57 protein-coding genes and 1 tRNA gene (1 of these 58 running past the window's edge) are annotated in these 54113 nt (G+C 70.6%); 28 read left to right on the forward strand and 30 right to left on the reverse strand.

Features of this window, described 5'->3' with window-relative positions:
- Window positions 1-431: 431 nt before the first annotated feature.
- Entirely contained in the window at window positions 432-1187 is a 756-nt protein-coding gene (locus AB0J69_RS37125) for a class I SAM-dependent methyltransferase (protein ID WP_364127400.1), read from the forward strand.
- Window positions 1188-1884: 697 nt separating this feature from the next.
- Here AB0J69_RS37125 and AB0J69_RS37130 read toward each other — a convergent pair.
- Window positions 1885-2712, reverse strand: coding sequence for an inositol monophosphatase (locus AB0J69_RS37130; RefSeq protein WP_364127403.1), 828 nt, complete (start codon window positions 2710-2712; stop codon window positions 1885-1887).
- Window positions 2709-2924 carry a DUF5919 domain-containing protein gene (locus AB0J69_RS37135; RefSeq protein WP_364127405.1) on the reverse strand — a complete coding sequence of 72 codons (216 nt, stop codon included), beginning with the start codon at window positions 2922-2924 and terminating at the stop codon, window positions 2709-2711. The genes AB0J69_RS37130 and AB0J69_RS37135 overlap by 4 nt, the downstream gene beginning before the upstream one ends.
- A 125-nt stretch (window positions 2925-3049) precedes the next feature.
- On the opposite strand from AB0J69_RS37135, the gene AB0J69_RS37140 reads away from it, so the two are divergent.
- Entirely contained in the window at window positions 3050-3382 is a 333-nt protein-coding gene (locus AB0J69_RS37140) for a hypothetical protein (RefSeq protein WP_364127408.1), read from the forward strand.
- A 12-nt stretch (window positions 3383-3394) separates the two neighbouring features.
- On the forward strand, window positions 3395-4285 hold the full coding sequence (locus AB0J69_RS37145) for a site-specific integrase (protein ID WP_364127410.1): 891 nt from the start codon (window positions 3395-3397) through the stop codon (window positions 4283-4285).
- 104 nt (window positions 4286-4389) lie between these two features.
- On the opposite strand, the gene AB0J69_RS37150 is transcribed toward AB0J69_RS37145, so the two are convergent.
- A tRNA-Gly gene (locus tag AB0J69_RS37150) sits at window positions 4390-4460 on the reverse strand.
- A 99-nt stretch (window positions 4461-4559) separates the two neighbouring features.
- Between AB0J69_RS37150 and dcd the strand changes: the two genes are divergently transcribed.
- The 3 genes from dcd to AB0J69_RS37165 all read left to right on the forward strand — a co-directional run bounded on the left by dcd (window position 4560) and on the right by AB0J69_RS37165 (window position 7017).
- The gene (gene dcd, locus AB0J69_RS37155; protein ID WP_364127413.1) at window positions 4560-5135 is read left to right on the forward strand and encodes a dCTP deaminase; all 576 of its coding nucleotides are present in this window, start codon (window positions 4560-4562) and stop codon (window positions 5133-5135) included.
- 251 nt (window positions 5136-5386) lie between these two features.
- On the forward strand, window positions 5387-6004 hold the full coding sequence (locus AB0J69_RS37160; RefSeq protein ID WP_106243913.1) for a DUF47 family protein: 618 nt from the start codon (window positions 5387-5389) through the stop codon (window positions 6002-6004).
- Between the two features lie 8 nt (window positions 6005-6012).
- Window positions 6013-7017, forward strand: a complete 1005-nt coding sequence (locus tag AB0J69_RS37165; protein ID WP_364127415.1) for an inorganic phosphate transporter — start codon at window positions 6013-6015, stop codon at window positions 7015-7017.
- 45 nt (window positions 7018-7062) lie between these two features.
- On the opposite strand, the gene mshD is transcribed toward AB0J69_RS37165, so the two are convergent.
- Window positions 7063-7968: a mycothiol synthase gene (mshD, locus tag AB0J69_RS37170; protein WP_364127416.1), complete on the reverse strand. Its 906-nt coding sequence runs from the start codon at window positions 7966-7968 to the stop codon at window positions 7063-7065.
- Between the two features lie 164 nt (window positions 7969-8132).
- Between mshD and AB0J69_RS37175 the strand changes: the two genes are divergently transcribed.
- Complete coding sequence (locus AB0J69_RS37175; RefSeq protein WP_364127419.1) at window positions 8133-9920, forward strand: bifunctional metallophosphatase/5'-nucleotidase; 1788 nt, start codon at window positions 8133-8135, stop codon at window positions 9918-9920.
- A 47-nt stretch (window positions 9921-9967) separates the two neighbouring features.
- Here AB0J69_RS37175 and AB0J69_RS37180 read toward each other — a convergent pair whose 3' ends face one another.
- Window positions 9968-10273 carry a pyrophosphatase gene (locus AB0J69_RS37180; RefSeq protein WP_364127422.1) on the reverse strand — a complete coding sequence of 102 codons (306 nt, stop codon included), beginning with the start codon at window positions 10271-10273 and terminating at the stop codon, window positions 9968-9970.
- A 10-nt stretch (window positions 10274-10283) separates the two neighbouring features.
- Window positions 10284-11648 carry a HAMP domain-containing sensor histidine kinase gene (locus AB0J69_RS37185; protein ID WP_364127424.1) on the reverse strand — a complete coding sequence of 455 codons (1365 nt, stop codon included), beginning with the start codon at window positions 11646-11648 and terminating at the stop codon, window positions 10284-10286.
- 182 nt (window positions 11649-11830) lie between these two features.
- Between AB0J69_RS37185 and AB0J69_RS37190 the strand changes: the two genes are divergently transcribed.
- Window positions 11831-12811, forward strand: coding sequence for an NAD-dependent epimerase/dehydratase family protein (locus tag AB0J69_RS37190; RefSeq protein ID WP_364127426.1), 981 nt, complete (start codon window positions 11831-11833; stop codon window positions 12809-12811).
- On the opposite strand, the gene AB0J69_RS37195 is transcribed toward AB0J69_RS37190, so the two are convergent.
- On the reverse strand, window positions 12765-14219 hold the full coding sequence (locus AB0J69_RS37195; RefSeq protein WP_364127429.1) for an MFS transporter: 1455 nt from the start codon (window positions 14217-14219) through the stop codon (window positions 12765-12767). The two genes, AB0J69_RS37190 and AB0J69_RS37195, sit on opposite strands and share 47 nt — an antisense overlap.
- Before the next feature lie 88 nt (window positions 14220-14307).
- Here AB0J69_RS37195 and AB0J69_RS37200 point away from each other — a divergent pair, with 88 nt between their 5' ends.
- Together AB0J69_RS37200 and AB0J69_RS37205 are read left to right on the forward strand one after the other, a co-directional pair.
- On the forward strand, window positions 14308-15723 hold the full coding sequence (locus AB0J69_RS37200; RefSeq protein WP_364127432.1) for a cytosine permease: 1416 nt from the start codon (window positions 14308-14310) through the stop codon (window positions 15721-15723).
- Between the two features lie 22 nt (window positions 15724-15745).
- The gene (locus tag AB0J69_RS37205) at window positions 15746-16225 is read left to right on the forward strand and encodes a hypothetical protein (RefSeq protein WP_364127435.1); all 480 of its coding nucleotides are present in this window, start codon (window positions 15746-15748) and stop codon (window positions 16223-16225) included.
- 16 nt (window positions 16226-16241) lie between these two features.
- Here AB0J69_RS37205 and AB0J69_RS37210 read toward each other — a convergent pair whose 3' ends face one another.
- Window positions 16242-18041, reverse strand: coding sequence for an alkyl sulfatase dimerization domain-containing protein (locus tag AB0J69_RS37210; protein ID WP_364127438.1), 1800 nt, complete (start codon window positions 18039-18041; stop codon window positions 16242-16244).
- 93 nt (window positions 18042-18134) lie between these two features.
- On the opposite strand from AB0J69_RS37210, the gene AB0J69_RS37215 reads away from it, so the two are divergent.
- The gene (locus tag AB0J69_RS37215) at window positions 18135-18773 is read left to right on the forward strand and encodes an HAD family phosphatase (RefSeq protein ID WP_364127440.1); all 639 of its coding nucleotides are present in this window, start codon (window positions 18135-18137) and stop codon (window positions 18771-18773) included.
- Window positions 18774-18806: 33 nt separating this feature from the next.
- Complete coding sequence (locus tag AB0J69_RS37220; protein ID WP_364127443.1) at window positions 18807-19745, forward strand: ribose-phosphate pyrophosphokinase; 939 nt, start codon at window positions 18807-18809, stop codon at window positions 19743-19745.
- On the opposite strand, the gene AB0J69_RS37225 is transcribed toward AB0J69_RS37220, so the two are convergent.
- Entirely contained in the window at window positions 19732-20547 is an 816-nt protein-coding gene (locus AB0J69_RS37225; RefSeq protein WP_364127445.1) for an SDR family oxidoreductase, read from the reverse strand. The genes AB0J69_RS37220 and AB0J69_RS37225 overlap by 14 nt on opposite strands.
- A gap of 10 nt (window positions 20548-20557) precedes the next feature.
- Here AB0J69_RS37225 and AB0J69_RS37230 point away from each other — a divergent pair, with 10 nt between their 5' ends.
- Window positions 20558-21286: a nucleotidyltransferase gene (locus tag AB0J69_RS37230; RefSeq protein WP_364127448.1), complete on the forward strand. Its 729-nt coding sequence runs from the start codon at window positions 20558-20560 to the stop codon at window positions 21284-21286.
- Window positions 21287-21388: 102 nt separating this feature from the next.
- Window positions 21389-22027 (forward strand): maleylpyruvate isomerase N-terminal domain-containing protein, encoded by a 639-nt coding sequence (locus AB0J69_RS37235; RefSeq protein WP_364127449.1) that lies wholly within the window; start codon window positions 21389-21391, stop codon window positions 22025-22027.
- Here the strand turns inward: AB0J69_RS37235 and AB0J69_RS37240 are convergent.
- Window positions 22024-22590: a TetR/AcrR family transcriptional regulator gene (locus AB0J69_RS37240; protein ID WP_364127451.1), complete on the reverse strand. Its 567-nt coding sequence runs from the start codon at window positions 22588-22590 to the stop codon at window positions 22024-22026. The two genes, AB0J69_RS37235 and AB0J69_RS37240, sit on opposite strands and share 4 nt — an antisense overlap.
- A 60-nt stretch (window positions 22591-22650) precedes the next feature.
- On the opposite strand from AB0J69_RS37240, the gene AB0J69_RS37245 reads away from it, so the two are divergent.
- Together AB0J69_RS37245 and AB0J69_RS37250 are read left to right on the forward strand one after the other, a co-directional pair.
- A complete protein-coding gene (locus AB0J69_RS37245) occupies window positions 22651-23826 on the forward strand; it encodes an FAD-dependent monooxygenase (RefSeq protein WP_364127454.1) in 1176 nt (391 codons plus the stop codon).
- Window positions 23827-23887: 61 nt separating this feature from the next.
- A complete protein-coding gene (locus AB0J69_RS37250) occupies window positions 23888-24712 on the forward strand; it encodes an NAD(P)H-binding protein (protein ID WP_364127457.1) in 825 nt (274 codons plus the stop codon).
- On the opposite strand, the gene AB0J69_RS37255 is transcribed toward AB0J69_RS37250, so the two are convergent.
- Window positions 24673-25758, reverse strand: coding sequence for an alpha/beta hydrolase (locus tag AB0J69_RS37255; protein ID WP_364127460.1), 1086 nt, complete (start codon window positions 25756-25758; stop codon window positions 24673-24675). The two genes, AB0J69_RS37250 and AB0J69_RS37255, sit on opposite strands and share 40 nt — an antisense overlap.
- A gap of 109 nt (window positions 25759-25867) precedes the next feature.
- On the opposite strand from AB0J69_RS37255, the gene AB0J69_RS37260 reads away from it, so the two are divergent.
- Together AB0J69_RS37260 and AB0J69_RS37265 are read left to right on the forward strand one after the other, a co-directional pair.
- Window positions 25868-26986 (forward strand): histidine kinase, encoded by a 1119-nt coding sequence (locus AB0J69_RS37260; RefSeq protein WP_364127463.1) that lies wholly within the window; start codon window positions 25868-25870, stop codon window positions 26984-26986.
- A complete protein-coding gene (locus AB0J69_RS37265; RefSeq protein WP_364127466.1) occupies window positions 26983-27630 on the forward strand; it encodes a response regulator transcription factor in 648 nt (215 codons plus the stop codon). Before AB0J69_RS37260 ends, AB0J69_RS37265 begins: the two co-directional genes overlap by 4 nt.
- On the opposite strand, the gene AB0J69_RS37270 is transcribed toward AB0J69_RS37265, so the two are convergent.
- Genes AB0J69_RS37270 through AB0J69_RS37290 form a run of 5 tightly spaced genes read right to left on the reverse strand, consistent with a single transcriptional unit; the run spans window position 27627 to window position 33340 of the window.
- A complete protein-coding gene (locus tag AB0J69_RS37270; protein ID WP_364127469.1) occupies window positions 27627-28631 on the reverse strand; it encodes an ABC transporter ATP-binding protein in 1005 nt (334 codons plus the stop codon). The genes AB0J69_RS37265 and AB0J69_RS37270 overlap by 4 nt on opposite strands.
- Window positions 28628-29602: an ABC transporter ATP-binding protein gene (locus AB0J69_RS37275; RefSeq protein ID WP_364127472.1), complete on the reverse strand. Its 975-nt coding sequence runs from the start codon at window positions 29600-29602 to the stop codon at window positions 28628-28630. Before AB0J69_RS37275 ends, AB0J69_RS37270 begins: the two co-directional genes overlap by 4 nt.
- Complete coding sequence (locus AB0J69_RS37280; RefSeq protein WP_364127475.1) at window positions 29599-30480, reverse strand: ABC transporter permease; 882 nt, start codon at window positions 30478-30480, stop codon at window positions 29599-29601. Before AB0J69_RS37280 ends, AB0J69_RS37275 begins: the two co-directional genes overlap by 4 nt.
- Window positions 30477-31529 carry an ABC transporter permease gene (locus AB0J69_RS37285; protein ID WP_364127477.1) on the reverse strand — a complete coding sequence of 351 codons (1053 nt, stop codon included), beginning with the start codon at window positions 31527-31529 and terminating at the stop codon, window positions 30477-30479. Before AB0J69_RS37285 ends, AB0J69_RS37280 begins: the two co-directional genes overlap by 4 nt.
- The gene (locus AB0J69_RS37290; protein ID WP_364127479.1) at window positions 31526-33340 is read right to left on the reverse strand and encodes an ABC transporter substrate-binding protein; all 1815 of its coding nucleotides are present in this window, start codon (window positions 33338-33340) and stop codon (window positions 31526-31528) included. The genes AB0J69_RS37285 and AB0J69_RS37290 overlap by 4 nt, the downstream gene beginning before the upstream one ends.
- A 147-nt stretch (window positions 33341-33487) precedes the next feature.
- On the opposite strand from AB0J69_RS37290, the gene AB0J69_RS37295 reads away from it, so the two are divergent.
- Window positions 33488-33835: a DUF2809 domain-containing protein gene (locus AB0J69_RS37295; RefSeq protein WP_364127481.1), complete on the forward strand. Its 348-nt coding sequence runs from the start codon at window positions 33488-33490 to the stop codon at window positions 33833-33835.
- Here AB0J69_RS37295 and AB0J69_RS37300 read toward each other — a convergent pair.
- Window positions 33832-34671 carry a helix-turn-helix transcriptional regulator gene (locus tag AB0J69_RS37300; protein WP_364127483.1) on the reverse strand — a complete coding sequence of 280 codons (840 nt, stop codon included), beginning with the start codon at window positions 34669-34671 and terminating at the stop codon, window positions 33832-33834. The two genes, AB0J69_RS37295 and AB0J69_RS37300, sit on opposite strands and share 4 nt — an antisense overlap.
- 101 nt (window positions 34672-34772) lie before the next feature.
- Here AB0J69_RS37300 and AB0J69_RS37305 point away from each other — a divergent pair, with 101 nt between their 5' ends.
- Window positions 34773-35480, forward strand: coding sequence for an SDR family NAD(P)-dependent oxidoreductase (locus AB0J69_RS37305; RefSeq protein WP_364127485.1), 708 nt, complete (start codon window positions 34773-34775; stop codon window positions 35478-35480).
- A 43-nt stretch (window positions 35481-35523) separates the two neighbouring features.
- Here AB0J69_RS37305 and AB0J69_RS37310 read toward each other — a convergent pair whose 3' ends face one another.
- Entirely contained in the window at window positions 35524-35787 is a 264-nt protein-coding gene (locus AB0J69_RS37310; protein ID WP_364127488.1) for a cation transporter, read from the reverse strand.
- Window positions 35788-35905: 118 nt separating this feature from the next.
- Between AB0J69_RS37310 and AB0J69_RS37315 the strand changes: the two genes are divergently transcribed.
- Window positions 35906-36451, forward strand: a complete 546-nt coding sequence (locus AB0J69_RS37315) for a type 1 glutamine amidotransferase domain-containing protein (RefSeq protein ID WP_364127491.1) — start codon at window positions 35906-35908, stop codon at window positions 36449-36451.
- A gap of 114 nt (window positions 36452-36565) precedes the next feature.
- Here AB0J69_RS37315 and AB0J69_RS37320 read toward each other — a convergent pair whose 3' ends face one another.
- On the reverse strand, window positions 36566-37117 hold the full coding sequence (locus tag AB0J69_RS37320; protein WP_364127494.1) for a helix-turn-helix domain-containing protein: 552 nt from the start codon (window positions 37115-37117) through the stop codon (window positions 36566-36568).
- A gap of 97 nt (window positions 37118-37214) precedes the next feature.
- Here AB0J69_RS37320 and AB0J69_RS37325 point away from each other — a divergent pair, with 97 nt between their 5' ends.
- Together AB0J69_RS37325 and AB0J69_RS37330 are read left to right on the forward strand one after the other, a co-directional pair.
- The gene (locus tag AB0J69_RS37325; RefSeq protein ID WP_364127497.1) at window positions 37215-38135 is read left to right on the forward strand and encodes a zinc-binding dehydrogenase; all 921 of its coding nucleotides are present in this window, start codon (window positions 37215-37217) and stop codon (window positions 38133-38135) included.
- 75 nt (window positions 38136-38210) lie between these two features.
- The gene (locus tag AB0J69_RS37330; protein WP_364127500.1) at window positions 38211-39740 is read left to right on the forward strand and encodes an amino acid permease; all 1530 of its coding nucleotides are present in this window, start codon (window positions 38211-38213) and stop codon (window positions 39738-39740) included.
- A gap of 57 nt (window positions 39741-39797) precedes the next feature.
- Here the strand turns inward: AB0J69_RS37330 and AB0J69_RS37335 are convergent, their stop codons facing one another.
- From AB0J69_RS37335 to AB0J69_RS37345, 3 genes are all read right to left on the reverse strand, one after another.
- Window positions 39798-41309 carry an alpha/beta fold hydrolase gene (locus AB0J69_RS37335; RefSeq protein WP_364127503.1) on the reverse strand — a complete coding sequence of 504 codons (1512 nt, stop codon included), beginning with the start codon at window positions 41307-41309 and terminating at the stop codon, window positions 39798-39800.
- Between the two features lie 139 nt (window positions 41310-41448).
- Window positions 41449-42129 (reverse strand): lipoyl(octanoyl) transferase LipB, encoded by a 681-nt coding sequence (lipB, locus tag AB0J69_RS37340; protein WP_364127506.1) that lies wholly within the window; start codon window positions 42127-42129, stop codon window positions 41449-41451.
- Window positions 42130-42203: 74 nt separating this feature from the next.
- Window positions 42204-42584, reverse strand: a complete 381-nt coding sequence (locus AB0J69_RS37345; protein ID WP_364127508.1) for a VOC family protein — start codon at window positions 42582-42584, stop codon at window positions 42204-42206.
- A 93-nt stretch (window positions 42585-42677) separates the two neighbouring features.
- Between AB0J69_RS37345 and AB0J69_RS37350 the strand changes: the two genes are divergently transcribed.
- A complete protein-coding gene (locus tag AB0J69_RS37350) occupies window positions 42678-43622 on the forward strand; it encodes a hypothetical protein (RefSeq protein ID WP_364127511.1) in 945 nt (314 codons plus the stop codon).
- A 55-nt stretch (window positions 43623-43677) separates the two neighbouring features.
- Here the strand turns inward: AB0J69_RS37350 and AB0J69_RS37355 are convergent, their stop codons facing one another.
- The 4 genes from AB0J69_RS37355 to AB0J69_RS37370 all read right to left on the reverse strand — a co-directional run bounded on the left by AB0J69_RS37355 (window position 43678) and on the right by AB0J69_RS37370 (window position 45858).
- Window positions 43678-44055 (reverse strand): hypothetical protein, encoded by a 378-nt coding sequence (locus AB0J69_RS37355; RefSeq protein WP_364127513.1) that lies wholly within the window; start codon window positions 44053-44055, stop codon window positions 43678-43680.
- 117 nt (window positions 44056-44172) lie between these two features.
- Complete coding sequence (locus AB0J69_RS37360) at window positions 44173-44367, reverse strand: PspC domain-containing protein (protein ID WP_364040628.1); 195 nt, start codon at window positions 44365-44367, stop codon at window positions 44173-44175.
- Between the two features lie 64 nt (window positions 44368-44431).
- Window positions 44432-44938 carry an HAD domain-containing protein gene (locus AB0J69_RS37365; RefSeq protein WP_364127516.1) on the reverse strand — a complete coding sequence of 169 codons (507 nt, stop codon included), beginning with the start codon at window positions 44936-44938 and terminating at the stop codon, window positions 44432-44434.
- Window positions 44935-45858, reverse strand: a complete 924-nt coding sequence (locus AB0J69_RS37370) for an AraC family transcriptional regulator (RefSeq protein WP_364127519.1) — start codon at window positions 45856-45858, stop codon at window positions 44935-44937. The genes AB0J69_RS37365 and AB0J69_RS37370 overlap by 4 nt, the downstream gene beginning before the upstream one ends.
- A 75-nt stretch (window positions 45859-45933) precedes the next feature.
- Here AB0J69_RS37370 and AB0J69_RS37375 point away from each other — a divergent pair, with 75 nt between their 5' ends.
- Together AB0J69_RS37375 and AB0J69_RS37380 are read left to right on the forward strand one after the other, a co-directional pair.
- The gene (locus AB0J69_RS37375; RefSeq protein WP_364127522.1) at window positions 45934-46743 is read left to right on the forward strand and encodes an NmrA family transcriptional regulator; all 810 of its coding nucleotides are present in this window, start codon (window positions 45934-45936) and stop codon (window positions 46741-46743) included.
- Between the two features lie 85 nt (window positions 46744-46828).
- The gene (locus AB0J69_RS37380) at window positions 46829-47659 is read left to right on the forward strand and encodes an undecaprenyl-diphosphate phosphatase (RefSeq protein ID WP_364127525.1); all 831 of its coding nucleotides are present in this window, start codon (window positions 46829-46831) and stop codon (window positions 47657-47659) included.
- Here the strand turns inward: AB0J69_RS37380 and AB0J69_RS37385 are convergent.
- The 3 genes from AB0J69_RS37385 to AB0J69_RS37395 form a co-directional block, all read right to left on the reverse strand.
- Window positions 47628-48323, reverse strand: coding sequence for a hypothetical protein (locus AB0J69_RS37385; protein WP_364127527.1), 696 nt, complete (start codon window positions 48321-48323; stop codon window positions 47628-47630). The genes AB0J69_RS37380 and AB0J69_RS37385 overlap by 32 nt on opposite strands.
- An 80-nt stretch (window positions 48324-48403) precedes the next feature.
- The gene (locus AB0J69_RS37390) at window positions 48404-48823 is read right to left on the reverse strand and encodes a hypothetical protein (protein ID WP_364127530.1); all 420 of its coding nucleotides are present in this window, start codon (window positions 48821-48823) and stop codon (window positions 48404-48406) included.
- Between the two features lie 135 nt (window positions 48824-48958).
- On the reverse strand, window positions 48959-50107 hold the full coding sequence (locus AB0J69_RS37395) for an MFS transporter (RefSeq protein ID WP_364127533.1): 1149 nt from the start codon (window positions 50105-50107) through the stop codon (window positions 48959-48961).
- Between the two features lie 87 nt (window positions 50108-50194).
- Between AB0J69_RS37395 and AB0J69_RS37400 the strand changes: the two genes are divergently transcribed.
- Together AB0J69_RS37400 and AB0J69_RS37405 are read left to right on the forward strand one after the other, a co-directional pair.
- A complete protein-coding gene (locus AB0J69_RS37400; RefSeq protein WP_364127536.1) occupies window positions 50195-50533 on the forward strand; it encodes a helix-turn-helix transcriptional regulator in 339 nt (112 codons plus the stop codon).
- A complete protein-coding gene (locus tag AB0J69_RS37405) occupies window positions 50520-53015 on the forward strand; it encodes an ATP-dependent helicase C-terminal domain-containing protein (protein WP_364127539.1) in 2496 nt (831 codons plus the stop codon). Before AB0J69_RS37400 ends, AB0J69_RS37405 begins: the two co-directional genes overlap by 14 nt.
- Before the next feature lie 71 nt (window positions 53016-53086).
- Here AB0J69_RS37405 and AB0J69_RS37410 read toward each other — a convergent pair whose 3' ends face one another.
- Window positions 53087-54113, reverse strand: partial view of a pyridoxal-phosphate dependent enzyme gene (locus tag AB0J69_RS37410; RefSeq protein ID WP_364127542.1) — the 3' portion only. 152 nt of this gene lie beyond the right edge of the window; only the last 1027 of its 1179 coding nucleotides appear in the window; its start codon lies beyond the right edge, outside the window — the gene reads right to left on this strand; its stop codon occupies window positions 53087-53089.

Genomic DNA, 54113 nt, shown 5'->3' on the forward strand with positions numbered 1-54113 from the left:
GGGCCAACTTCGACCTGCTCCGCAAACGCGTCCTCCTCGCACCATAACCGCTGATCACTCACAGCAACCGGACCACAGAAAGTGCGCCAGAACCCCCACTGGACGAACAACCTTGCCCCCATGGCCTTGGTCTGCTCGCCTTTGGCTGAGGACACGACCAGCAGTGCAGTCCGAGCACTGGCCAGCCAACTTCGTGAGGCGAAGGCCAAGCACCGCACCGAGGTCGCGGAGTTGCAGAAGGCACTGGCCGCTGCGCACGGCGAGAATCTCAGCCTGCGACGGCGACTTCAGGCGTATGAGGGGTGACACGAAGCGCGCGGAATGCGGCCGTGAGCGGACGGGCTGCCCTTGCGAAACCATTTGTGGACCGACTTGCTCCGCTGATGTACTGACGTCCCACCGTGAGTCTGCCGCGTACAGAGGTAGTAGTTGTGACGGGTTATAACGCGCTTGCCGAGGTGTACGAGTGGCTCATCTCGGATGCAAAGCTGGCTCCGGCCGACTTCGCTGCATCGTTCGATGACGTCCTCAGTCTCCTCCCGTCGAACGCTGACGTCCTCGATTGTTCGTGCGGAACCGGACAGTTGGCGGTCGGCCTCGCCGGTCTTGGCATGCAGGTTGTCGCAACTGACGCCAGCGAAGCGATGGTTCGCCGGACTGCGGAGTTGGCTGAGGAGTTCAAGGCATCTGTCCGGACAGTGCGAGCGGACTGGCAAGAGTTGCCCGACCACTTCGATGACGCCACCTTCGACATGGTGTTCTGCGTTGGTAACTCGCTGCACCATGCCGTGGGCGCGAGAGGCAGGGTTGCTGCTCTGGAGTCGATGTCACGGCTTCTGCGCCCTGGCGGGCGCTTGGTGCTCACCTCCCGTACTTGGGAACTTGTGAGGGCCAGAGGTTCCCGGCTGGACATCAGTGACCGACTCGTCCGCCGGAACGGTCGCAATGCCGTCGTGGTCTACCGCTGGGAGATTGCGCCGCATTGGGAGGACGAGCACCACATCGAGATTGCGATCGCGCAAGTTGATGCGGCTGGGTCGGTTCTTGTCCGCTCGGAACTGCTGTCGTGCTGGCCGTACCGATACGACGAACTCGAAGTCGAGTTGAACCGCGTCGGACTCCGGGCGGAAATGAGCACGTTCAACCCTGAGGCCGAGAACTACATGGTGGTGGCGAGCAAGGTATAGACAACGGGCTCGCAGTCCCTGGCCGGACCGCGCGGTTGCTCGCGGGAGACTTGAGCCCTCTCATCGGCAGATCCGGTAAACGGCTCGCAGCCTTGGACGGCGAATAGATGCACCACCGGTAAGAGTGTCAGCGGTATGTCATCGACGTTCTGACCTGCCTCAACATCGCTGATCTATGCGGTAGCTACAGATACCATGTGGTCGATGTCGAGATCTAGCGGGTCGGTCCAGACGCCGCCGTCGTAGGGACTGTGCCAGGTGCCGGATACCAGTCGGCACAGGGAATCGGTTTCGACGTTCTCCCCGTCCCGGACAAGCACCAGTTCGCGGGCGTCGCACTCACCCTGAACTCTGTCAGTGGATCTTCATCTCCTTATGGTGGTGCGGGGCACGGAGTAGCGGTGAGCAACCCGTTTCTTCGGTGAGCCAGGGTGAGGAACGAACCCTGGATCGTCGATCGCCCCCAAGCACGTACGGCGTCCAGCCATGCAGTGGCGATCGTAGGGCTGCATCTGTGCGGCGGTGCGGCAACCCCGGTCGGAGCGTTCGATTGGTACGGCGGGGCCGGCGCGCGGTGCCCGGCCCGGTGTCCCGCCGCCGTCCGGGACCGGCCCCCAGGCCGCACGCCCGGACGGCTGGCGGGCGGAGGGCCGGGGGTACGGCGGCGCGCCGCGCCGCCGCTTGACACCTACAAGAGCTATTCGGCAATGTTCGGGTCGAACACCGCAACCTTGCGGGCTTCGGCGATGAGTTCCACGAGGTCGGCCACGAGCTTGGGGCTTGCGGCGATCGTTGCTTGGGCAACGGTCATGCTGTGCGGGCTGCCGTCGAGATCGACCACCATGGCTCCCGCCTCACGAGCGATGATGACGCCTGCTGCGGTGTCCCAGGGATTGTTGCTGAGCATGATGTTGGCGTCGATCCTGCCGTCAGCCACCCAGGCGAGATCGATCGCGGCTGAGCCGAACATGCGGATGCGTTGAACGCGAGCGGCGAGTTCTTGGGTCAGGGCGAGCCGGGGCCGGTTCCGCTCGTGCGCGTTCTCGCCTACGGCGTAGTCGCCGATGGCCACGATCGCGGTCTGCAAGTCGCGGGCATCGCTGACCCGGATGTCGGAGCCGTTGGCGACAGCTCCGGCGCCTTCGGCCGCTGAGTAGCGGAGGTTGAGAAACGGCAGGTCGATCACTCCGAGTGTGGGTGTGTCCTTGTCGATCAGGCCGAGAGAGACGCCGCACAGCGGGATGCCGTGCAGGAAGTTGGCCGTTCCGTCCACGGGGTCCAGCGCCCACATCAGCCCGTCGCCCGTATGGCTGACGCCTTCCTCCTCGCCGAGGAATCCGATCTCAGGCGTCTCGCGGGACAGGAACTTCCGTACGGCATGTTCCACGGCGTAGTCCACCTCGGTCGCCATGTCCCGGTCTCCCTTGACCGTGATGACGCCGGGAGCCTTGGTGCGGATGATCTCGCCGGCGATCGATACGGCGCGTTCAGCGATGGGGAGAAAAGTTCGGGCGTCGATGGTCATACAGGTTTACTCCGCTCCCACATATCCCTGAACACCTGGTCGAAGATGGGGAACAGCCCCTCTGCGGCGGTGTTGTCTTTGATCGCGAACGTTGGTGAATCGACTCCGCGTGCCTGCGGTAGGTACGGCTGAACCACACACAACGCCCGATCCACGATGATCAAGTTGAATCGGATCGTCGCCTTCGTCGTCGCCGGGACCGTCGCGCCCATGACGACCTTCGACGCAACCGGGAGGGCCGCCTGATGGTGAACAAGGACAACCACCGCCGTTTCGGCAACGTCCGCAAGCGGGAGTCCGGGAGGACCAGATCCGCTACCCCGGACCGTACGGCCGAATGCGCACAGGCACCGAGACCTACGAGCGCAAGTCTGACGCGGAACGGGCGCTGTCGCTCATCGAGGCACAGGTCATCAAGGGGGAATGGAACGATCCAGATCGCGGCAAGATCAAGCTGCGGGAATACGCCGAGACCTGGATTGCCCAACGCCCTGGCTTGCGACCTCGAACTGTCGATCTCTATCGCTGGCTGCTCAAGAAGCACATCGCGCCCTATCTCGGCAACGTCCAGATAGCCAGATCAGCACGTCTACCGTTCGGCTGTGGCGGGCCGATCTGCTCGGCAACGCTGTATCCGCGAGTATGGCGGCCAAGGCGTACCGGCTGCTGAGGGCTGTTACTCATGACCGCCGCCGAGGATGACCGCATCATCCCGCACAACCCGTGCCGAATCCGCGGGGCCGGCGACGAGCATGCAGAAGAGCGTCCGGTGCTCACCGTCTCCCAGGTGTTCGAGCTCGCCGAGCGGGTGGGGCTGCGTCCGATCGGTAGCGTCCGCACGGTCAAGGACGGTGCATACCGGTTGCGCTTCCAGCGACACGGTGCGATGCGGACACATCCGGAGATCTTCCTCACCCAGGCGGAGGCCGAGCGGGCGCTGTGGAAGATGGCCATGGAGGGAAAGGCCGACTCGACCCAGGATCGGCGCTTCCGAGCGATGGTGCTTCTGGCCACCTTCGCGAGCTTGCGCTGGGGTGAGGTCAGCGCGCTACGCCGGATGGATGTCGATCTCAAGGCGCGTACGGTCCGCGTCCGGGTCGCCTTCGTCGAGCGCTCGGCTGGCGGGCTGATGCTGGGGCCTCCCAAGTCCCAGGCCGGACGCCGAACGGTCGGCATCCCGCAGAGCATCGTCCCCGTCCTCCAGGAGCACATGGACACCTATGTCCAGAGCGAGGCGGGCTCACTGATGTTCCCAGCGGCCAAGGGCGGGCCGATACGTCGCAGCGGCTTCAGCACGCGCACTCGGTGGGTGGATGTCGTCACGGAGATGGGCCTGCCGGGGCTTCATTTCCACGACCTGAGGCACACCGGGAACATGCTGGCCGCCGAGCCCGGCGCGGGGCTGAAGGACCTCATGGCTCGCATGGGGCACGACAACGTACGGGCGGCCATGATCTACCAGCACGCGGTCAGAGGAGCCGACGAGGCGATCACCAACGCCATCGACCGGCAACTCGAAGCACGCGACGATGACGACGAGGGCACGGCGGGCACACTGGTCCCGGCAGGGTGATCAAGAGCTAATGGCCCGTTAATGGCCCGCGAAGATCGAACGAGGCAGGAAACAACTAAGGCCCGAGTCGGGATTCACATCCCCACCTGGGCCTTGACACGGAGAGCGGGTGACGGGAATCGAACCCGCGCTGTCAGCTTGGGAAGCTGATGTTCTACCATTGAACTACACCCGCGTACGACCCGAAGTCGCGTCCCCCACTGTAGCGGAAACTTGGCGCACAACAGCAATCCCAGCCCCACACACTTTCGGCGCGACCGGTAAGTTGCTCACCGTGTTGCTATCTGACCGTGACATCCTCGCTGCGATCGACGCCGGACGGCTCTCCCTGGAGCCGTTCGATCCGGGCATGATCCAGCCCTCCAGCATCGACGTGCGGCTCGACCGCTTCTTCCGGGTGTTCGAGAACCACCGGTACCCGCACATCGACCCGTCCGTCGAGCAGCCGGATCTCACGCGGATGGTGGAGCCCGACGGGGACGAGCCGTTCATCCTGCATCCGGGTGAATTCGTGCTGGCCTCCACGTACGAGGTCGTCAGCCTGCCCGACGATCTGGCCTCGCGGCTGGAGGGGAAGAGTTCGCTGGGCCGGCTGGGGTTGCTGACGCATTCGACGGCCGGGTTCATCGATCCGGGGTTCAGCGGGCATGTGACGCTGGAGTTGTCCAACGTGGCGACGTTGCCGATCAAGTTGTGGCCGGGGATGAAGATCGGGCAGCTGTGCCTGTTCAAGCTCAGCTCCCCGGCCGAGCACCCGTACGGGTCCAGCAAGTACGGCTCCCGCTACCAGGGCCAGCGCGGCCCCACCCCGTCGAGGTCGTTCCGGAACTTTCACCGCACCAAGATCTGATTCAGATGAACAACAGGTGAACATCGGGGGAACAAGTAGGTGAGCGCAGCCGGTTGACCCGCCTCGCGCGCGGGGCTTTGCGATGCCCCCAAGCCACCGCAACCTGCCAAAAAGGCCCAAAACTACGCGGAACAGCGGTGTTGCACAACCAACGCCGGGTAGCCAGTAGGCGAAGGGGACATGAAGTTCGCATTTCGCCTGGTAAGCCATACCCTCTTCCACGGACCATCCCCGCACATCTGGAGAACGACGTGCGCCTGCGTCTCACGCCACGTGAGGACAGCTACTACGACCTGTTCGCCGACTCGGCGAACAACCTGGTCACGGCATCCCGTCTACTGGTCGAGATCATCAGTGACGGCTCGGACAGGGAAGCCCTGGCCGAGAAGATGCGCGCTTGCGAGCACGCCGGTGACGAACGCACTCATGCGATCATGAACCGGCTCAATGAGAGCTTCATCACTCCGTTCGACCGCGAGGACATCTACCGGCTGGCCTCGAACCTCGACGACGTGATGGACGCCATGGAGGCGGCCTCCGACCTCATCGTCCTGTACCAGATCGACCATCTCCCCAAGGACGTCGTACGACAGGTGGAGGTGCTGGAGCGGGCGGCGGAGCTGACCGCCGAGGCCATGCCGCGCCTGCGCTCGATGAAGAACCTCAACGAGTACTGGATCGAGGTCAACCGCCTCGAGAACCAGGGCGACCAGGTCTACAGGAGGCTGCTGGCCAAGCTGTTCAGCGGTGAGTACGACGCCCTCACCGTCATGAAGATGAAGGAGGTCGTCGACGCCCTCGAGGAGGCGGCCGACGCCTTCGAGCACGTGGCCAACACCGTCGAGTCGATCGCGGTCAAGGAAAGCTAGGCCCAGCTGTGGACCTCACGCTCGCCCTCGTCATCGGCGTGGTCGTCATCGCCCTTGTCTTCGACTACACCAACGGTTTCCATGACGCGGCGAACGCCATCGCGACCTCCGTCTCGACCCGGGCCCTGACCCCCAGGGCCGCGTTGTTCATGGCCGCGGCCATGAACTTCATCGGCGCCCATCTGGGCACCCAGGTCGCACAGACGGTCGGCAAGGGCATCATCGACGCGCCGAACGGCTCTCACGGCCTGGTGATCGTGGCCGCGGGACTGATCGGCGCGATCACCTGGAACCTGATCACCTGGTATTTCGGCCTGCCCTCCTCCTCCAGCCACGCGCTGATCGGTGGCCTGGTGGGCGCCGCGATGGCCTCGGCCAGCGTGGTGCACTGGGACGGCGTCCTCGAGAAGGTCGTGATCCCGATGATCCTGTCGCCGCTGGTCGGGTTCTCCCTGGCCGCGGTGATCATGATCGCAATATATTGGATCTTCCGCAACAGCCAGCCGGGCAAGACCAACCGCGGCTTCCGCTACGCGCAGACCGTCTCGGCCGCCGCCATGGCGCTCGGGCACGGGCTGCAGGACGCGCAGAAGACGATGGGTGTGATCTTCCTGTCCCTCACCGTCGGCGGTTTCGCCCAGCCGACGGATCCCATCCCGCAGTGGGTCATCCTCGCCGCCGCGGGGGCGATCTCGCTGGGGACGTACGCGGGTGGCTGGCGCATCATGCGTACGCTGGGCCGGCGCATCATCGCGCTGGACCCGCCACAGGGGTTCGCCGCGGAGTCGGCGGCGGCGACCGTGCTGTACGGGGCCGCCATCGGGTTCGGGGCACCCATCTCCACCACGCACACGATCACCTCGGCGATCATGGGTGTGGGGGCCACCAAGCGGCTCAGCGCCGTGCGGTGGGGGGTGGCGGGGAACATCGTGACCGCCTGGATCCTCACCATCCCGGCGGCCGCCCTGGTGGCCGCACTCTCCTACTTCGTGCTTCACGCGATCGTGGAGTAAGCCGGGTCTCCGCGACCACCCGGAAGGGCGGTCGCCACCCGTACGTCACCCGCCCCCGTACATCACGTCCACGTCCCAGCGGGCGAAGCCCAGGGACTCGTACAGACCGATCGCCGCCGTGTTGGCCTCGTCCACGTACAGCATCGCCTGGGCGAGGCCGCGCGAGCGCAGATGGTGCAGGCCGGCCAGGGTGAGCGCCTTGCCCAGGCCGGTGCCCTGCTGCGAGGGGTCGACGCCGACGACGTAGACCTCCCCGAGCGGTTCGTGCCCGTGGTCGGACGAGCCGTGGATCTTCGTCCAGTGGAAGCCGACGAGCCGGTCGTCGCGGAAGGCCAGGAAGAAGCCCTCGGGGTCGAACCAGGGCTCCTGCTCGCGCCGGAGCAGGTCGTCCACCGTCCAGGCGCCCTGCTCGGGGTGGTGGGCGAAGGCGGCGGCGTTGACCTTGAGCCAGCCCTCCTCGTCCCGCCCGGGCACGAACGTACGCAGGCTCACGCCCGCCGGCAACGTGTAGGGCGCCAGGGGCGCGAACAGGGAGCGGCGCATCTGCCAGAGGGAGCGGACCCGCTCGAAGCCGAAGGACGCGGCCAGGGCCCCGGCGCCCGCGTGGTCGCCGTGCGCCCACAGGCGGGGCCTACCGGCCGTCTGGTCCATGACCGCGCGCAGCAGGCTCGCGCCGTGGCCGCGGCGGCGGTGGGCCGGATGGATGACCAGTTCGACGCTCGGGCCCTCGACCTCGTCCGTCGGATCGACGTGCGCGTAGCCCGCCAGGGTCGTTCCCGCGTACAGCAGCAGGGAGCGGGCCTGCGGGTCCCCGCCGTACCGCAGGTGCAGCATCACGTGCTCGTTGAGCGGGCGGACGCCGTCGGCCTCCGTCGCCGCCGCCACCAGGCCGAGCACCTCGTCGACCGCTCGGTCGTCCAGCCGTTCCCTGATCTCCACGCGCGAGTTCACCGGACCTCCTCGGTCGGCCCCGTGCACGAAATCCTGCGTCTGCTTCGCTCACTCACGGAACGAACTCTAGGCGTCCGTCTGGCAAATAACGCCATGTGACAGCCCGGCAAATCGTTACCTTTGCGACATTGGTTGCATAGGTTCCGGCCGTAACGTCTTGGGGCATGACGTCTCGTTCCCTCCTCCGGCTGGCGCTGGCCGGAGCCGTCGCCTCGGGTGGTGTCCTGCTCGCCACCCTTCCGGCGGACGCGAGCAAGGCCCCCAAGACGGTTCCCGTCCGGCTGCTCGCGCTCAACGACTTCCACGGCAACCTCGAACCGCCGACCGGGTCCTCGGGCCGCATGGTGGACGAGCACGGCCACACGGTCGACGCCGGCGGCGCGGCCTACGTCGCCACGCACATGAAGGCCCTGTCCGACAGGAACACCATCGCCGTGGCCCAGGGCGACCTCATCGGCGCGACCCCGCTGATCTCGGCGGCCTATCACGACGAGCCGTCGATCGAGTTCATGGACAAGCTGGGGCTCAAGGTGGCCGCGGTCGGCAACCACGAGTTCGACGAGGGCTACACCGAGCTGCGCCGCATCATGGACGGCGGCTGCCACCCGGTGGACGGCTGCTCGCCCGCAGGCCCGTGGAAGGGCGCCAAGTTCGACTACGTGGGCGCGAACGTCCTGTTCAAGAACCCCAACGAGAGGACCGACGCGCTGGCGGCCCTCGGCGGGTCGAACTCGGCCCAGGTCAAGCAGGTCCTGCGGGACTGGGGCGTGCCCGCGCTGCCGCCGGTCAGCATCAAGTGGATGAACGGCGTGCCGATCGGCTTCATCGGGCTGGTCACGCAGACGACGCCGAGCATCGTCACGAGCGAGGGGATCAAGGACCTCAAGTTCGTGGACGAGGTCAAAGCCGCGAACGTGGCCTCCAAGCTGCTCAAGCTCGTGGGGGTGAAGGCCCAGGTCGTCCTGGTGCACGAGGGTGACCAGGTGACCGCCGGCCAGTCGCCCGACGCCTGCGCCGCCGTGCCGGGTGCGGGCAACCGCATCGCCACGCAGGTGGACGCCGAGGTCGACCTCATCCTGAGCGGCCACTCGCACCAGGCGTACCTGTGCAAGGTGAAGGACCCGGCGGGCAACGACCGCGTGTACTCGCAGGGCGGCTCGTTCGGCCGCGTCATCACGCAGGTGGACCTGCAGGTGAACGTCCGGACCCGGGAGATCGACCGCGCCTCGGTCGTCGCGGACAACCACGTCGTGACCCGCACGGTCGCCGCCGATCCCGAAATTTCGGCGTTCGTGCAGACGTGGAAGGACCGCGTCGCGCCCGTCGCGAACAAGGCGGTCGGCAGGATCAGTGCCGACATCACGAACGCGGCAGCGCCGTCGGGCGAGTCCCCCCTCGGCAACCTCATCGCCGACGGCCAGCTCGCCGCCACCAGGACGGGCGGCAACGCGCAGATCGCGCTGATGAACCCGGGCGGGGTGCGCGCGTCCCTGTCGTACGCCACCTCACCGGCCAACGAGGGCGACGGCGTCGTCACGTACGGCGAGGCGTTCACCGTGCAGCCGTTCAACAACCTGATGCAGGTCGTCACCCTGACGGGCGCCCAGCTGAAGACGGTGCTGGAGCAGCAGTTCACCGGCGGGCCGAACAACCAGGCGTTCACCAAGATCCTGCAGCCGTCGGCGAACTTCACCTACACCTACAGCCGCGGCGCCGCCTGGGGCTCCAAGATCTCCGACATGAAGATCGACGGGGTGCCGGTCACGGACACGCAGACGATCCGGGTCGCGGCCAACAACTTCCTGGTGGGCGGCGGTGATGCGTTCCTCGCCTTCCGGGACGGCGCCGACCTGTGGAGCGGGCCGCTGGACATCGACGCCTTCGTCGAGCAGCTCGGCAGGGACAACCCCATCGCCCCGCCGGCCACGAACCGCATCACCGTGGTCGACTGAGGACGATTCCCGCAAAGGGCCCGCCTCCCGTCAAAGGGGGCGGGCCTTCACCGTTTCCAGGCCAGCCATTTCCGCTCGACCTCCGCCTCCAGGTCCACCCCGTGATGGCGGGCCATGAGCAGCACGTGGCACACGACGTCGGCCAGCTCCGCGCGGAACTCGTCGCCGAGCTCCTCCTCCGTGCGCCCCTTCTGCCTGGCCCGGCCCGTGAGCATGAGGAACGCCTGGGTCAGCTCACCGACCTCCTCCTGCAGTTTCAGCAGGAACCAGGTGTCGTCGCGCTCGATGCCGATCTTGTCCGCGTAGCGCTGGGAGATGGACTCGATCTCGTCGGAGAGCTCGCGCAGATCCATGCCGCCGAGTCTAGGACCGGTGCAGCGGCAGGTCGGCCACGAACTTGGCGCCCGGTGAGTGGTCGGCGATCGTGAGGGTGCCGCCGTGGGCCGTGGCGATCTCCCTCGACAGGGGCAGCCCGAGGCCGCTGCCGCCCTTCTCCTTAGCCCTGGCGTCCTCCAGCCGGGTGAACCGCTCGAACACCAGCTCCCTGTCCTGCGGCGCGATCCCGTCGCCGTCGTCGGTCACCATGACGTACACGCGCTCCCCCTTCACCACCACGTCGACGTCGATCCGGGTCGCGGTGTGCCGGTCGGCGTTGTCGAGGAGGTTCGTCAGGAGGCGGTCGAGCTGCAGGGGCGAGCCGAGGACCGGTGCTCTCTCGCACAGGTGCAGGTAAATGGGGATCTCGCGGCCCACGCGGCGGCGTACCTGCTCCTCCACCAGGCCGCACACGTCCACCACGCGGCGCTGGGTGAGCGCGCCCGCGTCGAGCTTGGCCAGCATCAGCAGCTCGTCGATGATGCCGGTGAGGCGCTCGGCGGCGGCCAGGGCCCGCGCGCCGGTGGCCGGCCAGTCGGTCTCGTCCGGATAGGTGGTGGCCATCTCGAGCTGGGCCCGCAGGGCGGAGACGGGGCTGCGCAGCTCGTGCGAGGCGTCGGCGACGAAGCGGCGCTGGGTCTCGGCCGAGCGTTCGAGGCGGTGCAGGGTGTGGTTGGTGGTGGCGGCCAGGTCGGCGATCTCGTCGCCGGTGTCGGGTACGGGGACGCGCCGGCTGAGGTCACGGCCGGTGATCTCGGCCAGCTCGGCCCGGATGCGCTCGACCGGGCGCAGGGCGGACCTGACGGCGGCCCAGGTGACGCCCGCGACGACGAGCAGGACGAACGGGGTGCCGAGGAACACCAGGAGGTGGATCCAGCGCAGGGCCTGGCCGACGTCGTCGAGCGAGGAGGCCCCGTACACGGTGGCCGTCCCGGTGGGCGTGCGGACGGCGACGGCGGTCACCAGATGGTCGGCCGGGGGTTCACCCGGGTGGCGCGGCAGCTCCATCTCCCTGGTCTCGACGGTTTCGAGCCGGCGGGGCCTGAACGTCGTGATGCGCGTGCCGATGGGGAAGGAGGAACTGCTCGCGAGCACCTTGCCGGAGCCGGCGACCACCCCGAGGACCTGCACGCGTGGCGTCGTCCTGAGCACGCCGGGCAGCCTCCCCGTGCGTGCCTCGCCCGCCACCCGCCGCACGGCCAGCTCCACCCTCGCGTGGACGACCCCCTGCAGGTTGTCCGGCACGGTGGCGAGGGTGAGCGCGGACGTGCCGATGAGGACCACCGCGGCCAGCAGGGTCGCGATCGTGGTCAGGCGCGCCCGGATCGAGCGAGGAAACAACCGTCGTGCCATCGCACCCCACCCTCTGGTGATTACTGTGTGTGACATTTACCCGCAGCGGACGCACGCAACATGGCTTTTTGGCTTCAGTGATCATTCTCTGGATACTCTCCGTGCATCTTTCGCTGAAGGCGATTCCGCTGAGGGCGTGCACGCCTTCCGCGCGGGGGATCCAGCGGCCAGGGTGGGGTGCCATGAGGGTTCTGGTGTTGGGCGGCACGGAGTTCGTGGGTCGGGCGTTCGTCGAGGAGACGCTGGCGCTGGGGTGGAAGGTGACGACGTTCAACCGGGGCACCCACGAGCCGGTCGCGGGGGTGACGGCGTTGCGCGGCGACCGGTCGGCGCCCGGCGGGCTGGCGGCGCTGGCGCGCGGCGAGTGGGACGTCGTGGTGGACACCTGGTCGTGGGCGCCCTCGGCGGTCAGGGACACGGCCGCGCTGCTGGCCGGCCGGGCGGGCCACTACGTCTACGTGTCCAGCCGGTCGGTCTACGCCGATCCGGTGCCGTTCGGGGCCGACGAGAGCGCGCCCGTGGTGGCGGCCTCGGCTGACGACGGGGACGGCGAATACGCCAGGAACAAGGCGGGGGCCGAGCTGGGGGCCGTGGCCGCGTTCGGGGACCGGGCGCTGCTGGCCCGGGCGGGGCTGATCCTCGGGCCCTACGAGAACGTCGGGCGGCTGCCCTGGTGGCTGAGCCGGATCGCACGCGGCGGGCCGGTGCTCGCGCCCGCTCCCGGAGATCTCGGGCTGCAGCTCATCGACGCCCGCGACCTGGCCGTGTGGTGCCTGGAGGCGGCCGCGCGGGGCACCGGCGGGGCGTTCAACGTGGTGAGCCCGCCGGGCTTCACCACGATGCGGGAGCTGCTCGAAGCCTGCGTGACGGTGACCGGGTCCGGCGCCGAGCTGCGCTGGATCGAGGCGGAGCGGCTGCTGGCGGCCGGGGTGCAGCCGTGGACCGGGCTGCCCATCTGGCTGGTGGGCGACGACTACGACTTCATGCACGGGGGTGACGTGGCCAGGGCGGTGGCGGCGGGGCTGCGGGTGCGCCCGGTGACGGAGACGGTGGCCGACACGTGGGCCTGGCTGCGGAGCATCGGCGGGAAGGCGCCCATGCGGCCGGACCGTCCGCTCAAGGGCCTGGATCCGGCCCTGGAGGCGAAACTCCTGGCGGGGTGAGCCCGGGCCGGCGGGACGTGCGGCGGCTGCGTACGAGGTCGTAGAGGGCTGCCACCAGGGCGACGGAGACCGACAGCACCACCACGACCAGCCCGTGCCGGAACGCCGTCGTCCAGCCGTCCCCCAGCGCCCCGAAGAACGTCGAGCCCGCCGCCGCGATGCCGACGGCCGAGCCCAGCCGCTGCCCCGTCTGCAGCACCCCGGCCGCGCTCCCACCGCCGGCCGGTGGCACCTCCGACAGGGTGATGGCCTGGTTGGGCGAGATGACCAGGCCGCTGCCCATGCCCGCGAGCAGCAGCGGCAGCGCGGTCGCCAGCCCCACCCCCTGCCCGGGCACCAGCGCGGTGGCGCCCATCGTGGCGAGCAGCCCGGCGATCACCATCGACAACCCGATGGCGACCAGCCGCCGCCCCATCCGCGACACCAGGTGACCCCCGAGCATGGCGGCCGACGCCGAGCCGAGCGCGAACGGGGTGATCGACAGCCCCGCCTGCAAGGGGGTGTAGCCGTGACCGCTCTGCAGGTACAGCGTGAAGATGAAGAAGATGCCGGTGAAGCCGGAGAAGTAGAACAGCGCGATGGCCGAGCCCATGGCGTACGACCGCTTGCGGAAGAGGCTCAGGTCCACCAGCGGCTCGCGCCGGTAGAGCCGCTCCCACGTCACGAACCCGCCCAGCACCGCCAGCGCGGCCGGGATGAGCAGCCACTTGGCCGTCCCCTCCCACTGGTGCCGCTGGATGAACGGCAGCAGCAGCCCCGCCACGCCGACCCCGAGCAGCAGCACGCCCACCGGGTCCATGCTCTGGTGCCGCCGGTGCACGAGCTGCGGCCGGGGCAGCACCCGCCAGGCCAGCGGCAGCAGCACCATCCCGATGGGCACGTTCACCAGGAACACCCACCGCCAGCCGTTGTCGGGCCCGAACGCGGTCACCAGCGTGCCGCCGATCAGCGGCCCCGCGGCGGTGGAGACGCCGATGGTGGCGCCGAGCGCGCCGAAGGCCCGGCCCCGCTCGTACCCCTGGAACATCTGCTGGATCAGCCCCGAGACCTGCGGGTTGAGCATGCCGGCCGCCATGCCCTGGATCAGCCGGGACATGATCAGCACGTGCATGTTCCAGGCGAAGCCGCACGCGGCGCTGGAGACGGTGAAGAGCACCACGCCCCACATGAAGAGCGTGCGGCGGCTCCTGGCGTCGCCCAGCCGCCCGGCCGGGACCAGCAGGAGGCCGAACGTGAGCGCGTACCCGGACAGCGTCCACTGCAGCCCGTCCTCCGTGGCGCGCAGCCCCTCGCGGATCGACGGCAGCGCGACGTTGACGATGCTCACGTCGAGCCCCGTCATGAACGCGGCCACCAGGCACACACCCAGCGCCCGCTTTCGCGTGTCGAACTTGGACGCCCCCAACATTTGCGCTCTTGATTCCCTACAGATCGCGAAATATCGCCCACCCAGGATTTCTTTGCCGGGACGGCGCGCGCGAGGGTAACGTCCGATCATGGGCACGATGGCGGTCGAGCAGAACGGCATCAATGCGGTCCCGGAGGGCGAGCGGCGCGGCCGGCCGCGAGATCTGTTCTGGCCCTGGGCGGGCTCCAATTTGTCGCTGTTCGGCGTGGCCTTCGGCGTCTACATCGTCGGGTTCAAGCTCGGCGTGGTGCCCGCGATCATCACCGGCGCCCTGGGCTACGCGCTGTCGTTCCTGCTCGTGGGCCTGGTGGCGATCGGCGGCGCCCGGTCGGGCGTGCCGACGATGACGCTGGGACGGGCGCCGTTCGGCTACCAGGGGAACAAGCTGCCCGCCGCCTTCTCCTACATCTCCAACGTCGGCTGGGAGATCGTGCTCGTCACGCTCGCCGCGCAGGGCGGCGCGGAGATCCTCAAGCGGCTCGCACCCGGCCTGCCCGCCACCACGGCCACCGCCGTGTGCTTCGTCGTGGCCGCGCTGGTGGTGATCGCGGTCGGCGTGTACGGCCACGCGATGATCATGGTGGTCCAGCGCTACCTGACGTACGCGTTCGTCGTGCTGACCGTCGTCTACATGATCCTCATGGCCCCGAGGCTCGGCGGCGCGCTGCAGACGACGGCCGGCCCCGGAGACTGGGTGGGCGGGGTCGTCTTCGCCATGACCCTCCTGGGCCTGGGCTGGGTCAACTGCGGCGCCGACTACTCCCGATACCTGCCCGCGAGCTCGTCCCCGCGTTCCGTGGCCCTGTGGACGACGCTCGGGGGCGCGCTGCCGCCGATGGTGCTGCTCGTGTTCGGGGTGCTGCTGGCCGGCGGCGACCCGAAGCTGGCCGAGGCGGCGGGCGCCAACCCGGTGGCGGCGCTGGCCGAGGCGCTGCCGACGTGGTTCCTGCTGCCCTACCTGCTGACCGCCATCGGCGGTTTCCTGGCCGGGGCCATCATGGACATCTACTCGTCCGGGCTGTCGATGCTGGCGCTGGGCGTGCCCATCAGGCGGCACTACGCGGTGCTGATCGACGGCCTGCTCATGGTGCTCGGCGGCTACTACCTGCTGTTCGTCTCCACCAGCTTCCTGGCCACGTTCCAGGCGTTCCTGGCGATCATCGGTGTGGTGATGGCGGCCTGGGCCGCGATCTTCCTGGTGGACATGTGGCGGTTGCGGGCGGGCGGCCGGGCCTACGACGAGCGGCTGCTGCGCCCCGGCGCGCCCGCGCTCAACTGGGCCGGCCTGGTGTCGCTGGTCGTGGCGTCGGTGGTCGGGCTCGGGCTCATCACCTCGCTGGACGAGAACATCGCCAGGGTCGTCGGCTTCCTGATGAGCGACGAGCTGAAGAGCGGCACGTTCGGGACGGCGAACATCGGCGTGGTCATCGCGCTCGTGCTGGCCGGGGTCCTGTACCTCATGCTCACCGCCGTCACGCGACCCCGGGCCGCGACCCGCGCCTGAGAGCTGCGGCTACTCTTGGTGATTGATGATGGACTTTCCGTTGCGCCTGCTGCGCTGGACGGTGGACGTCACCGCCTGCGGGCTGCTGGCGATCGCCGTGGTCACCGCGGTGCGCGAGGACCGCATGGCCGTGGCCGCGGGCGGCACGCTGCTCGCCCTCCTGTACGCCGCGAGCCCGGCGATCGAGGGCCGGCCCGTCCCCGGGCGCGTGTGGCTGGGGCTGGTGAGCGCCGGGTGGGCGGTGCTGGCCGTGGCGGCGCCGCCGTTCGTGTGGCTGGCGTTCCCGCTGCTGTTCGCGTACCTGCAGCTGCTGCCGCTGTGGGGCGCGATGTTCGGCGTGACGGTGCTGACGTCGGCGGCGATCCTGGCGGCGGCCTGGCACGCGGGCGGGCTGACCGTGCCGCTGCTGGTCGGGCCGGGCGTCGCGGCGGCCGTGGTGACGCTGCTCGCGTTCGCCTGCAAGGCGCTGCGCGCCGAGATGGAGCAGCGTCACCACGAGTGAGCTCGGCCGGTGCCGGTCAGGCCGTCACGATGGCGAAGTCCGGCACCGGCCGGTCCAGCACGGCCACCAGCCGCTGCAGCACCGTCGTGTCCCCCTCGCGCTCGACCCCCTCCACGCCCTTGCCCGACAGCAGGCCGACGAGCTGAGCCCTGGTCAGCCGGAGCGTCAGGTCGGCGCTCTCGTCGCGCGGCTCCGCCTGCTGGACGAACGCGCCGTTGGACAGCGTCGTACGGTAGCGCTCCCCCAGGTCGGTCAGGTGCCAGTCGATGGACAGGCGCTCGTGCCAGGCCCGCGGCCCGTCCACGCGGATGGCGATCGAGTCGAAGATCTGCTCCACGGTCAGGGCGGCGAAGAAGTCGGAGGAGGGCGTCTCGACGGTGGCGGGCACGATGCCGTCGGCCAGCTCGTGGGCGCCCATGAGGTAGAAGTTGCGCCAGGTGGCGTTCTCGGCGCCGTGGCCGAGCCTGGTGTAGACCTCGGCCAGCAGGTCGCGGGCCTCCTTGTTGCCCTCGTCGGCGAATACGGCGTGGTTGAGCAGCTGGACGGCGAAGCGCAGGTCGTTCTCGTCGATGTAGCGCCTGGCGAACGCCACCACGGCCGCGCCGCCGCCCAGGCACTCGACGTACCTGTGCGCGCTCTCCCTCGGCGGGTGCGGCCACAGGTTCGCCGGGTTGCCGTCGAACCAGCCCAGGTAGCGTTGGTAGATGGCCTTGACGTTGTGGCTGACCGAGCCGTAGTAGCCGTGAGCGTGCCACGCCTGCTCCAGCTCGGGCGGCATGTGCACGGCCTCGGCGATCTCGGTCCCGGTCAGGCCCTTGTTGAGCAGGCGCAGGGTCTGGTCGTGCAGGTAGGTGTACATGTCCCGCTGCTGGGAGAGGAAGCGCTCGATGCGCTCGCGGCCCCAGGTGGGCCAGTGGTGCGAGGCGAAGGCCACCTCGGCCCGGTCGGCGAACAGGGCGATGGCCTCGGTCAGATACCGCGCCCAGGCGCGGGCGTCGCGGACGGCGGCGCCACGCAGGGGCAGGACGTTGTGCAGGTTGTGGGTGGCGTTCTCGGCCAGGCACAGGGCGCGGCGGTCGGGGAAGAGGAAGTTCATCTCCACGGGGGCCTCGGTGCCCGGCGTGAGCTGGAAGACCATCCTGACCCCGTCGACCGTCTCCTCCTGGCCGGTATGCGTGATCTCGACCGTGGGCGGGATGAGCGACATGGTGCCGGTCGAGGCGGTCATGCCCAGGCCGGCGCCGATCTGGCCCTCCGGGGAGCGGGGCAGGGCGGGGCCGTACATGTAGACGGCCCGGCGGATCATGGCCGGGCCGGCGAAGACGTTCTCCGTCACCGCGTGCTCCATGAACCCGGCGGGCGCCAGGATGGGCACGTCGCCGCCGGTCACCCCGCGTACGCCGCCGAAGTGGTCGGCGTGCGCGTGGGTGTAGACCACGCCGGTGACGGGGCGGTCGCCGCGGTGGGCCCGGTACAGCTTCAGCGCCGCGGCGGCGCACTCGGTGGAGATCAGCGGGTCGATGACCACGACGCCGCGCTCGCCCTCGGCCAGCGTCATGTTCGACAGGTCCAGCCCCCGCACCTGGTAGATGCCGTCCGTGACCTCGTACAGGCCCTGCCGGGTGCAGAGCTGGCCCTGCCGCCAGAGGCTCGGATGGGCCGTCCGCGGGCAGTCTCCCTGGAGGAAGTCGTAGGAGTCGTTGTCCCACACGACCCGGCCGTCGGCCGTTCTGATCACTGCCGGGCTGAGCTTCGCGATGAACCCGCGGTCCGCGTCCTCGAAGTCGCCCCTGTCGTGAAATGGAAGGTCTGCCATGCCTAGCCGCATGCCCCGCATACAGGACAAATAGCTCAATAGACCTCCTTAATAGGATGAATCTCCGGCAAGCCGATGTGATTGGCTTGCCGGATGGAAGCCTGTGTGTTCGACCTCGACGGTGTGCTGGTGGACTCCGAGCCGGTGTGGGAGGAGGTGCGCCGGGCGTTCGTCGCGGACCACGGCGGCACCTGGCAACCCGACACCCAGTCCAGGCTCATGGGCATGAGCACCGGGGAGTGGGCCTCATACCTGCATGAGCTCGGCGTGGCGATGGCACCCGACGAGATCGCCCGCGGGGTCGTGGAGCAGATGGCCGAGCGCTACCGCGACGGGGTGCCGCTGATGCCCGGGGCCGTGGAGGCGGTGCGGCGGTTGTCGGGGGAGGTCACGCTGGGGCTGGCCAGCTCCTCCCCGCGCCGGCTGATCGACGTGGTGCTGGACGCGGCCGAGCTGAAGGAGTGCTTCGCGGCGACCGTCTCCACCGAGGAGGTGCCGCGCGGCAAGCCGGCTCCCGACGGCTATCTGGAGGCGGCCCGGCGGATGGAGGTCGACCCGCGCGGCTGCGTGGCGGTCGAGGACTCCAGCAACGGGCTGCGCTCGGCGTACGCGGCCGGCATGCGGGTGATCGCCGTGCCGCACCCCCGCTACCCGCCCGCGCCCGACGCGCTGGCCCTGGCCTGGCGGGTGCTGCCGGACCTCGACGCGCTCACCACGGGGTCGCTCTCGTAAAGAGTCACCCCCGGTGGCTACGATTACGGAATCGTGCGAGACATCACGGTTTTCAGCGGCAGTGCCCATCCCGAGCTGGCCGAGGAGATCTGTGCCCACCTGGGCACCCCCCTGCATCCCGTCCAGATCAACCGCTTCGCCAACGACGTGCTCGAAGTCCAGCTCCAGGCCAACTGCCGCGAGCGCGACGTGTTCCTCATCCAGCCGCTCGTGCCGCCGGTGCAGGAGCACCTGGTCGAGCTGCTGCTCATGCTCGACGCCGCCCGCGGCGCCTCGGCGGCCAGGACGACGGTCGTGATGCCGCACTACGCCTTCGCGCGCTCCGACAAGAAGGACGCCCCGCGCATCTCGATCGGCGCGCGGCTGGTGGCCGACCTGATGGTCACCGCGGGCGCCAACCGGGTGCTGGCGATGACGCTGCACTCGCCGCAGGTGCACGGCTTCTTCAGCGTGCCCGTGGACCACCTGCACGCGCTGCGCGAGCTGGCGGAGCACTTCCGCGGCTACGACCTGTCGAACACGGTCGTCGTCTCCCCCGACCTCGGCAACGCCAAGGAGGCCGCGCACTTCGCCCGCCTGCTCGGCACCGGGGTCGCGATGGGCGCCAAGCAGCGGTTCAGTGACGACCGCGTCGTGATCAGTTCGGTGATCGGCGACGTGGCGGACAAGGACGTGATCATCCTGGACGACGAGATCGCCAAGGGCAGCACGGTGATCGAACTGCTCGACCGGCTGCGCGAGCAGGGGGTCCGGTCCGTACGCATAGCGTGTACGCACGGCCTGTTCGCCAGTGGGGCGCTCGAGCGGCTGAGCGCGCTGCCGGAGGTCGAGGAGATCGTCTGCACCAACACCGTGCCGCCGCCCAAGCCCTGCGACAAGCTCACCGTGCTGTCGATCGCGCCCGCCCTGGCCGAGGCCATGCGCCGGATCCACGACGGCGAGTCGGTGAGCGCCCTGTTCAGTACATCCTGAGGAGCTGCCCCGTCACCCGGCGCCCCTGGTGGGAGGCCAGGAACGTGATCACCTCGGCCACGTCCTCGGGCTGGGCGATCTCCCGCAGCACCCCGCTGCCGGCGACCGCCTTCTCCACCTCCTCGTTGATCCAGCCGGTGTCGGTGACGGGCGGGTAGACCATGTTGGCCGTGATGCCGTACCGGCCGAGCTCGTGCGCGGCCGACATGGTGTAGTTCTCCTGGGCCGCCTTCGCCGCGCCGTAGCTGACCTCGGTCGGGAAGCCGTCGGGGCCGCCGGAGGTCAGCCCGATGATGCGGCCCCAGCTCGCGCCGCGGGCCAAATGCCGGCGGGCGAACTCGGCGATCAGCAGCGCCGGCGCGCGCACGTCCACCGCGAACTGCCGGTCGTACGTCTCGGCGTCCACCATGCGCAGGGGGCGGCCGAAGCCGTCGCGCTCGGTGGGCGTGAAGGTGTCGCTGAGCCAGCCGCTGGCGTTGTTGACCAGGATCTCCACCGGGCCGAACGCCTTCTCGGCCTGGTCGAACAGCGCCTTCGGGGTCTCGGGGTCGGCCAGGTCGGCCTCGGCCGCCTGCGCGGTGCCGCCCGCTTCCCGGATGCGCCGCACCACGTCGTCCGCGCTGCCCGCCCGCACCCGGTCGTAGGTCTCCGGATAGGCCGGTTCGTTCAGGGGCGCGAGCCGTTTGTAGGTCAGGAAGACCGCGGCTCCCTCGGCGGCCAGCGCGGTCGCGGCGGCGGCACCGATGCCGTGATTGGCGCCTGTGATCAGCGCGACCTTTCCTGTCAGCCGTGAATCGATCATAGTTGCCATCATGCACGCAGCGACGGAACGCCTGCTAAGGCATTTTCTGGAGGGTGTCCAACCGGCCGTTCCCCTGGTGGCGCTCTGGGCGCACGGCTCCCTGGCAGCCGGCGACTACCAGGAGGAACGCAGCGATCTCGACCTGATCGCGGTGCTCGACACCCCCGCGACGATGGACCACTGGCGGCGGATCAAGGCGGTGCACCGCCGGATCCGCCTGCCGCTGGCGGATCGGCTGCACTGCTCCTACCTGGCCAGGCAGGAGCTGGAGGATCTCTCGGCCGAGCACATCACGTGGGCGTTCGGGCAGATCTTCCGCCGGCCCGTCACCGCGGTCACCCGGCGCGAGCTGCACGAGGGGGCCAGGGTGCTGTACGGCCCGCCGCCGGCCGAGCTGCTGCCGCCGGTGTCGGACGAGGAGCTGGCCCGGTTCGTCCGCGCGGACCTGCGTGACTACTGGCTGGTCAAGGCCCAGGAGCGGCGGCGCTGGCTGAAGGACATCTGGGTCGACCTGGGCATGGTGACGGTGGCCAGGGCCACGGTCACGCTGCGGGAGGGCCGGCTGATCAACAAGCGGGAGGCGCTCGACGTGCTGGCCGACCTGGGCGCGCCCGAGCAGGTCGTGGCCGACATCCGCGCCCGCCGGTACGGCACGCCGGCCCCGGTGCTGAGCCGGTTCCGGAGGGGGCGGCTGGCACGGGCGTTCGTCAGGTCGGCGATCAGGCGGGCCCTGGCCTGAGACGAACGGTCTCACCAGACAGGATGGCAATGCGCGTCCCGGTTGTTACTGCGCATAGTGTTTAGCGCGATTCACCACCTGAACCTGGGGAAAGGGCGGCAAATGGGGGAGAGCAGGCAGTCCTATCTGTTGGCCGCGGCGTCGGCGGTGTCGCTCCTTCGCGATCCGGCCGTGGCGGCGTCATGGGACAAGCCGAGCGCGCTCATGGAGTTCAGCGTCGCGGGGCTGGCCGGGCATCTGGCGCACCAGCTCGTCAGGGTCGGCGACGTCCTCGTGCCGAACGGCGACATCCAGGAGCCGATCACGCTCCTCGATCACTATTCGCGCTCGCCATGGGTGCAGGCCGGGCTCGACCACGAGAGCAACCTGAGCGTGCGGCGCGGTGGTGAGGCGGCCGCGGCGGCCGGCCCCTCGGTGCTGGTCGAGCGGGCCCAGGCGCTGCTGGAGCTGCAGAGCGCCGCGCTGGCCGCCGAGCCCGCCGACCGGGTCGTGCACCTGCCGTGGTCGGGCTGGTCGCTGCGGCTGGACGACTTCCTGCTCACCCGGCTGGTGGAGCTGGTCGTGCACGCCGACGACCTGGCGGCCAGCGTGGGGGTGGAGACCCCCGAGCTGCCCACGTCGGTGATCGACCCGGTGGTCGAGCTGCTGGCCCGGCTGGCCGTGCACCGCCACGGGCCCACGGCGGTCATCCGCACGCTGAGCCGGGCCGAGCGGGCGCCGGCCACCATCAGCGCCTTCTAAGAAGTGATCATGCGCAGGGCCGTGACCACCTCACGGCCCGACAGCGCGCTGTCCGGGTCGAGCAGCCACTGCGACAGGAATCCCGTCAGCATGGCTTGATAGACCGTTCCGGTGAGGCGCTCGCGCTCGGGATCGGTGCCCTGCGCGATCCCCTCGAACAGCTCCGCGAGCCCCACCCGCGCCTCCTTGATGGCGTTGGTGAGCTGCTCGCGCACCTCGGGCACGTGGTCGATCTGCCCGAGCAGCTCGAACTGCGTCACCCACAGCGGCCGCAGCCGCTCGAACGACTCCACCACGCGGTCCCACGCCGCCTCGAACCGCTCCAGCGGCGTGGCCTCCGGCTTGACGTCGGCCGACAGGGTCGCCCCCAGCTCGTCTCCCCACTCCCGCATCGCCTCGAACAGCGCCTCGTTCATCAGCGCTTCCTTCGACCTGAAGTGGTAGCCGATGCCCGCCAGGCTCACGCCGGACGCGTTGGCTATGTCACGCGCGGTCGTGCGCGAGTAGCCCTTCTCGATCAGGCACCGCTTCGCCCCCGCCAGCAGATCTTCCCTGTTTCCCATGCCCAGAGACTAACACATCTGTCCTAGACAAGCGTCTGAGACATATGTACTGTCATCGGCATGACGAACATCCTCATCTCCGGCGCGAGCATCGCCGGCACCGCGACGGCGTACTGGCTGCGGCGGCACGGCCACACCGTGACCGTGGTCGAGCGGGCCCCCTCGATCCGCGAGGGCGGCTACAAGGTGGACATCCGCGGCGCGGCGCTGGAGGTCGTCGAGCGCATGGGCCTGCTGGACGCGATCCGCGCCAGGAGCACGGACATGCGCGTCGCCACCCACTACGACGCCAAGGGCCGCCCCGTGGCGACCCTGGACGCCGACCTGTTCGGCGGGCGCCTCGGCGACGACGTCGAGATCATGCGCGGCGACCTCAACGAGCTGCTGTACGACCTGACCCGCGACGACGTCGAATACGTCTTCGACGACTCCGTCACCGGCATCGCCGAGGACGGCACGGTGACGTTCGAGCGCTCGGCACCCCGCACGTTCGACCTGGTCGTCGGGGCCGACGGCGCCCACTCCAACACTCGGCGGATCGCCTTCGGCGAGGAGTCCCGATTCGCCCGCGACCTGGGCTACTACATCTCGATCTGCACCGTCCCCAACACGCTCGGCCTGGACCGCGAGGAAGCCGTGCACGCGGCCGTCGGCAGGACCGCGAACGTCTACAGCACCCGGCAGGACACCGGCGCGAAGGCCCTGTTCATGTGGTCGTCGGCGCCGCTGGCCTACGACCACCGCGACGTGGCCGGGCAGAAGGAGCTGCTGGCGCGGGCCATGGACGGGGTCGGCTGGCAGGTGCCCGCGCTGCTGGAGGGCGTGCGCGACGCCAAGGACTTCTACTTCGACTCGGTCTCCCAGATCCACATGGACCGGTGGTCGAAGGGGCGCGTCGTGCTCGTGGGCGACGCCGGCTACTGCGCCTCGCCGGCCTCGGGGCAGGGCACGAGCCTCGCGCTCGTGGGGGCGTACGTGCTGGCGGGCGAGCTGGCCGCCGGCGGCGGGACGGACGGGTACGAGCGGGAGCTGCGGCCGTTCGTGGCGGCCAACCAGGCGCTCGGCCCGGCCAACGTGAAGGGCATGGTCATGGGGTCGCGGGTGGCGCTCTGGTTCCAGCTCGGGATGATGCGGCTGCTCCCGCACCTGCCGGGCCGCGACCGGATGGTCGAGCGGATCACCGGCCCCATCGCCCGCGCGGCCGGCGCCATCTCGCTGAAGAACTATATGGAATAAAGCGTTCCGTTCTGATATTCTGAGATCAGAACGTTCCGTTCCGAAAGAACAGGGGTTTACCATGATCTTCCTCGTCACCGGTGCCACCGGGACCGTCGGCCGCCTCGTCGTCGAGGAGCTGCTCCAGGCCGGGCAGCAGGTGCGGGCCCTGACCAGGAACCCCGCCGAGGCCGGCCTGCCCGAAGGCGTCGAGGTCGTCGCCGGAGACCTCGCCGAGCCCGACTCCGTGGCCGCCGCCTTCGAGGGCGTCACCGGCGTGCACTTCATCAACTTCGCGGGCGACGACTACGCGCCCCTGCCGGACGGCGCCCGGCTCGTGGAGCTGGCCGTCAAGGCGGGCGTACGGCGGGCCACGGTGCTCGGCGGGCGCGAGGACGGCGCGCTGGAGCAGGCGCTGGCCGCGGCCGACCTGGAGTGGACGCTGCTGCACCCGGTCGAGTTCATGTCCAACACGCTGCGCTGGTGGGCCCACACGGTCAGGACCGAGGGCGTCATCAAGGAGCCGTACGGCGACCGGCTGAGCGCTCTGGTGCACGAGCGCGACATCGCCGCCGTGGCCGCGACCGTGCTGGTCGAGGGCGGACACGGCGGCAGGACGTACACGCTGACGGGCCCCGAGGCGATCACGCTCAGGGAGAAGGTGGCGATCCTGGGGGCCTCGATCGGCAGGGACGTGGCGTTCGTGGAGCTGACCGTGGACGAGGCGCGGGCCAAGTGGGCCGCCGACGGCATGGGCGAGCAGACCATCGAGTTCCTCGTCAACGCGCTCGGCAACACGCCGGAGGTGGGCTACACCGTCGTCCCGACCGTGCGCGAGGTGACCGGCCGGGACGCGCGCGGCTTCGCTCAGTGGGCCTCGGAGAACGCCGACGCCTTCCGCGAGTGATCGGTGACCTCCGCGTAGCTCTCGACCGGGGTCCGCATGCCCCGCAGGTGCAGGTCGAGGAAGCTCGCCAGGTGAGCGCGGGTGATCTCCAGCGCCCGCGCGCCGCCGAGCTCCTGGGCGGGCAGGCCGAGCTGCTCGCGCAGCACGGCGTAGTCGACGAAGGCCGAGTGGTCGGTCCCCTTCACCGTGATCCAGCGCTTCCAGCCGGTCAGGTCGGTCCAGGCCGCCCGCCACGAGGTGTCCTTGCCCTCCGGCGTGTGCGACGCGGCCGTGCCGATCAGCATGAACGGCCGCTTGAGCGGCCTGCCGACCTTGAAGGTGCCGTCCAGGTTGACCCCGGCCTTGATCCGGGGGTCGGCGAGCATGGCCTGGGCGGCGGCGTACCCGCCGATCGAGTGGCCCACCATGGCGATCCGCGACCGGTCGACCATCCGGCCCCACCGGCCCCTGGTCAGCTCGTCCAGGACGAACCGGACGTCCTTCACCCGGCTCGCGGCCACCTTGGCGCTGTCCTGGCCCGCCACGCAGGCCAGGCAGGAGGTGGTGCGGCCGTCGGGGAACGTGGTGCCCACCGACTCGTACGTGTGCTCCACGGCCGCCACCAGGTACCCCCGGCTGGCGAAGTCCTCGGCCAGCGAGGTCAGGGTGGCGCGCGGGAAGCTGAACCCGGGCGACATGACGACCAGCGGCCTCCTGCCCCCGGTGGCCGGGGCGTTCCGGCGGGCGTGCGTCCTGACCTCGGCGAGCGCGTCCTTCGGGACGGGCAGGTCCTTGAGCACCGCCTCCGACTCCTGCGGGGTCACGTACGGCGCCGGCTCTCCGGTGGCCTTCCTGGCCGGGTACCAGAGCGTGACCATGAGCTCGCGCTCGTCCGCCTCGGGGTTCCACGGGTCGGGACGGCTCCTGTCGACCAGGTGCAGGCTGGTCGTGCCGACGGGCTCGGACCTGGTCGGCTCGGGCAGGGCGGGCTCCGCCGCCTGCGCCTGGGTGGCGGCGGTGCCCACGATGATCAACGACATGGCCGTGACGGCCGCGGTTCTACGCATGGGGACCACGCTGGCGGCACAACCCCTCCGGGCGCCCGCCCCGATCGTCGACGGGCTCCTACTACTTTCGTCGTAAAGCCCCTTCCGGCCCGCCCCATACGCTGTGACCATGCGGTTCGTTCTGCTCGGCGCCGGCGTGTGCGCGCTCTCGCTGCTCAATCTGCACGGGCAGGCCGGGGTCCCGTCGAACCTGCCGGCCCCGGTGCTGGTCGCGATCGCCGCCGTCGCGGGCGTGGCCGCCTGGCACGTGCGGCGGTCCTGGTGGCCGCTGGCCGTCGTGGGCGCGATCACGTACGCCTGGCTCGTGATGTGGGCGCCGCTGCTGGTCGCCTCCTTCTACGCGGGCCGCACGCTCAGCCGCCGCGGCCTGGCCGGCTACATCGCCGGCTGCCTGGTGGCGTGCGGGACCTCCGCGCTGGTCGGAGAGTGGCAGAACGGCCTGCACGAGCTGCTGACCGCGAGCCTGGGCAACGCGCTGTTCATGGCGCTGGCCATGATCGGGCTGCCGCTGGCGGTGGGGCTGTGGACGCGGGCCAGGGGCGAGGTGCTGGAGGCGGCCAAGGAGCGCGCCGAACGCCTCGAACGCGAGCAGGTCATGCGGGCCGAGCAGGCCAGGGCGCAGGAGCGGGCCAGGATCGCCAGGGAGATGCACGACGTCGTGGCGCACCGGGTCTCGCTGATCGTGCTGCACGCCGGGGCGCTGGAGGTGCGCACGGGCGACGAGGAGGCCGCGCGGGCCGCCGCGCTGATCGGCGGGATCGGCCGGGAGGCGCTGGCCAACCTGCGCGACGTGCTCGGCGTGCTGCGCTCTCCCCCGCACGGGGTGCTCGACGCCGCCTACCGGCCGCCGCCCACGCTCGGTGACCTCGACCGGCTGCTCGACCAGTCCCGTGCCCTGGGCATCGCGGTGACCAGGCACGACGAGGGCGATCCGCGCCCGGTGGAGGCGACCGTGGAGCGGACCGCGTACAGAGTGGTGCAGGAGGCGCTCACCAACGTGCACAAGCACGCCGGGGACGCCGGCACGGACGTGCGCATCCGCTACGGGAACGGGGAGCTGGAGGTGGAGGTGCGCAACCAGGCCCCCGGAGCGCCACGCGAGGAGCTGCCCGGCGCGGGCTGGGGGCTGGTGGGGCTGCGGGAGCGGGTCGAGCTGCTCGGCGGCACGCTGCGGACCAGCGCCGAGGACGGCGGCGGCTTCCTCGTCAGCGCCAGGATCCCGGCATGATCAGGGTGCTGCTCGTGGACGACGAGGAGCTCGTCCGGTCGGGGCTGCGGCTGATCCTGGAGGCCGCGGGCGACATCGCGATCGCCGGGGAGGCCCGCGACGGCGACGAGGCCGTCTCGGCCGTGCGGCGGCTGCGGCCCGAGGTGGTGCTGATGGACGTACGCATGCCGGGCACGGACGGCCTGATCGCCGCCGCCCGCCTGCTCGCCGAACCCGACCCGGCCAAGCTGATCATGCTGACCACGTTCGACCTCGACGAGTACGTGCACGAGGCCCTGCGCCTGGGCGCGGTCGGCTTCCTGCTCAAGGACACCCCGCCGAGAGAGCTGGCCGCCGCCGTCCGCACGGTCGCCGCCGGCCAGGCCATGCTCTCCCCGTCGGTCACCAAGCGCCTGATCGCCTCGTACGCCGACCGCGCCCCCTCCCGCGCCGAGGCCGCCCGCCGGCAGCTCGCCGGGCTCACCGGCCGGGAGGAGGACGTCATCAGGGCGCTGGCCCGCGGCCTGTCCAACGCCGAGATCGGCCGCGAGCTGCGCCTGACGGAGGCCACGGTGAAGGCGCACGTCAGCCGGGTCCTGGCCAAGCTCGGCCTGGCCAACCGGGTCCAGGCCGCCATCCTGGTCCACGACGCCGACCTCGGCTAGGAGGTCACCTCGGCGTAGTGGCAGGCGGTCTGTGCCCCGGGCACCGCGGGCAGGATGTCCAGCGGCTCCGAGCGGCACCGGCCGTCCACCCCGGCCTCGGCCGCCTTCCCGGAGGCCAGCACCTGGCAGCGGGCGTGGAAGCGGCAGCCGCCGGGGATCCTGGTCGGGTCCGGCGGCTCGCCGGTCAGCACCACCCGCTCGGGCGACTCGGGCAGCACCGACATCAGCGCCTGCGTGTACGGGTGCCGCGGCGCGGTCAGCACCTGCTCCACCGGCCCCGACTCGACGATCCGGCCCAGGTACATCACGGCCACCCGGTCGGCGATGTTCCAGGCCAGGCCCAGGTCGTGCGTGACGACCAGCGCCGACAGGCCCAGCTCGTCGCGCAGCTTGAGCAGCAGGGCCAGGATCTCGCCGCGTACGGAGGCGTCCAGCGAGGCCACCGGCTCGTCGGCGACCAGCACCTTCGGGTTCAGCGCCAGCGCGCCGGCGATCACCACGCGCTGCCGCTGGCCGCCCGACAGCTCGTGCGGGTAGCGCAGGAAGAAGCGGTCCGGCGGCCGCAGCCCCGCCCTGGACAGGGCCGTGGCCACGACGTCCCGCTCGTCCGGCAGGCCGTGGATGCGCGGGCCCTCGGCGACGGCCTCGTACACCGTGTGCCGGGGGTTGAGCGAGCCGGTCGGGTCCTGCAGGACGAGCTGCACCTGCCTGCGGTAGGCCTTGAGCGCCCTGGAGCCGTAGTTCAGCGCGGCGCCTCCGTAACGCACCTCACCGGAGGTCGGGCGTTCGAGGCCGAGCAGCGTGCGGGCGAGCGTGGTCTTGCCGCAGCCCGACTCGCCGACCAGGGCCACGATCTCGCCCTCGCCGATGGCCAGGTTCACGCCGTCCACGGCGCGGGCGCGGCGGCCCCGCGAGGAGAACTCGACGTGCAGGTCTCGGGCCTCCAGCAGGGTCGCCCGGGTCGTCCCGACCGCCTCGGCGGTGGTCCGCGTCTCGGTCATGAGGCCTCCTCCTTCGCCCTGACGTGCACACAGGCCGCCGTACGTCCGGCTCCCGCGGGCCACAGGTCCACGTCCAGGCTCGCGCACTCGTCCAGCGCGACCGGGCAGCGCGGGTGGAACGCGCAGCCGCCGGGCAGTTGCATCGGGTCCGGCGGGTCGCCGCCCAGGCCCTTGGGGGCCATCCGCGAGGCCGGGTCCCCCACCGTCGGGAACGCCGCCGCCAGGGCCCGGCTGTAGGGGTGGCGGGCGTCGTGGAACACCTCGCCGGACGGGCCGTGCTCGACGACGCGGCCGGCGTACATGACGGCGAGCTGGTCGCACACGTCGGCCAGCACCGACAGGTCGTGCGAGATCATGATCAGCGAGATGCCGTGCTCGGCCACCAGCTCCTTGATCAGGGTCAGGACCTGGGCCTGCACCATCACGTCCAGCGCGGTGGTCGGCTCGTCGGCGATGATCAGCCGGGGTGAGCAGGCCAGCGCCATCGCGATCATCACGCGCTGCCTCTGCCCGCCGGACAGCTCGTGCGGGTAGCTGCGCGCCCGCCACGCGGGCAGGCCGACCTGGTCGAGCAGCTCGGCCACCCGCTTCCGGGCGGCGTCGGGCTTGGCCAGGTTGTGCACCAGCAGCGGCTCGGCGATCTGGTCGCCGATCCTGCGTACGGGATTCAGGCCGTGCTGGGCGCCCTGGAAGACGATCGACGCCTCGGCCCACCGTACGGCCCGCATGCGGCCCCACTTCATGGTGAGCACGTCCTCGCCGTCGAGCAGGATCCGGCCGCCGACGCGCGCGTCCTTGGGCAGGAGCCGGAGGAGCGCCATGGCCAGCGTCGATTTGCCGGATCCCGACTCGCCGGCGACTCCGAGTGCCGCTCCGGAGTCGAGCGTCAGCGACACACCGCGCACGGCGGGCACCTCGCCCGAGGCGATCCGGTACGTCACCGACACGTCATCGAGTTCTAGCAAGCTCATGCGCCCCTCCTGAGCCGGGGGTTAAGCACGGCCTCCAAGGCCCGGCCGACCAGGGTGAACGCCATGACGACGACGAGGATGGCCAGACCGGGGATCAGGATGTACCACCAGGCGCCCTGCGTGGCGGCGCCCCAGTCGTACGAGCCGCGCAGCATGGTGCCCCACGAGGTCTTGTTCGAGCTGACCCCGAGGAAGGCCAGCGTGGATTCGGTGACGATCGCGCTGGCGACCTCGAGGGTGGTGCTGGCCAGCAGCAGCGGCGCCACGTTCGGCAGCACGTGCCGGGTGGTGATGTGCCAGTGCCCCGCGCCCAGGGCCTTCGAGCGCTCGATGTAGGGCCTGGCCTCCACGGCCAGGGTCTGGGCCCTGATCAGGCGGGCGGTGGACGGCCAGGTGGTGATGCCGATGGCCACGATGATGGTGAACGTGCTCCCGCCCAAAATGGCCGCCAGTACCAGGGCCGTGACCAGCGACGGCAGCACCAGGAACCAGTCGGTGACCCGCATGAGCACCCCACCGGACCAGCCGCGGAAGTGCCCGGCGGCGATGCCGACGACCATGCCGATCACGATGCTGAGCAGGGCGGCGAGGAAACCGATGAGCAGCGACGTGCGCGAGCCCCACCAGACCATCAGCAGGATCGAGCGGCCGGACTCGTCGGTGCCGAACGGCTCGCCGAGGCTGGGCGCCGCCCAGCGCTTGCCGGTGCCCTCGATCACGCTGGTCACGCTCTCGTCGATGAACAGGGGCGCGACGAGCGCGAGCAGCACCGCGACGACGAGGACCGCCAGCCCGGCGATCCCGGCCCGGTGGCGGCGGAAGTCGGCCCAGAAGCGGCTCAGCGCCTGCTTCTTGCGGGCCGTGGCGACACTCGTCATGCGGACCTCACCCTCGGGTCGAGCATGTGGTAGACCACGTCGGCCAGCGTGTTCATGACGATCACCGCCACGGTGATCAGCATGAACGTGCCCTGCATGAGCGTGAAGTCCGGCACCCTGACGGCCTCGTAGAACAGCTGGCCGAGGCCGGGCCAGGTGTAGATCGTCTCCACCGTGACCGCGCCGCCGACCACGAAGCCGATGCGCATGAACACCAGCGTCACCGTCGGCAGGAGGGCGTTGGGCACCGCGTGGCGGCGGCGCACCTCGTCGTCGCGCAACCCCTTCGCCCTGGCCACGGTCACGTAGTCCTGGCTGACCTCCTCCAGCAGCGAGGAGCGCATGACCAGCAGGTACTGCGCGTAGACCACGGCCACCAGCGTCAGGCACGGCAGGACCATGTGGGAGGCCACGTCCAGCACGTACGCGAACCCGTCGGGCGCGTCCACGCTCTCGATGCCCCGGAACGGGAAGATGCCGGGGATGGGCCCGATGCCGACGCCGAGCACCATCATCAGCAGCAGCCCGAGCCAGAACGTCGGCACCGACCACAGCAGCAGCGACGCGCCGGTGGAGAACCGGTCGAACCGGCTGCCGTGCTGCCATCCGGCCCGCGTGCCCTGCCAGATGCCCAGGCTGACCGCGATGACCAGGCCGGTGCCGGCGAGCAGCAGGGTCGGCCCGAGCCGCTCGCCGATCAGGTCGAGCACCGGCCGCTTGTACTCGTAGGAGGTGCCCAGGTCGAGCCTGAGCGTGTCGCCGACGAAGTCGAGGAACTGGTCGATCAGCGGCTTGTCCAGGCCCAGCCGCCGCCGTTCCAGGTCGAGCTGGGCCGGGGTCATGTTGCGCCCCTGGGCCAGGTTGCGCACGGGGTCGCCGGGCAGCAGCCGGAACACGAAGAACGTGCCGACGATCACCATGGCGATGCTGAACAACGCCCCACCGGCCTTCGACAGCGCGTACTGCAGCATGCCGCGGCGGGTGGGGCGGTCGTCACCAGGGCCCGCCGCCTGGACGGCGGGCCCTGCTGTTTCGAGCGGAGTTGTCATTCGCGTTCGTCGGCGGTGCTCTTGCGCCGCCTGGTCAGGAGGAAGGCCGCCAGTCCGATGACCACCACGGCTCCGGCGACGCCACCCCAGACGAGGCCGGTGTTGGAGTCGCCGCCGGCGCTGCCGCTCGCCGCCGTGGCCTTGACGTCCACGGTGTAGAACGGCCAGTAGCCGCTGCCGCCGTACAGGAGGCCCTTGTCCTCGGGGATCGGGGTGATGCTGGTGATCCGGTCCTTGCGGTAGCCCTCGAGGTCATTGGTGTAGTAGATCGCGATGACGGGAGCCTCGGTGTAGAGCCGCTCCTGCATCTGCTTGATGATCTCGGTGCGCTTGGGCCGGTCGAGCTCCTTCTGCTGGTCCTTGTAGAGCTGCTCGAACTTGTCGTCGCAGAAGAAGGACTCGGTGCCGCCGCCCTCGCCCGTGGCGGTCGGCCGGCGGCTGCACAGGTGCGTGGCCAGGACCTCTTCGGGGTCGGGGTTGACCGACCAGCCGCTGATCGCGATGTCGAACAGGCCGGTGACGCCGGTCTCCTCGCTGAACTTGCTGGAGTCGAGCTTCTTGGTGGTCAGCGTGATGCCGACCTCCTTGAAGAAGCCGGTCAGGTATTCGGCGAGCTTGTCCTCGATCGGCGTGTCGGTGTGGATGCTGAAGCGGAACTCCAGCTTGCGGTCGCCGTCGGGCATCGTACGGACGCCGTCGGCGCCCTTCTTGTAACCGGCGTCGTCGAGGATCTGGTTGGCCTTGGCGACGTCGTAGGCGACCTTGGTGTCGCCGGTGGCCTCCCAGAAGAAGTCCTTGTACATCGGCGGCACGATCGAGCCGTCGGCCGGCTTGGCCAGGCCGTTCTGCACCTCGTCGACCAGCTTCTGCTTGTCGATGGCGTAGTGCAGCGCCTGGCGCACCTTCGCGTCCTTCAGCGCCGGGTGGCCGTCGCCGAGCGGCTTGTCGTCGCTGGTGGTGGCGCCGTGGTTGATCTGCAGGTACGCCGCGCGCCGGCCCTGGGTGTTCCACGCCTCGATGTTCGGGTCGTTCTGGATGGCCTCGAACTCCGGCGGGTTCAACCGGCCGATCAGGTCGATGTCACCGTTCTTCAGCCCGGCGATCGCGGCCTGCGGGTTGTCGTAGAAGATGACCTGCAGCTCGTTGATCTTCGGCGCGCCCCGCCAGTAGTTGGGGTTGGCCTGCAGCTTGACGTACTGGTCCTTCTTGTGCTCGACCGCGATGTACGGCCCGCTGCTGACGCTCGGGTACTTCTCGGCGTCGTAGTTGGCCATGTCGGTGACCGACTCCCAGACATGCTTGGGCATGATCGGGACCGGGTTCTCCAGCATGGACGCCTGCGGCGCCTTGAGCTTGATGACCAGGTCCTGGCCGTTGGCCGTGACGCTCTCGAAGTTCTCCACCGCCGGGCCGTTCGCCGTCTTGGCGGCCTCGTCGGTCATCATCTTGTTGAACGTCCAGGCGGCGTCCGCGGCCGTGACCGGCTGGCCGTCGGACCACTTGGCCGCGCGGATCTTGAAGGTCCACGTGAGCCCGTCCTCGGACGTGGTCCACGACTCGGCCAGGTCGGGGCTGGGCTGCAGCGTCTTGCTGTCGGGCACCGTGAGATAGCCGTACATCCAGCGGTGGATCGACGTCGAGACCAGCCGGACCGCGAGGAACGGGTTCATCGAGTCCATGGACTGTGTCGCGCCGACGCGTACGATCTTCTTCCCCGCCGCCGGGTCCTGGGCTAGGGCCGCGGTGGTGCCCTGACCGGCCACTAATAGCGCGACGCCCAGCACAGCCAGGCGCGCGAACCAATTCCTCATAAGTGCCTCACCTTCAGGCGGGGGGTTCCTGTGTAGAGAAAGGCACACCATACGGAGACCGCGTGTCAACGAGTGGCGGAAAATTGTTTCATTCTCGTTTCCTTCGGCGGTGTAAATTTTCAGTGCTCATGGCACTACTGTGACCTGGTGCCCCGTCCTCTCTCCGGCCTGACCATCGTCGCGATCGTCGCGTGCGGGCTCGGGATCCGGGCGCTGTGGGACGGCCCCGTGCCCAAATACGCGGGCGACGCGCTCTACACGGCGATGATCTACGCGGTGGTGGTCTTCGCCGCGCCCCGGGTGCGGCCGTGGGTGGCCGCGGCGGTGTCGGCCGGGCTGAGCTGGCTGATCGAGTTCGCCCAGCTCGGGGAGATCCCGGAGGTGCTGCGGCCGCTGCTGGGCAGCACGTTCAACCCGCCGGACCTGCTGTGGTACGCCGTGGGTGCCGCCGCGTCCTGCGCCGCCCACCTGCTGTGGCTCAGGCGCCGGAGCTAGCCGACGAGCGCCTGCGTGCCGAGGACGGCCAGGAGCGCGAGCCGTTCGGCGTCCCGCGTGCCGGGCTCGGCCGTGTAGACCATGATGCGCAGATCGCTGCCGGCCACGCTCAGCACGTCGCAGTCCAGCGTCAGCGCCCCCACCTGCGGGTGATCTATGATCTTGCGCGCGGCCTGCTGCCGGCCGACGACCCCCGCGTCCCACAGCTCGGCGAACCGGGCGCTGTCCGCCCGCAACCGCGCGATCATGCGGCGCAGTTGCCGGTCCGCCGGGTAACGGCCGGCGGTGTCGCGCAGGTCGGCGACCAGCCCGGCCTCGAACGCGCGGCGTTCCTCCGGCGTGTGCCGGACCCGGCTGCCCAGGCCGACGAAGTTGCGCCACACGCCGTTGCGCTCGTTGCCGCGCCACCCGGACGGGTCGCCCATCAGCGCCGCGTACATCGGGTTGGCCAGGAGCAGCGTCCAGGCCGCGTCGTTGACCCCGACAGGCGTGCCGGACAGCCGGTCCAGCAGCCGCTGCACGCTCGGGGTGATGTACGCGGGCACCGTCTCCGGCCCCGGCGGCACCAGCCCGGCCACCCGGAACAGGTAGGCGCGCTCGTCCCCCGACAGCCGCAGCGCCCGCGCCAGAGCCTCGACGACCTGCGGCGACGGGTTGGCCGCCCGGCCCTGTTCGAGGCGGGTGACGTAGTCGACGGAGATCCCGGCCAGCAGCGCCAGCTCCTCGCGGCGCAGCCCGGCCGCGCGCCGGTGCCCGCCCGCCGGCAGCCCGGCCGACTCGGGCGCGACCCGGTCGCGCCAACGACGCACTGCCTGCCCGAACTCCCGCACCGCCATGCCACCAGTCTGCCCCGTCGACCGGCGTTCTTCCTGGTACCCGTGGTCCCAGGAAAACCGGACGAATGGCTGGTCAGGCCGGTCGGCCGGAGGCTGGGCACATGACGACGACACTCATCACAGGTGCGAACAAGGGACTGGGCTTCGAGACCGCCCGCCGGCTCATCGCCGCGGGCCACACCGTCTACGTGGGCAGCAGGAACCCCGAACGCGGCCGCCTGGCCGCCGAGCGGCTGGGCGCGCGGGCGGTCCTCCTCGACGTCACCGACGACGCCTCCGTCGCCGCCGCGGCGAAGGCCGTCGAGGCGGACGGCGGGCTCGACGTGCTGATCAACAACGCCGGCGTCGAGGGACGGACGGAGAACGGCGGCGTGATCGGCGCCGCGGAGCTGACCGCCGACCGGATGCGGACGCTGTTCGAGACGAACGTCTTCGGCGTGGTGCGCGTCACGCACGCGTTCCTGCCGCTGCTGCGGCGCTCCGCCGCGCCCGTCGTGGTGAACGTCAGCAGCGGCCTGGGCTCGATGGCCCGGGTCACCGCCGCCGGCACGCCGACGTACGCGTATCCGGGGGTCGCCTACCCGGCGTCGAAGGTCGCGGTCAACATGCTGACCGTGCAGTACGCCAAGGCGTTGCCGGAGCTGCGGATCAACGCGGTCGAGCCCGGCTTCACCGCGACGGACCTGAACGGGAACACGGGCACGCAGACGGTCGAGCAGGGGGCCGAGATCATCGTCCGGATGGCCCTGATCGGCTCCGACGGCCCCACCGGCGGCTATTTCGACGCCGATGGCCCGCTCCCCTGGTGACCCCGCACGGCCGGCCCGCACCCGGGCCGGCCAGGGGCTCACCTCAGTGGCAGCCGCCCGTGCCGCAGCACGATCCGCCGGCCTGCGGGAGCAGGTCGACCTTGCCCCCCAGCTCGTAACCGGCCTCCACCACGGCGGCGTCGATCAACGCGACGTCGAGCGGCGCCGCGCTCGTCACGGTCACCGCGCCCGCCGCCAGATCCACCTCGACGCCGCTCACCCCGGCCACCTTGCCCACCTCAGCGGTCACCGCGTTGACGCAGTGGCCGCAGGTCATGCCCTCAACCTGGTACGTCGTGACGGTCATGGATCTCTCCTCACTCTCGGCTCCTTGACGGCACTATATACCCCCCCAGGGTAAATACGCATACTTCAGCCCCCCTCGGAAAGAGGGGTGGAAACACGCAGCCCAAGGGGGAGTACACATGCTGGACGGCAAGACCATCGCTTTCCTGGTCGCCCCTGAAGGGGTCGAGCAGGTGGAGCTCACGGAACCCTGGAAGGCGGTCAAGCAGGCGGGCGGCACGCCCAAGCTCGTCTCCACCGCCTCCGGCCGGATCCAGGGGTTCAACCACCTGGACAAGGCCGACAAGTTCGCCGTCGACGAGACGGTGCCCAACGCGGAGGCCGCCTCGTTCGACGGCCTCGTCCTGCCCGGGGGCGTCGCGAACCCGGACTTCCTGCGGACGGTGCCGGAGGCCGTCCAGTTCGTCCGGGCCTTCTTCGACTCGGGCAAGCCGGTGGCCGCCATCTGCCACGCGCCCTGGACCCTGGTCGAGGCGGACGTCGTCCGCGGCCGTACCCTCACCTCCTGGCCCAGCCTCCAGACCGACCTGCGCAACGCCGGGGCGACCTGGGTGGACAAGGAGGTCGTGGTGTGCACGGACGGGCCGAACATGCTGGTCACCAGCCGTAAGCCGGACGACCTGAAGGCCTTCTGCCAGGCCGCGACCGACGCCTTCGGCGGCTGACCCGAGCGCTCGGGCCAGGGCTCAGCCCAGAGCCCGGGCGAAGGCCCAGGTCTCAGGCGAAGGCCCAGGTCTCAGGTGAAGGCCCAGGTCTCAGGTGAAGGCCCAGACGAGGGCTCAGGCGAGGATGGCGCGGGCCAGCCCCCGAACCGAGGACTTGAGCCGTGCCACCCCGCCCTCGGCCATCACGTGCCGGGCCAGGTCCGCGTCGAACGACCCGAGCAGGGCGTGGGCGGCGAACTCCGCGTCCAGACCCGGCCCGGCCTCGGCGATCAGCGCCGTCACGTGCGCGTGCCACCGCAGATAGGTGGGATCGCGGTACTTGTCCTCGGCGCACGCCCGCTCGTGCGCCGCGAAGAGCGCCAGGTTGCGCTCCGCCAGTTCGGCCAGCTCGTCCAGGAAGGCGAGCAGCCGCTCCTCCGGCGGCGAGCCGGGCCCGAGCGCCGACCCGGGCGACTCGATGGCCTGCGCCAGCGCCGAGGCCCGCTCGGCGAGCAGCTCCTGGAACAGCCCGGTCCGGCTGCCGAAGCGCCGGAAGAGCGTCCCCTTGCCGACCCCCGCCGCCGCGGCCACCCGGTCGAGCGAGATGTGCTCGGCGCCCTGGGAGGCCAGCAGCTCTTCCGCCGCACGCAGGATCGCCTCCCGGTTGCGGGTCGCATCCGATCTCACGCACGCCCTCCTCGGTTGCAAGCGGACCGCCGGTCCTCATAGTATCCCGCCATCGAAGCGGACCGACAGTCCGCATGCTCGGAAGGCGGAGTGAGACATGCGCGCATTGGTGGCCGGCCCCGGAGCGAGGGGACGCCTGGCGGAGGTTCCCGAGCCCGTGCCCAGCACCGACCAGGCCCTGGTGGAGGTGCATCACGTGGCCGTCAACCACAGCGAGCTCCGCCACATGGGCCGGTTCCCGGCCGGCACGGTGCTCGGCTACGACGCCGCCGGGATCGTGATCCGCCCCGCCGAGGACGGCACGGGCCCGGGGGCGGGCGCCAGGGTGGCGGCGTTCGGGGCAGGGGCGTGGGCGGAGCGGGCGGCGTTCGGGACGGACTCGCTGGCCGTCGTACCTGAAGGGGTGAGCCTGGGGGCGGCCGCCGCGCTGCCGATGGCCGGCATCACGGCCCTGCGCGCCCTGCGGGCGGCCGGCGTGGGTCCGGGCTCGCGCGTGCTGGTGACCGGCGCGTCCGGCGCGGTGGGACGGCTGGCCGTACGGCTCGCCGCCCTGGCCGGCGCGTACGTCATCGCCTCCACCCGGCGCCCGGTCCCCGCCTGGGAGGGCCTCGCGGAGCCGGTGACCGGCCTCGACGGCATCGACCCCGTGGACGCGGTCATCGAGCTCGTGGGCGGCCCTACCCTGGTGACCGCGTGGGGCCTGCTGAAGCCCGGCGGCAACCTCCAGAGCATCGGCTGGGCGGCCGGGCAGGCGGCCGTCTTCCCACCGGACTCCACCTTCTCGCTCGGCGCGGCGAGGTCCCTGCACTCCTTCGGCGACGTCGCCGCCCCCGCCGCCGACCTCGCCCACCTCCTCGGGCTGATGGCCACCGGCGAGCTGTCCGTCGAGGTCGGCTGGCACGGATCCTGGGAACGCCTGGAGGAGGCGCGAGCGGCCCAGCTCGACCCCGCGACCGCCGGCAAGGTCACCCTGGCGGTCGGCCACCACCGGGCTGACGAGATCGAAACCCTCGTGTAACGCCTTGTCCCCTGGCGCGAAATGGTCTAGACGTAGACCAAAAGGAGCGTCCTCCACGCCCCCAGGGAGACCTCAATGACCACTGAAGAGGATTCCAGGCGACTCGCCGAGCTCGGTTACAAGCAGGAGCTGGCCCGCACCTGGAGCGGTTTCTCGAACTTCGCCATCTCCTTCTCGATCATCTCCATCCTCGCCGGCTGCTTCACCACCTTCGGACAAGCCTGGAACAACGGCGGCCCCATCGCCATCTCCTGGGGCTGGCCGCTGATTTCCCTGTTCATCCTGATCATCGGTTTCTGCATGTCGGAGCTGGTGTCGGCATATCCGACGGCGGGCGGCATCTACTGGTGGGCCGCCAAGCTGGGCAAGCCGATCCACGGCTGGTTCACCGGCTGGCTCAACCTGATCGGCCTCATCGCCGTCACCGCGTCCGTCGACTACGGTTGCGCGACCTTCCTCAACATCACCCTCAACCGGCTGACCGGCGGCGCGTGGGAGGCCACGCTTCCGCAGGCGTTCCTGCTGTTCGTGATCGTCCTGGCGCTGCACGCCGTGATCAACATCTACAGCCACAGACTGATCTCGCTGCTGCAGAACATCTCGGTCTGGTGGCACGTGGCCGGCGCCGCGATCGTGGTCGCCATCCTGATCTTCGCCCCGGAGAACCACCAGTCCGCGAGCTTCGTCTTCTTCGGCACCAACAACAACTCCGGCTTCGGCGACGGCTCGGACGGGCTGCCCTTCTGGCTGTACGTGCTACCGCTCGGCTTCCTGCTCACCCAGTACACGATCACCGGCTTCGACGCCTGTGCCCACGTGTCGGAGGAGACGCAGGGTGCGTCGAAGAGCGCGGCGCGCGGCCTGTGGCAGTCGATCTTCTACTCGGCCATCGGCGGGTGGATCCTGCTGCTGGCCTTCCTGTTCGCCGCCACGAACGTGGACGAGATCAACAAACAGGGCGGATTCGTCGGCGCCATCTTCGAGACCGCGCTCTCGTCCCCGCTGGCCACGGCGATCTTCGCGATCTCCACGATCGGCCAGTTCTTCTGCGGGATGAGCTGCGTGACGTCGATGTCGCGGATGACGTACGCATTCTCGCGCGACGGGGCGGTGCCCGGCTGGCGGCTCTGGTCCAGGGTGGACCGCAACCGCACCCCGGTGAACGCGATCATCGCCGGCTGCGTCGCGGCCGCGCTGATCACCCTGCCCGCGCTCTACGCCCCTCCCGGCCTGACCACGCCGGTCGCGTTCTACGCCGTCGTGTCGATCGCGGTCATCGGGCTCTACCTGGCGTTCCTCATCCCGATCTGGCTCCGGCTGCGCATGGGCGACGCGTTCCAGCCCGGCCCGTGGACGCTCGGCAAGAAGTACAAGGCCCTGTGCTGGATCGCCTGCGTCGAGATCGTGATCGTGTCGATCTACTTCATCATGCCGTTCTCGCCGGCCGGCGTGCTGGGCAACGCGGACTTCACCTGGACGTCGGTCAACTACGCGCCCATCGCGGTGGGTGTGGTGCTGATCGGGATCGCCCTGTGGTGGGCGCTGTCGGCCCGGCACTGGTTCACGGGTCCCCGCCGCACGATCGACGAGGTCCCCGTCAAGTAGGAGCCGTCAAGTGAGAAGCCGTGGGTACGGCCCGGGCGGGCCGTACCCACAAGCAGGTCAGGCCGGAACGCCCCAGCTGAGCCGGTCCGTCGGCCACGTGCGCTGCGGCTGGCGCTTGAGCAGGCTCTCCTCAGGCGTGCCCACGGCGCAGCGGGTGCCGTGCGGGGGCACCTTCAGCGAGATGAGGTACTCGTCGATGATGTCCGTCTGGCACTTGTCCTTGCCGTAGATGCGGTGCCCCCAGCCCTCGTACGTGAGCAGCACCGCCTTGGAGCCGAGCTGGCGGGCCGCGTTGGCCGACCAGATCCACGGCGTGGCGGGGTCGTGCAGCGAGTTCCCGAGCAGCAGCGGGGCGTCGCCGGTGTACTTCAGCGAGTGCGGGGGGTTGGTGGTCGGGTAGTTCATGCAGATCGGCAGGTCGTCGATCGGGTACGGGTGGTACCGCGTGTCGGGCGCGAGCCGGTTGGAGACGTGCATGAGCGCGGCGTACTCCGTGTAGTTGCGCAACCGGAGGTTGTAGTCCTGGCAGAGGATCGCGGTCGGCAGGTACGCGACGTCCCCCTCCACCGGGCCACGACCGGGCAGCGGCGGCACCCAGTCCGGCGGCTCCCCGCCGGCCAGCCAGTTGATCGTCTGGCTCAGCGTGTGCCAGTCGGGCCCCTCGTTGCCCAGCGCGGCGTTGTAGATGACCTGCAGCTCGGTCATCTTCTGGCCCGTGCTCGGATACGTCAGCTCACCGCGCCGGGCCTTGTCCAGCAGGCCCTTCCAGATCGCGCGGATGTCGCGCCCGTGCAGGACACAGCTCGGGTCCTGGTCGCACCAGCCGACGAACTGGTCGAACGCGTCCTCGACGGCGAGCGCCTCCGTGGCGAGGAAGCCCTCGACACCGAGGCTGTGGTCCATGTTGCTGTCGAGCGCGAGTGCCCGGACCCGGCGCGGGAACAGCTCGGCGTACATCTGCCCGATCAGGGTGCCGTACGAGATGCCGTAGAACGTGAGCTTCTCCTCGCCGAGGGCGGCGCGGAGGGCGTCCATGTCACGTGCGACGTCGACGGAGTCGACGTGGTCGTACAGAGCACCGGTACGGGTCCGGCAGTCCGCGTGCAGCTTCTTCGTGAAGGCGTTCCAGGCGTCGAAGTCGGCCTGGCTCTTCATGACCGTGTGCGGCATCTGGTTGTAGACGGACGCCGAGCAGATCACCGGATTGCTGCGACCGACACCCCGGGGGTCGAAGCCGACGATGTCGAAGCGCCGCTGGAGCTCCTCGGTGTAGGAGCCGGGGGCGCCGTAGACGGCCTCCACACCCGACCCGCCCGGGCCCCCGGGGTTGATCACCAGAGATCCGACCCGCGCCGCGGGGTCGGTGGCCTTGCGCCGGGCCACGGCGATGTCCACCTTCGGCCCGTCCGGCTTGGACCAGTCGATCGGGACGGTCAGCTTGCCGCACTCGGCGCTGGGCTCCTCCTCACAGGGCGCCCAGGCGATGCTCTCCGCGGTCGTGCCGGTGGCCGCGTTGGCCGCCGAAATCGGTAACGCTGTCGCCAGCGCCAGGAGAGCGGCGGCGAGCATGGAAACTCTTCTTCGCACAATGCTCCAATCTTCAGTCGATCCCCCCGTCGGGGCGTGTGACCAAAGCGGATCATTGCGTATTTCGGCGGATGGGCAGGAAGGAATGACAATATTTCCTCCCTGAGGATGACCTCGGCCGTCAGGTCGCCTCGAACGCCTCCGCGGCGGCGGCCCGCACCTCGTCCATGGTGACAGCGTCCATGGTGGCGGCGTCCATGGTGGCGGCGTCCTTGGCGGCGGCGCCCAGCTCACGCTTGAGCGAGGTCATGTCCACGTCCGGCATCCCGCAGGCGACGGCCCAGTCCCACGGCGTCAGGTCGCCGTCGACGTTGAGCGCGAACCCGTGGCTGGTGACGCCCCGGCTCTGCCGCATCCCGATCGAGACGATCTTGCGCCCTGTCTCGGCCGTCCAGACACCGGTGAGCAGCTCGGACCCGGGCGGCGTGTCCCGGCGCTCGGCCGGCAGGCCCAGCTTGCCCAGCGCCGCCACCAGCCGCAGCTCCACCTCGCGCACGTAGTCGACGATGCCCTCGCCCTCGTCGAGCTTGACGATGAGGTAGCCGACGAGCTGGCCGGGCCCGTGGTAGGTGAGCTGGCCGCCGCGACCGGTCTCGACGACGGGGATGCCGCGGCCCGGGTCGGGCAGGTGGGAGACCGGGGTGCGGCGCCCGATCGTGTAGACGGACGGGTGGCTCAGCAGCCAGAGCGTGTCCGGCCGCTCGTCCCGTTGGCGCTGCCCGACCATGTCGGTCATGCGTTCCATCGCCTTGTCGTAGTCGACGAGCTCATCCTGGATGAGCGTCAGCGGCCTAGCCCTCATGCCTCGAGGATATGCCGGGTCCCGGACCCGAGCGCACGGACCCGAGCGCACGGCCCCCGGACCCCTCGGTGGCCTCAGTAGGTGGAGACCTCGATGAGGTTGCCGTCGGGGTCGCGGAAGTAGACCGACGTGATCGTGCCCTGCGCCCCCGTACGCGGGACCGGGCCCTCCTCGACCGGTACGCCGCAGGTCTCGAGGTGCCGCACGACCTCCTCGATCGGGACGGCGCTGATCAGGCAGAGGTCGGCGGATCCGGGCGTGGGACGGGCCGCCTTCGGGTCGATCTCCGCGCCCGCCCGATGCAGGTTGATCTTCTGGACGCCGAAGCGCAGGGCGTGGCGGCCGCCCTCGAACGCCACCGGCTCCATGCCGAGGACCCGGCTGTAGAAGGCCATGGTCCCGTCGATGTCGGTCACGGTGAGGACCAGGTGGTCGAGATGGTCGATCCGAATCACCTGACCAATCTACGAGCCCGGAGCGACGGCCGCTCCGGAAGGCCGGCCGCGGAGGAGTGAACCGGCAGGCGGGCGGTTGACGTCCAAGGCGGTGTGAGACCTACCCACAAGATCGGCATCGCCATGGCGGCGGTCGCGACGTGCGCGACAGCCTCCGTGGTGCCCGGCATGGTTCCGGGCGCGGCGGACGGCGGGGCACGCCGGAGTCCGAGCCAGGGCCAGAGCGCCTGCCCCCAGCGATGGGACGGCGGGGCGATCGGCGGCTGGGTGCCGGCCCCGTCCGGCCTCGACGGCGCCGCGGACTCGCTGGTGCCCGGCAGCCCGGTCAGCGCGCTGATCTGCGCCTATCCGGGAAACACCCGGTCGGGCGGGCTGGCCGGATCGCGGACCCTGACCGGCCAGGCCACGGCGATGGCCCATGACCTGGGCTACCTTCCGGTCGGCACCGAGGGCGGCGAGATCCCGTGCACGCTGATGGCCGGACCGGCGACGAACTACCTCGTCCGGTTCGCCTACCCCGACGGCCGGGGGTTGTGGCTGGGCAGCGCCGAGGAGGTGAACTCCTGCGTGACGACCACGAACGGCACGGCACTCAGCCACGTGTACGTCGGCGACAGCCTCACCGCCGCCTACCGTACGGGGACGTGGCGCCTCGACCAGCCCGAGCGGCCCTGCCCGGGCTCGCTCGGACGGCGGGGACAGAACGCGCGGATGGTGCCCGAAGGACCGGTCAAGGTCGTGGTGTGCCGGATCGGCCGGCACGACGAGCCGGCCCGCCGGACGGAGTACGGGACGAAGCAGGCCCATGAACTGGCGGCGGCGCTGAACTCGGTGGCCGCCGGGCCGAGCCGGAACGCCTGCCACCATCTCCGCGGGGGGAGCGGCGGCCGGTTCGAGGTGCTCTTCGGCTATGCGGACGGTCCCCCGGCCTCCGTCCGCGTCACCACCGCCTGCCGGCCCTCCGCGAACAACGGGCTGCTCGAAGGTCATCTGGACGACAGCGTCCGCGACCGGGTGGTACAGCTCGCGCCACCATGAAAATGGCGCGTCCGCGGAAATTCGCGAACACGCCATCGTTCACCGCCGGAGCTTTCTACGCCCTGCCCCATTTACGTTCGGAGCAGCGGTCCAGACCCCGGTAGGCGACGCAGACCTTGATTCCGAGGTAGGTCTTCTCCGGCGGGTTGAAGGTGTGGAACCAGCGCGTCCCGCACGACTTGTTCCAGTAGTGCCGCACCCTGCCGTATCCGTAGACGTGCAGGACCACGGCCCGCCGGTCGTTGCAGCTCTTGTCCCAGAGCTGGAAACGGTCCCCGTTGTGGTGGAAGGCGCCATAGGCGCCCCCGACCTCGGCGCTGACGTTCTTTCCGGCCGACTCGGCGGCCCAGGCGGCCGCGGCCGCCGGCGGCATCGCGCTCGCCGCCAGTACGGCCAGGCTCATCGTCATTCTTCTGGCGATTCTCCTGGACATTTCCTCTCCTGTCCCCGTTTGCTGGTACAGAAGAGCCTTGTCCAATGAGGCCGGAACGTCATTGATGACCCGTGCACATGGGTTTGCGACCGGTGCACGGACCATTCCCCCCGGCGATTATGCGGCCGTCCGGTAGCCCTTCGGCTCTTCCGGGACGAGGATCCACATCGCGACGTAGACCACCCAGAGCGGTCCCGGAATGAGCGACAGCAGCAACCAGAGGATCCGTACGAGGGTGGGCGGCAGCCCCATCTTGTCGGCGAGACCGCCGCAGACGCCGGCCAGGATCCTGTGCTCTCGTGAGCGGTACATGCTGTTCCTCCGTGTGGTTTTTCGACCTGTCTGGAGAACGGATGGCCAGCTCCAGGGACTCCCGTCAGGAACCCTGAGAAAACCCTGTAAGGGTCAGCCACTCATGTGCCATGCCCAGATGTCGGCTGGTCAGTCCATGCCTGGGATCCACATGGACGAGCAGGAAATCATCGAGCCCCTGATGCACCCTGAGGTATTCCTCGTCCTCCGCCCACACCTGGTCGTCGAACCAGACGAACGGCCGCCGGCCCGCGTACTCCGCCACGTGCCGCGTCTTGAACATCTCCCCGTGCTCGCTCGGCATGTCCGGGCTCATGGAGATCACGGGAAGCGAGGGCAGGCCGATCCTGGGCGCGATCCAGTCGTTGGCGTGGTGCTCCCAGGTGGTGGCCCAGACCAGCTCGGAGCCGGTGGTCAGGGCCAGGTCGAGCAGCCGGCGGCCGTGCCGGGGGTTCAGGTGCACGGTGTAGACGTCGGTGCCGACCGTGCACCTGTATCGCCGGAAGTCCGGGGTCGGCCGGCCCATCGGGTTGAGCACGCCGTCCACGTCGAGCAGGAGCAGGGGTTTCACCTGACGGCTCCGACGCCCCGATACTCCTGCGGGCTGATGCCCCGTACCCGCTTGAAGGCCGCGCTGAGCGCGAACGGGCTGCCGTAGCCGACCTTCCTGGCCACGGAACCGATCGTGGCGTCGGGCTCGCGCAGCAGGTCGGCGGCCAGCGCCAGCCGCCAGTCGGTGAGGAAGGCCATCGGCGGCTCGCCCACCAGCTCGGTGAAGCGCCTGGCCAGCGAGGCCCTGGACACGCCCACCTCGGCGGCCAGCGCGGCGACCGTCCACGGGTGGGCGGGGTTGTTGTGCAGCATGCGCATGGCCTTGCCCACCACGGGGTCGCTCATCGCGCGATACCAGGCGGGCGCCTCGTGCGTGGCGAAGTGCGCCCGCAGCACCGCGATGAGCAGCAGGTCCAGCAGGCGGTCGAGGACCGCCTCCTGGCCCGGCTCATCCTTGACGATCTCCGCGCCGAGCAGCGAGATGATCGGGTCGCCCGGCTGCACGATCAGCTGGGGCAGCGCTTCGAGCAGCCGCCTGCTGACCTCCCCCTCCAGGTTGTAGGTGCCGGTGAGCAGCACCGTGCCGCCCTCCGGGTCGTTGCCCCAGGTCCGCACGCCCAGGTCCATGGCCTGGTAGAGGGACACGCCGTCGAGCGTGGTGCAGTGCTGGCCGGGGTGGATGACGATCTGCGGCTCGGTACGGGGGTCGTCGGCCACGGTGTACGGCTCCGGCCCCCGCGCGATCGCCACCTGGCCCGGCTCCAGGCGCACGGGCTCGCCCCCGTCGAACGTGATCCACGACTCGCCGCGGACCTGCGCCATCACCGACAGCGGGGCCTCGTCCTGGATGCGCAACGACCAGGGCGGATCCAGGATCGAGCGGAGCAGGAAGGCGCCGCGCGCTCTCGGGCCGTCGAGTAGCGCCGCGAGCTGGTCCATGGGCTAGACGATCGCATATGGGATTGCGCTTCTCAACCATGGAGAGTCTTATCGGTATGGGGACTTACTAGATGCATGACGATTTTGGTGCTCGGCGGCACCGGAAAGACCGGCCGCCGCATAGCTGACCGGCTCACCGCGCTCGACCTGCCCGTACGGATCGGGTCCCGCTCCGGCACGCCGGCCTTCGAGTGGCAGGACCGCTCCACCTGGCCTGCCGCTCTCGACGGCGTCACGACCGTCTACCTGTCCTACTACCCCGACCTCGCCTTCCCCGGCGCGTACGACGACATCAAGGCGTTCACGGAGCTCGCCGTGCGCAGCGGCACGCGGCGGCTGGTCCTGCTGTCCGGGCGGGGTGAGCCGGAGGCGCAGGCCAGCGAGCGGACCGTCCAGGAGTCGGGCGCCGAGTGGACGGTGCTGCGCTGCAGCTGGTTCATGCAGAACTTCAGCGAGGACTTCCTGCTCGGCGCGGTCCTCGACGGCGTCATCGCGCTGCCCGCCACGGACGTCCCCGAGCCGTTCCTGGACGTCGAGGACATCGTCGACATCGCCGTGGCGGCGCTCACCCAGGAGGGGCACGCGGGCCGGCTGTACGAGCTGACGGGGCCACGGCTGCTGACGTTCGCGCAGGTGGCCGCCGAGCTGTCCGCGGCCACCGGCAGGGAGATCACCTTCGTCCCCGTCACGACCGACGAGTACATCGCCTCGGCGGTGTCGCACGGGGTCACGCCCGAGGAGGCGGCGGGCCTGAGCCATCTGTTCACCGAGATTTTGGACGGCCGCAACGCGAGCCTCACCGACGGCGTGCACCAGGCGCTCGGCCGCCCGGCCCGCGACTTCGCCGACTTCGCCCGGGCCAACGCCCAGGTCTGGAAGCGCTAGCCCCTGGCCCCGCGAGAACACCTGCGGGGCCGCCGATTCCGCTAACCTCACCCTCGTCACTCCCGCGTGCTCGAAAGGTGTAGTCGTGATCGGCTGGCTTGAAGCGGTGGTTCTGGGGTTGATCCAGGGGCTCACAGAGTTCCTGCCGATCTCCTCCAGCGCCCACATCCGTGTGGTCTCCGCTTTCGCCGGCTGGCAGGACCCGGGGGCGGCGTTCACGGCGGTCATCCAGCTCGGCACGGAGACCGCCGTGCTGATCTATTTCCGCCAGGAGATCTGGGAGATCATCTCCACCTGGACGCGCTCCCTGTTCAACAGGGAGCTGCGCGGTCACTGGGCAGCGCGCATGGGCTGGTTCATCATCGTCGGCACGCTGCCCATCGGCATCCTCGGCCTGACGCTGAAGGACCAGATCGAGACGAGCTTCCGCGACCTGCGCCTGGTGGGCACCACGCTGATCGTCTTCGCCCTCATCCTGTGGTTCGCCGACCACACCGCCCGCAACAAGCTCACGCTGGAGAAGCACCTCAGCTTCACCCACGCCGTCATCTACGGCTTCGCGCAGTCCCTGGCCCTGATCCCCGGCGTCTCCCGGTCCGGCGGCACCGTGACCGCCGGTCTGCTGCTCGACTACCGCCGCGAGGACGCCGCGAAATACTCCTTCCTGCTGGCCATCCCGGCCGTGCTGGCCTCCGGCCTGTTCGAGCTGAAGGACATCGGCGAGGGCCCGGCCCCCGAGTGGGGGCCGACGATCCTCGCCACCGTCATCTCGTTCATCGTCGGCTACGCGGCGGTGGCCTGGTTCCTGCGCTACATCAGCACCCACCGCTTCACCGCCTTCGTGATCTACCGGATCATCCTCGGCTTCTTCGTGATCCTCGCCGTCACCGCAGGCTGGATTCCGGCTCAGGGCTGACGCGCGCCGCCGCCGGATAGTACGCCGCCCACGCCCCGTCGCCCATGCGCAGGATCTTCAGCCCGGTCCAGCCCAGCCCGGCGACGGGGACGACCCAGAACGGGACGGTCAGCGGCCCGTACGGCACCAGGAACCCGCCGAGATATCCGGCGGCCACCACCAGCGGCACCCACCACCCGACGAACCCGGCCCGCCACACCGCCACGCACAGCAGCGGCAGGCCGATGAACCCGAAGAACATCCACGGCATCTGGAACCCGAACACCACTCCGGGCAGGTTGAGCATCTCGTCGAGGATGCGCTGCGTCTCCTGCGGCGAATAGCGCTGCCCCAGCCACCACTCCACGGGATCGCTGAGCAGCAGGCCGGACAGCTGCAGATAGCCGAGCACCGTGAGCACCCCGCTCACGTGCCCCAGCCGCGTGGCCCTGCGCCTGGTCAGATGCACCAGGCCGAGCACGGCCACGGCCATGAGCATCCAGCTCCAGTGGTAGAGGACGGACTGGGTCTGGGCGAGCGCGGGGTTCGCGCCGTAGCTGACCGACTCCCGGTCGTCGCCCCAGGTGCCGGGATCGACGACGACGGCGACGGCCTGGAGCAGCGGGGCCACGATCAGCAGGACACCTGCCGTGACGCGGCGAAAGGTCACCTGGTCCTTGAACATGCCGCCGACCGTAGGCTCGCCCGCCCCGGGACGTCGTCCGCCTGTGGGGCGACCGGCCATCCCCTGGAAGGCGGAGAAGATCAGAGCGAACGGGGATAGCGGCTGCACAGCGCGAAGACGACGGCGAAGAGGGTCCAGGCGGTGACGTACGCGACCGGGTGGGCCCACGCGTCGCCCATGAGGTCGGCCAGCGCCTGGCGGCCCTCGAAATAGATCGCCAGCCCCGCCACCGCCCCCGGGACGGCGCCCCACCACCGCTGCCACCACACCTCGTACGCGACGACCTCGAACACCACGAGCGCGACCGGCCCGAGCAGCAGGAACTTCAGCCCGGGCGGATGGGACAGGAGCGAGGCCAGCACCATGACGGCCACCGCCGAGCCGCCCGTCAGCAGGACGACGGCGGCGAAGGGCGCGGGCTCGTTGCGCGGGTCCTCGACGGGCGAGGAGTCGGGAACGCCGGGTGCGGGATCGTCGCGCGGTTCACGGTCGTCTGGCACAACCGCCATTGTGGCCGACAGCACCGCGCGGCGAACCCCTACCAAAGGAGGTCACACAACTACCGGAGTACGTGGCGCCACGGGGCGGCCTGGGCCGGCGACACAAGTCCCCCTGGTCGCGCCGAACGTCCGGCGCTACCTGACCGGCACGCTCACCTTGGCGGAGATCGCCACCCCCCGGTAGGTGACCAGCGTGAACAGCAGCGCGACCAGGGCCAGCCCGGTGGCCAGCACGACCACGCCGATCCGGCCGTAGGTCTCCAGCGCCGCCCCACCGGCCAGCCCCGCCACGAACAGCCCGAAGTACTGTGCCGACGACAGCAGCCCCAGCCCGATCGGCACGCTGCCCGGCACCGCGGTGACGGTCCTGAACTGCTGGGCCGGCGCTACCATCCAGCCGACCGCGCCCCACAGGAACCCCCACGCCATCGCGACGGGCAGCGACACGTTGGCGACGGGGATGAGCGCCAGGAACACCACGGACGCGCTCAGGCCGAACAGGATCATCCGGCGCGGCCCGTACGCGTCGGTGAGCCGCCCGCCGAGCATGTTCCCCACGATGCCGCCCAGCCCCCACGCCCACAACAGCGCGGGCAGCGGCAGGTCGAACATCGACCCGATGTACGTGTACGCGCTGAACCCCGCCGCGAACATCAGCAACTGCGTGACCATCACCGCCAGCACCCGCCGGTCCCGCAACGGCTCGAACCGCTCCCGCAACCGCCCCGACGCCGGGATGTGCACCTCGGGCACCAGGGCCGCGACCCCGACGAGCCCGAGCACCCCGAGCCCGGCGACCATCCACAACGTGGCCCGCCAGCCCGCGGCCTCCCCCAGCCACGTGCCGAGCGGCACCCCGATGGCCGACGACACGCTCAATCCGCCCATCACCAGCGCCAGCGCGCGCCCGCGCCGCTCGGGAGCGGTCAGCGCGTTCGCCACGGCCGACGACGTGGGCGTGAACATCGCCGCCCCCGCCGCCGCGATCACCCGGGTCAGCATGACCAGCGGGTACGTCGGGGCCAGCGCGGTCAGCGTGTTCCCCGCCACGAACACGCTGAGGGCCACCAGCAACAGGGTCCTGCGCGACATGCGTGCGGTCAGAGCGGCCAGCAGGGGCGACAGCACCGCGTACGCAAGCGCGAACACGGTCATGAGCTGCCCCGCGGCGGACCGGGAAACCCCCAGGTCCGCGGAGATGGGCGGCAGCAGCCCGGCCGTCACGAACATGCCCGTACCGATCGCGAAATTCCCGGCGGCCATCGGATAGAGCCGTGAACTCATGAACCCTCCAGCAAAAAGTTGGACGCACATCAAACTGTCTCATAGTTGGATCGTTGTCAAACAATCGGACGGAGGTAGGCTTCAGCCATGCGCCTGCTACCTCATCCAGCCACGGAGGACATCGAGCTCACAGAGGTCCTGCGGGCGCTCTCGGAGCCCGTACGCCTGGAGATCGCCGTGCGCCTCGACGCCGCCGGGGAGATGACGTGCACGGTCGCCGGGGACGACCTCGGCGTGCACAAGTCGACCGCCTCGCACCACTACCGCACGCTGCGCGAGTCCGGCGTGGTCCTCACCAAGCAGGAAGGCCGGCTGAAATACATGAGCCTGCGCCGCGACGACCTGGAGGCCCGCTTCCCCGGGCTGCTCGACACGGTCCTGTCCGCCGCCCGCAGGGTTCCCGTCCCGGCCCATGCGGGTCGCTGACGCGGCCGCGGGGCTGCCCATCCGGCACGTCCTGCCCGAGCTGCTGGCCACGCTCGACCGGCACGGCAGCGCGGTGCTGACCGCCCCGCCCGGCACCGGCAAGACCACCGTGGTCCCGCTCGCCCTGGCCGAGACGGGCCTGCGCGTCCTGGTGGCCGAGCCGCGCCGGCTGGCCGTCCGCGCGGCGGCCCGCCGCATGGGCGTCAGCCACACGATCAGGGGCGAGCGGCACGTGGGCGCGAACCCCATGGTCGAGGTGGTCACCACCGGCGTGCTGCTGCAACGCCTGCAGCGGGACCAGGAGCTGGCCGGGGTGGACGCGGTCATGCTCGACGAGTGCCACGAGCGCCACCTCGACGCCGACACGGCGCTGGCCTTCCTCCTCGACGTACGCGACACGCTCCGTCCCGACCTGCGCCTGCTGGCCACCTCCGCCACCGCCGACGCCGGGCCGTGGGCCGAGCTCATCGGCGGCCCCGTCGTCGCGGCCACCGGCGACGCCCACCCCGTCGAGACGATCTGGGCCCCGCCGTCCCGCCCGGTCGCCCCGCCGCACGGCCTGCGCGTCGATCCCGCGTTCCTGTCCCACGTGGCCTCGATCGTCCGCCGGGCGCTGGCCGAACGGGACGGCGACGTGCTGTGCTTCCTGCCCGGCGTGGGCGAGATCGCCAAGGTGGCCGGGATGCTGACCGGTGAGGTGGAGCAGCTCCTCCAGGTGCACGGCCAGGCTCCGCCGCACGTCCAGGACGCCGTGCTGTCGCCCGGGACGGGCCGCAGGGTGGTGCTGGCCACGTCGGTCGCCGAGTCGAGCCTGACCGTGCCCGGCGTGCGGGTGGTGGTGGACTCGGGGCTGGCCCGCGAACCGCGTACCGACCACGCCCGCGGCCTCGGCTCCCTCACCACGGTCCGGGTCTCGAAGGCGTCCGCCACCCAGCGCGCGGGGCGGGCCGGCCGCGAGGCGCCCGGGACGGTCTACCGCTGCTGGTCGGCGGCCGACCACGCGCGCCTCGCCGAGCACGCCCGGCCGGAGATCGCGCTCGCGGACCTGACGGGGTTCGCCCTCCAGGCCGCCTGCTGGGGCGCTCCCGGCGCCACGGGCCTGTCCCTGCTCGACCCGCCCCCGCCCGCCGCCCTGTCCGCCGCCACCCGCACCCTGACGGCCCTCGGCGCCCTCACCTCCGCTCCCTCCCGTACGCCCCTCCCGGCCGCCCCTGCCCCGCCCGCGGGCGGGTCCGGGATCGACGGCCTCGGGGAGCCGGAGGGCGCGGCCGGATCTGTCCAGGTGACGGACAGGGGCCGCCGGATGGTGCTGGCCGGGGTGCACCCGCGCCTGGCCAGAGCCCTGCTCGACCTCGGCCCGGACGCCGCCGAGGTGGTGGCCCTGCTGTCGGAGCAACTGCCCCGCGACGCGCCCGACGACCTGGTGGAGGTCTGGCGGCTGGCCCGCCGCGGCGGCACCGGTTTCGCGTCCCGCTGGCGCCAGGAGACCGGCCGCCTGCGCCGCGCCCTGCCCCGTTCCCGGCACAGCGGGGGCGGGCCCGGTGACGCGGTGGCCGGGATGGCGGTGGCGCTGGCGTTTCCCGAGCGGGTGGCGCGCCGGCGCGGCGGCGGCTACCTCATGGCGTCCGGCACCCAGGCCCAGCCGGCCGAGGGCTCCAAGCTCCAGACCGCCGAATGGCTGGCCATCGCGATCGCCGACCGCCCCACCGGCTCGGCCTCCGCCCGGATCAGGCAGGCCGTCGTCATCGACGAGGCCACCGCCAGGCTCGCGGTCGGCACCACGGTCGAGGACGAGGTCAGCTGGCGCGTCCCGCCGGGCGGGCGCCGCGGCGACGTGTCCGCCCGCAGGGTCGAGCGCCTGGGCGCGATCGAGCTGTCCGCCACCCCGCTCAAGGACGCCGACGTGCGCGAGGCCATCCTGTACGGCCTGCGCACCGAGGACGTCCTCACCTGGACCGGGCAGGCCAGGAACCTGCGCGACCGCCTGGCGTTCTGCCACCGCGCGATCGGCGCCCCCTGGCCCCCGATGGACGCCCTCGTCGACCTGGCCGACCAGTGGCTGGAGCCCGAGCTGTCCCGGGCCCGCCGCCGCGCCGACCTGGAACGCATCGACGTCGCCGGCGCGCTGAAGCGCCTGATCCCGTGGAGCGAGCGCCTGGACCAGGTCGCCCCGGAGCGCATCGAGGTCCCGACCGGCTCGAACATCCGCGTGGACTACTCGGGCGAACAGCCGGTGCTGGCGGTGAAGCTGCAGGAGCTGTTCGGCCTGCAGGAGACGCCGCGGATCGCGGGCGTGCCAGTGCTCGTCCACCTGCTCTCCCCCGCGGGCCGCCCGCTGGCGGTCACGGCGGACCTGGCCTCGTTCTGGCGCGACGGCTACCGCCACGTACGCGCGGAGATGCGCGGCCGCTACCCCAAGCACCCCTGGCCGGAGGACCCGCTGACCGCGCCGCCCACCCGCCGGACGAAGGGACGCTCATGACGGGCCGGGCGCCGGCACGGCTTCTCCACGGTCGGCGCCCCCTCCGCGTCCACGGCTCAGAAACCTGAGGCTCACGGCACGAGGCCGTCCAGCGTCGGGTTCTCGACGACGGGATAGCGCTCGCTCCCGACCCCCACGTCCTTGAACCCGCTGGACGTGGCGACGCAGACGACGGGCCCGTCGAAGTCGCGCCGCAGCCTGCGGTGCCCGGCCAGCCCGGCCGCCCCCGACAGCTCCTGCCACATCCCCTGCCGGGCCAGGTCGTGCTGCGCCCGCCGCATCTCCTCGTCGGTCACGAGCACCGCCTCGCCGCCGCTGTCGCGCACGGCCGCCACGCCCCGGTGCCCGCCGACCGGCCCCGCCAGGCTGTACGCCTCGGTGGGCCCGAGCTCGACGATCGCGGCGGGCGCCCCGGTGGCCAGCGCCTTGGCGTGGGGCCCGCCGGCGGCCGACTCGCAGGAGAACATCCGCGGCGCCTTCTCCGCCAGCCCGAGCAGCCGCAGCTCCACGAACCCCTTCCAGATCCCGTACAGCAGCTCGGCGTATCCGGTGGGCACGAAGACCGCCGCGGGCACCTCCCCGAGCTGCAGGAACAGCTCGTACGCGATCGTCTTGTAGCCCTCGGGCCCGAACGGGTGCCCGGTGTGCGTCACGGTCTGGTTGCTGACCGGGTGGTAGCCGAGCCGGTCGACGACCTCCCGCAGCAGCGGCCAGCGCGCCTCGACCGGGACGGACACGACCTTGGCCCCGTACGCCCGCGCGAACGCCTGCACGGCCGGCGGCGACTCCGCCGAGGTCAGCACGATCGCGGGCAGCCCGGCCCGGGCCGCGTAGGCGGCGGCGGAGGCCCCGTGGTTGCCGGAGGAGGCCACGACCACGCCCGGCGCGCCGCACGCGACGGCGGCGCTGACCGTGACGCGGTTGAGCCGGTCCTTGTGCGACCACGTCGGGTTGCGCGACTCGTCCTTGATGTAGACGTCACCGAGCTGAACCAGCGGCGTGCCGCCCTCGCCCAGCGTGGGCGCCTCCAGCGGCGGCAGCAGCGGCGCCCACCGCGCGAGGTCGGGGCCCGGCTCCTGGCCGAACAGGCCCCGATCC

Origin of the sequence: Nonomuraea sp. NPDC049709, from assembly GCF_040674815.1 — a bacterium.
Taxonomy (GTDB): Bacteria; Actinomycetota; Actinomycetes; order Streptosporangiales; family Streptosporangiaceae; genus Nonomuraea.

What these genes read in the sequence shown, in the direction of transcription:
- AB0J69_RS37130 (WP_364127403.1), bottom strand. Translation starts at nt 2,712, where the DNA reads ATGACCATCGACGCCCGAACTTTTCTCCCCATCGCTGAACGCGCCGTA.
- AB0J69_RS37135 (WP_364127405.1), bottom strand. Translation starts at nt 2,924, where the DNA reads ATGGGCGCGACGGTCCCGGCGACGACGAAGGCGACGATCCGATTCAAC.
- AB0J69_RS37140 (WP_364127408.1), top strand. Translation starts at nt 3,050, where the DNA reads ATGCGCACAGGCACCGAGACCTACGAGCGCAAGTCTGACGCGGAACGG.
- AB0J69_RS37145 (WP_364127410.1), top strand. Translation starts at nt 3,395, where the DNA reads ATGACCGCCGCCGAGGATGACCGCATCATCCCGCACAACCCGTGCCGA.
- AB0J69_RS37175 (WP_364127419.1), top strand. Translation starts at nt 8,133, where the DNA reads ATGACGTCTCGTTCCCTCCTCCGGCTGGCGCTGGCCGGAGCCGTCGCC.
- AB0J69_RS37180 (WP_364127422.1), bottom strand. Translation starts at nt 10,273, where the DNA reads ATGGATCTGCGCGAGCTCTCCGACGAGATCGAGTCCATCTCCCAGCGC.
- AB0J69_RS37185 (WP_364127424.1), bottom strand. Translation starts at nt 11,648, where the DNA reads ATGGCACGACGGTTGTTTCCTCGCTCGATCCGGGCGCGCCTGACCACG.
- AB0J69_RS37190 (WP_364127426.1), top strand. Translation starts at nt 11,831, where the DNA reads ATGAGGGTTCTGGTGTTGGGCGGCACGGAGTTCGTGGGTCGGGCGTTC.
- AB0J69_RS37195 (WP_364127429.1), bottom strand. Translation starts at nt 14,219, where the DNA reads ATGTTGGGGGCGTCCAAGTTCGACACGCGAAAGCGGGCGCTGGGTGTG.
- AB0J69_RS37200 (WP_364127432.1), top strand. Translation starts at nt 14,308, where the DNA reads ATGGGCACGATGGCGGTCGAGCAGAACGGCATCAATGCGGTCCCGGAG.
- AB0J69_RS37210 (WP_364127438.1), bottom strand. Translation starts at nt 18,041, where the DNA reads ATGGCAGACCTTCCATTTCACGACAGGGGCGACTTCGAGGACGCGGAC.
- AB0J69_RS37215 (WP_364127440.1), top strand. Translation starts at nt 18,135, where the DNA reads ATGGAAGCCTGTGTGTTCGACCTCGACGGTGTGCTGGTGGACTCCGAG.
- AB0J69_RS37225 (WP_364127445.1), bottom strand. Translation starts at nt 20,547, where the DNA reads ATGATCGATTCACGGCTGACAGGAAAGGTCGCGCTGATCACAGGCGCC.
- AB0J69_RS37230 (WP_364127448.1), top strand. Translation starts at nt 20,558, where the DNA reads ATGCACGCAGCGACGGAACGCCTGCTAAGGCATTTTCTGGAGGGTGTC.
- AB0J69_RS37235 (WP_364127449.1), top strand. Translation starts at nt 21,389, where the DNA reads ATGGGGGAGAGCAGGCAGTCCTATCTGTTGGCCGCGGCGTCGGCGGTG.
- AB0J69_RS37240 (WP_364127451.1), bottom strand. Translation starts at nt 22,590, where the DNA reads ATGGGAAACAGGGAAGATCTGCTGGCGGGGGCGAAGCGGTGCCTGATC.
- AB0J69_RS37245 (WP_364127454.1), top strand. Translation starts at nt 22,651, where the DNA reads ATGACGAACATCCTCATCTCCGGCGCGAGCATCGCCGGCACCGCGACG.
- AB0J69_RS37250 (WP_364127457.1), top strand. Translation starts at nt 23,888, where the DNA reads ATGATCTTCCTCGTCACCGGTGCCACCGGGACCGTCGGCCGCCTCGTC.
- AB0J69_RS37255 (WP_364127460.1), bottom strand. Translation starts at nt 25,758, where the DNA reads ATGCGTAGAACCGCGGCCGTCACGGCCATGTCGTTGATCATCGTGGGC.
- AB0J69_RS37260 (WP_364127463.1), top strand. Translation starts at nt 25,868, where the DNA reads ATGCGGTTCGTTCTGCTCGGCGCCGGCGTGTGCGCGCTCTCGCTGCTC.
- AB0J69_RS37265 (WP_364127466.1), top strand. Translation starts at nt 26,983, where the DNA reads ATGATCAGGGTGCTGCTCGTGGACGACGAGGAGCTCGTCCGGTCGGGG.
- AB0J69_RS37270 (WP_364127469.1), bottom strand. Translation starts at nt 28,631, where the DNA reads ATGACCGAGACGCGGACCACCGCCGAGGCGGTCGGGACGACCCGGGCG.
- AB0J69_RS37275 (WP_364127472.1), bottom strand. Translation starts at nt 29,602, where the DNA reads ATGAGCTTGCTAGAACTCGATGACGTGTCGGTGACGTACCGGATCGCC.
- AB0J69_RS37280 (WP_364127475.1), bottom strand. Translation starts at nt 30,480, where the DNA reads ATGACGAGTGTCGCCACGGCCCGCAAGAAGCAGGCGCTGAGCCGCTTC.
- AB0J69_RS37285 (WP_364127477.1), bottom strand. Translation starts at nt 31,529, where the DNA reads ATGACAACTCCGCTCGAAACAGCAGGGCCCGCCGTCCAGGCGGCGGGC.
- AB0J69_RS37290 (WP_364127479.1), bottom strand. Translation starts at nt 33,340, where the DNA reads ATGAGGAATTGGTTCGCGCGCCTGGCTGTGCTGGGCGTCGCGCTATTA.
- AB0J69_RS37300 (WP_364127483.1), bottom strand. Translation starts at nt 34,671, where the DNA reads ATGGCGGTGCGGGAGTTCGGGCAGGCAGTGCGTCGTTGGCGCGACCGG.
- AB0J69_RS37305 (WP_364127485.1), top strand. Translation starts at nt 34,773, where the DNA reads ATGACGACGACACTCATCACAGGTGCGAACAAGGGACTGGGCTTCGAG.
- AB0J69_RS37310 (WP_364127488.1), bottom strand. Translation starts at nt 35,787, where the DNA reads ATGACCGTCACGACGTACCAGGTTGAGGGCATGACCTGCGGCCACTGC.
- AB0J69_RS37315 (WP_364127491.1), top strand. Translation starts at nt 35,906, where the DNA reads ATGCTGGACGGCAAGACCATCGCTTTCCTGGTCGCCCCTGAAGGGGTC.
- AB0J69_RS37325 (WP_364127497.1), top strand. Translation starts at nt 37,215, where the DNA reads ATGCGCGCATTGGTGGCCGGCCCCGGAGCGAGGGGACGCCTGGCGGAG.
- AB0J69_RS37330 (WP_364127500.1), top strand. Translation starts at nt 38,211, where the DNA reads ATGACCACTGAAGAGGATTCCAGGCGACTCGCCGAGCTCGGTTACAAG.
- AB0J69_RS37335 (WP_364127503.1), bottom strand. Translation starts at nt 41,309, where the DNA reads ATGCTCGCCGCCGCTCTCCTGGCGCTGGCGACAGCGTTACCGATTTCG.
- lipB (WP_364127506.1), bottom strand. Translation starts at nt 42,129, where the DNA reads ATGAGGGCTAGGCCGCTGACGCTCATCCAGGATGAGCTCGTCGACTAC.
- AB0J69_RS37355 (WP_364127513.1), bottom strand. Translation starts at nt 44,055, where the DNA reads ATGTCCAGGAGAATCGCCAGAAGAATGACGATGAGCCTGGCCGTACTG.
- AB0J69_RS37360 (WP_364040628.1), bottom strand. Translation starts at nt 44,367, where the DNA reads ATGTACCGCTCACGAGAGCACAGGATCCTGGCCGGCGTCTGCGGCGGT.
- AB0J69_RS37370 (WP_364127519.1), bottom strand. Translation starts at nt 45,858, where the DNA reads ATGGACCAGCTCGCGGCGCTACTCGACGGCCCGAGAGCGCGCGGCGCC.
- AB0J69_RS37375 (WP_364127522.1), top strand. Translation starts at nt 45,934, where the DNA reads ATGACGATTTTGGTGCTCGGCGGCACCGGAAAGACCGGCCGCCGCATA.
- AB0J69_RS37385 (WP_364127527.1), bottom strand. Translation starts at nt 48,323, where the DNA reads ATGTTCAAGGACCAGGTGACCTTTCGCCGCGTCACGGCAGGTGTCCTG.
- AB0J69_RS37395 (WP_364127533.1), bottom strand. Translation starts at nt 50,107, where the DNA reads ATGAGTTCACGGCTCTATCCGATGGCCGCCGGGAATTTCGCGATCGGT.
- AB0J69_RS37400 (WP_364127536.1), top strand. Translation starts at nt 50,195, where the DNA reads ATGCGCCTGCTACCTCATCCAGCCACGGAGGACATCGAGCTCACAGAG.
- AB0J69_RS37405 (WP_364127539.1), top strand. Translation starts at nt 50,520, where the DNA reads ATGCGGGTCGCTGACGCGGCCGCGGGGCTGCCCATCCGGCACGTCCTG.